Genomic DNA, 55,221 nt, shown 5'->3' with positions numbered 1-55,221 from the left:
GGAGCTGACGCCATGGCCGCGGGCCTCATCGGTTTCGACACGGTCTGGAAGAGCTATGGCCAGGGCGAAGCCAAGGTCCATGCGCTGGCCGGCGTCGACCTCGCCATCCAGCGTGGCGAATTCGTCGCCATCATGGGCCCGTCCGGTTCGGGCAAATCGACCGCGATGAACATCATCGGTTGCCTCGACACGCCGACGGCCGGAACCTACTCCTTCATGGGCATCGACGCCGGGCGGCTCGACCGCAACCGCCGGGCGCTTCTGCGCAATCTCTATATCGGCTTCGTCTTCCAGGGTTACAATCTGTTGCCGCGCACCACGGCGGCGGAAAATGTCGAGCTGCCGCTGATCTATCGCGGCGCGCCGGCCCGCGAGCGCCGCGATCTTGCCATGCAGGCGCTGGCGGAGGTCGGCCTGGTCGGGCGCGAACACCACACGCCGGCCGAACTCTCCGGCGGCCAGCAGCAGCGCGTGGCGATCGCGCGCGCCATCGTTACCAGGCCTACGCTGCTCGTCGCCGACGAGCCGACCGGCAATCTCGACACCGCCCGCACGCATGAGATCATGGAGTTGTTGACGCGGCTGAACCGGGAGCTCGGCTTGACCATCGCCATGGTCACCCACGAGGCCGATGTCGCCGATTATGCCGAGCGCACCATCCGCTTCCTCGACGGCCACGTCGCGTCCGACACGGCCAAGTCGGAGTTGGCGTCATGATCTGGGAAACCGTCCGCCTCTCTCTGCGCTCCATCCGCCGCAATGTGCTGCGCTCGTTCCTGACGCTGCTCGGCATCGTCATCGGTGTCGCCGCCGTCATCGCCATGCTGACCATCGGTTCGGGCACCACGGCCAAGGTCAAGTCGGACATCGCCAAGCTCGGCTCGAACCTGCTCGTCGTCCGTTCCGGCCGCCCGGCAGGCACCGGCGGACCAGGCGGGCTCGACCAGGCGGTACGGCCTCTGGCCGACAAGGATGTAGCCGCCCTCGTAGCCCACCTGACCGGAGCGCGCGCCATTGCGCCGGCGTCGCAGAAACAAGTCCGCGTCATTTTCGGCACCGAGAGCTTGACCTCGGGCGTCACCGGCACCGACAGCGCCTATCTCGACGCCCGCGACTGGAAGCTGGTGTCGGGCCGCCCGTTCTCGGATTCGGAAACACGCTCCGGCACCGGCGTCTGCCTGATCGGCGAAACGGTGCGCCAGCAATTCTTCGGCGCCGGCGAACCCGAGGGCGAGATCATCCGCGTCAACCGCACCTCGTGCAAGATCATCGGCCTGCTCGAACCCAAGGGCTATACCGGCTTCGGCCAGGACCAGGACAATGTCGTCTTGATGCCGCTTGCCGCCTATCAGCGCCGCATCGCCGGCAACCGCGACATCGACAACATCTACGTCGCCGCCGACGACCGCACCCCGACCACCGAATTGCAGCCGCGAGTCGAAGACATTTTGCGCGACACCCGCCGCATCACGCCGGACCGCGAAGACGATTTCTCGATCCGCGACATGACCCAGATCGCCGACGCCATGGCCAGCGCCACCACCACCATGACCGGCATGCTGGGCGCCGTCGCGGGCGTCAGCCTGCTGGTCGGCGGCATCGGGATCATGAACATCATGCTGGTCTCGGTCACTGAGCGCACCCGCGAGATCGGCATCAGGCTCGCCATCGGCGCGCATGAAAAGCACATCCTCATCCAGTTCCTGGTCGAGGCGACGGTGCTGTCGCTGCTCGGCGGCATTATCGGCATCCTGATCGGCCTGGCGCTGGCCGGCCTCGCCTCGGCAACGCTGGCCATACCGTTTGCGCCGAGCCCGGCGGTCATCCTGCTCGCCGTCGGTTTTTCGGCGCTGATCGGCATGGTGTTCGGCTTCTTCCCGGCGCTGCGCGGCGCCAGGCTCGACCCGATCGACGCGCTGCGCCACGAATAAGCGCCAGATCAGCTCCACCGCAACCAACCGCTATCCACAAGGATGGGTGCTTGTCGACATCGGCAATACTTGTTGTCGTCCGGTCTGCGATGCTAATTTTAGAGCAAAGCATCTGGTCAAGGAGTGGCAATGAGCAAGAAGGCGCGGCTGATTCTGACGATGGTGATCATCGAAGGCGCCCTTGCGGGACTTTGGTGGTATCTCGCCCGCTACGGCATGGCCAATCCCGATCGTGTCACCGCCGATTTTCAGGCAGTCGTCGGCCAGACGATGGGCATGGTCATGGGTGGATTGCTGGGCATCGGCGTCATCCTGTTCCTCGTCGCCGCCCGCAACGACCGCAAGGCGGCGCAGAACAATCCGCGCCGTTAGCCCCCGCCACCGCCAAAATGCCACTCGACCAGCGGCTTCATATGCGGTGCCAGCCCTTCCGGCAGGTCGGCGGCGTGGCGGATGATCACCGGCCCCTCGATCTCCGGCTCGGTCTCGGTTGCGACGAAGGCGCCGATGCGCCGCGCAATCTCGTCGGCCGGCGCATCGACGTGGTAGCGGCGGAAGAGGACCGTGCCGGTCGAAGTCGACAGCGCATGGTAGCGCTTGCCGCGCGCAGCGCCTGTCAGGTCAAGCCCGGTCTCCTCGCGCACTTCACGGATCATGTTGAAATCGACATCGACGCGGCCATCGCGAAAATCGATCGGCTCGAACGAGCCGGCAGCGAAGTAGACACTGCCGGCCGGGACCGTGTGCGCGCCCATGCGGATCGCCACCAGGGCGTTGTCGCCGGCGACCAGCATGGCGTGACCATAGGCATGCTCGGCGCCCGTCCCCTGCCGGTTCTTTCGCCACAGCAGGAAGGTCGAGTACTTCACCGCGTGACAACGCCCGACGATCCGGTTGTCGCGCCAGGCGAGCGCCGAGAGCAGCACCACCGTGCCGTCGAACAGCGCCGGATTGGCCGTAACCTCACGCCGCCAGTTGTCAGTGATCGCCTGCGCGTTGCCGCGCTCGAACGGATGCGGGCCGGGGTCGAGCCGGACGTCGATTTCGTCGACGGGCAGGATGACGTTGCGCGGCAGGTCGAAGCTCACCGTGCTCAAGCCATGTCCAGGGTAATTGCGACGGGACAATGGTCCGACGCCTTCGGCCGGTCCCAGCCGGCGCGCGGAAAGCGCTCCACCGCCTGTCCCGCCGGAAAGATGGTGCGCCAGGGCTGGCCGTTGCGGATGATGTCGGGAACCGCCGTCGCATTCTTCGCCGCCAGCCCTTTCGACAGCAGGATGTAGTCGAGCTGGCACAGATGCCGCTCCTTCGGCCCGCGCGTGTGGTAGAAACTCCAGCGGTCCAACTCCGGCCGCCGCTCGACGACATTCTCGCAAAAGCCGCCGGCGGTGAGCACATCGATACAGGACTGGCTCTCGTCGATCACCTGGAAGCGGTAGCCGTCGATAGCGTCGCCCTCGATCTTCACCCGCTGGCGGTAGTCGTTCATGTCGCCGCAGATCGCCCAGTTTTTATCGGCTGCGTGCTCTTTGCCGAAGCGCTCCTCGATGATGCGGCGCACGGCTTGCGCCTCGGCGATGCGCACCGGCATCGTCGCCTCGCGGCCGTCGAGCCCATTGCGCGGCGAGCCCATCGATTTGAAATGGACGAGGTAAAGCGTCAGCGGCACGCCGCCGACCTTGATGTCGACCTCCAGGCAATCGCGCCGGAAGATGCGTTCATTGGCCAGGTTGCCGAGCGCCTCGAGTTCAGGCGTGTGCAATCCGAACTGCTCGAACGTGACATAGGCATGGCTGGTCATGCGCACGAATTCGATCGGCTGACCTTGCGCTGTCTCGTTGCGCATCATCAGGGCAACGTCGATGCCGCGCGAATCATTGCCGGCGGTGGTGTATTTCTGCCGGTAACCCTCGCCCACCATCTTGAAGAGATAGCCATACTCGAACGCCTTCAGCGCCTCGATGTTGTCAACCTCCTGCATGCAGATGATGTCGGCGCGGGTGGCGGCGATGGCGAGCGCGGTCAACTGGCGCGTATCGTCGGACTGTGCGATGGCGCGCGCCTGCTCCAGCATCCGGTATTCGGCTTCGCTCTGGATGTCGAAAAGCGCCAGCGTGCGGTCTTCGTTGAGCTGGTTGCGGAAGCCCGAGAAATCGAACCTGTTCATCAGGTTTTCGACATTGAAAGTGGCGAGGCGCAGCGACATGGGCTGACCTTTGCCTGCAAGCGCCAATGAAAACAAGGGCTGCTCGTCATGGCTGATGGAACCTTTCTGTTCATCCTCCGTTCAGACGCCAAGGTCCATCAATAGGCCACTTCCCTGGGGTATCCGGGCGTGGGGCCTGTATCACTTGGAGAGTGCAATGAGCTCGCTCTTTTCGTCCACAGTCAAATCCGGGCTGTTAGCGCTCGGTCTTTTCTCGGGTCTCACGGCGCCATCCGCCGCCGGCCCGATCCTGCAGCCAAACCTGGCGGTGCCGACAAGCACCGCATTGTCTGACATCACACCGGTTCGCGACAGCTGGGCGGGCGGCAATGACCGCCGCTCCTTCAACGATTGGCAGTGGCGCCGCCACGACGGCCGTCGCTTTGCCCGGTCAGGCAACTGGAACAACGGCAACTGGAATGGCGGCAACTGGAACGGCGGCGACAACTGGCGCTGGCGCCATCACCGCCACCATCGCGGCCGTGATTTTGACACCGGCGCCGCAGCAGTTCTCGGCCTCGGCCTGGGTCTCGGCCTCGGCAGCATCTACAACAACGGCTACTACAATAACGGCTATTACAATGACGGCTACTACGTGCAGCCGGCGCCCCGCCGCTATTACCGCACGCAGCGTCTGTCCAGCGCCCATGTACAGTGGTGCTACGACCGCTATCGGTCCTACCGGGCCTGGGACAACACGTTCCAGCCCTATGGTGGCCCGCGCCAGCAATGCTGGTCGCCCTACAGCTGAACTATAAACGACAATACACGACGGCGCCGCCCCATCGCGGCGCCGTTTTCATTTGGGAAAGACGGCTGGTCTCGGTCACCGCTAACCATATGTTTATCGGCTCAGCCTATCCGTGATATCGTGCCCCATCTGACGATCGCGCCGATCCGGTCGCGAAGGACGTGCCGTCATGGCCGACAACGAATTGCGAAACAAACACCGGCAGCGCGTGCTGAAAGGCGCGACGATTCTGACCGGCCTCACCAATTCCGAGGTCAAGTGCACGGTGCGCAACATGCATGCCGGCGGCGCCGAGCTGAAAGTGTCTATAGACGCGCGCGTGCCGGACGAGTTCCTGCTCTATGTGCCGGTCGACGGCATCGGCTACAAGGCCATCGTGCGCTGGCGCCGCGACGACCGCATCGGCGTCGAGTTCACCGGCACCGAGCCGAAGCCGCATTGGCACTACGGCTGAGTATCCTGATCGATAAACCGGCATCAAAAGCCGGCGGATCGCTCCGCCGGCTCTTTGCTCCCAATCCCGACGACTGCGGGTTAGTTCTTGGCCTTGTCGACCAGCTTGTTCTTGGAAATCCAGGGCATCATGGCGCGCAGCTTGGCGCCGACTTCCTCGATCTGGTGGCTGTCATTGTTGCGGCGGATGCCCTTGAAGCGCGACATGCCGGCGCGGTATTCCTGCATCCACTCCGAGGTGAATTTTCCGGTCTGGATGTCTTTCAGCACGCGCTTCATCTCGGCCTTGGTCTCGGCGGTAATGATGCGCGGGCCTGAGACATATTCGCCCCATTCGGCGGTGTTCGAGATCGAGTAGTTCATATTGGCGATGCCGCCTTCATAGATCAGGTCGACGATCAGCTTGACCTCGTGCAGGCACTCGAAATAGGCCATTTCGGGTGCGTAGCCGGCTTCAACCAGCGTCTCGAAGCCGGCGCGGATCAGTTCGACCAGGCCGCCGCAGAGCACCACCTGCTCGCCGAACAGATCGGTCTCGCATTCCTCGCGGAAATTGGTCTCGATAATGCCCGAACGGCCGCCGCCGACGCCGCAGGCGTAGGACAGAGCGAGATCGAGCGCGTTGCCGGAAGCATCCTGGTTGACGGCGACCAGGCACGGCACGCCGCCGCCCTTCTGGTATTCGCCGCGCACCGTGTGGCCGGGGCCTTTCGGCGCGATCATGACGACATCGACGGTCGACTTCGGCTCGATGAGGCCGAAATGCACGTTGAGGCCGTGCGCGAAGGCAATCGCGGCGCCGTCACGAATGTTTGGCGCGATTTCGTTTTTGTAGATGTCGGCCTGCAGCTCGTCAGGCGTCGCCATCATCATCAAATCGGCCCATTTGGCAGCGTCCGCCACGCTCATCACCTTGAGCCCGTCAGCCTCGACCTTCTTGGCGGTCGCCGATCCAGCCTTGAGGCCGATGGCGATTTCCTTGGCGCCGGAATCCTTGAGGTTGAGCGCGTGCGCCCGGCCTTGGCTGCCATAGCCGATAATGGCGACCTTCTTGCCCTTGATCAGATTGAGATCGGCGTCGCGATCGTAATAGACACGCATCTTTTGCTTCCTTCCCACAGAGATTAGAGGCCTTGCGGCCCGGTTTTTGCTCCATAAAGAGCGAGAAACTGCTGCGTCGCCCGGGCGGCATCGCCGCCGATCGCCGCTTCAGTCAATTCCAGCCGGTCGCCGAGCAGGAGACGGATCTGCACGTCGCGGGCGACCAGCCCGAAAAAGGTCCGGAACGCCATTTCGGCGTCCGTAAAGTCGAGCAGCCCGGCCTGCTTGCCGGCAAGCAGCACCGGCTTCAACCGTCTGGCCAGCGCGAAACGGCCATTCTCCAGCACGATCGCGCCGAGATCGTCCTTTCCGGATCCGGCATGGCCGACCGCGACGCGGTTCAGCGCGATCGAGGTATCGCTCGAAATCACCTTCAGCCAGTCCGAGGCGAAGCCTTCCAGGCTTGCCGTCAGCGAGGCAAGATCGAGCCGCTCACCGTCGACCGGCACCACGCGCACTTTCGATGCCTGCCACTGCACGGTCGCCGTCAGCAGTCCGTCGCGGTCGCCGAACCATTTGTAGAGCGTTTCCTTCGAGCAGCTGGCGCGGCGCGCCACCGCCGTCATGGTCAGATTGTCGCCCTCCTCGACCAGCAGCCGCAAAGCCGCGTCCAGGACGGCCTTTTGCCGCTCTGTCAGCACTTCGCTGGTATCGATCTCGGCCCTTGCCTGCAACAATTTCCTGCCCATTCGATGAGGTCGCCGGGTCGCCTCAAACGGCGTACCGTACGTTACGGTTCGGCATATTGCGCAATCCTATGCTCGACGCAAGGGGTCAGGTAGAAAAATCGTCGACGTGAGAGCCGCCGAGCAAACCACGAGATTCTGACGGATCAATCATCGGCGGGCGGATGGCGCAGCTCTCCAAGCAGGCTCGCCAGTATCTTCAGCTCCTCCGCGGAGAGTTTTGCGCCGACCAATTCCGCAATCGACCGTCCATAGACAGCCCACATCCGTCGCCGCGTCTGACGGCCCTTGGCCGAGATGCGGATGGTCTGGCCGCGGCCGTCATCGGCAACCCTGAGCTTCTCGACCAGTCCGTCGGCCTCAAGGCGCGCCAGGAGCCGCGAGATGTTGTACTGCGCAAACAGAGTGCGCTCGGTCAGCTGGAATGGCCGCAGCCCGCCCTCGCCCGCCTCGGCGAGTTCATGCAGCACGTCATACCAGTCGAGCGGCGGCAAGCCGCTGGTCTTCAAAGCCTCTTCCGCCTTTTCGATGAGCTGGCGCGAAACCCGCATCAGGCGGGCCCAGGCCTTGACGGCTTCGGGCGAAGGCGTGGTTGTTTTGGTCATGACCCATCCTAGGCAATAGATGCAGTTGCATCAAGCTTGACGATCAATGCACATGCATCTATATGCATGCAGCTGCATCAATCCGGGAAAAATCCATGAAACACGAAATCTGCAAAGTCGCCGACGTCCCGCAGACGGGCAGCCTGATTGCACCGTTCTTCGGCCGCGAGGTCCATGTCTGGCGCAGCGGCGAGCGTGTCCGTGCCGCCGCCAATGTCTGCCTGCATTTCGGCGGGCCGCTCGACTGCAAGGACGGCAAGCTGGTCTGCCAATGGCACGGTGCCGCCTTCGATATGGAAAGCGGCGATAGGCTTGAAGGTCCGGCGCCAAAAGCGTCGCGACTGATGTTCCTGTCGACGCGCGTCGAGGACGGCGCGTTGAACTATGTCTGGGGAGAGTGACATGCCTCAGAAGAATGAAATGCCTGAGAAGAATGAAATGACTGGCAAGCTCACTCTCGTCAGCCATCATCTTTGCCCCTATGTGCAGCGCGCGGCGATCTCGATGGCCGAGAAAGGCGTGCCGTTCGAGCACGTCACCATCGACCTCGCCGACAAGCCGGATTGGTTCAAGGCGATTTCGCCGCTGGGCAAGGTGCCGCTGCTGATCGTCCAGGCAAATGGCGAGGAGACGGTGATCTTCGAATCCGCCGTCATTCTCGAATTCCTCGAGGAGACGCAAGCCAATCCTCTGCATCCGGCCGACGCCTACGCCCGTGCCCGGCATCGCGCCTGGATCGAGTTCGGCTCGGCGACATTGAACACCATCGGCCGGTTCTACTCGGCTTCGACGGAGGCCGCCTTCCTGGCAGAGTCCACGGCACTTTCGGCCATGTTCGATCGTCTGGAGGACGAACTGGCCGACCAGGCCGGACCGTGGTTCAACGGCGAGCGCTTTTGCCTCGTCGATGCCGTCTACGGCCCGGTCTTCCGCTATCTCGACGCCTTTGACCGGATCGGCAATTTCGGCATTCTGGACGGCAAGCCATTGGTCCAGGCCTGGCGCAAGGCGTTGAGCGAACGCGCCTCGATCAAGGGTGCCGTGGCGCCGGACTATCCGCAGCGGCTGCGTCTATTCCTGCGTGCGAGAAATTCGTTTCTCTCGACCCTGATCCCGCCGGATGATCTGGCCAGTGCACCTCCTCTAGCCCGATCCGCCTGAACGGATCGATCAGCGTGCCGGCCACCATCGAGGCAAGCACGCTTGGCACTGGCGGGATTTTGGCGATGGTTGCCACCAGCCTGTCGCGGAAGAAGGGCAGCATCGTGCCGTCCGACTGGTAGAACGGCGTCAGCGCCAGCGACAGCAGCTGGAAGATTCGGACATGCCATCGCCGCGCCCGGGCGTAGCTTTCCAGCGCTGCCTCGACGTTGCCCGTTTGTGCCAAGGCATGGCTGAGTGCTGCCGCGTCGAGCAGCGCCATGTTGGCGCCTTGCCCGAGCTGCGGGCTGGTCGAATGCGCGGCATCGCCGATGACGGCCAGCCTGCGGCCGGCCGGCAGCTTCATCGTGTGGTGGCCGTAGCGCGCCAGCGACAGCTGGTCGAAGCTGTCGATCTGACTGGTGAACGCCTCGCACTGTGGCCACAGCGAGACCAGTCTCGCCTTCCAGGCGTCGAGCCCTGCCGCGCGCACGTTTTCGGCATCCGCCGGCTTCAGGCTCCAGAAGAACGCCGCCATCTTTTCCCCGCCCGGCTCCGGTCGGCCGATCGGCAGGACGCCGATCATCACGCTGGCCTTGTCGTAGCGCTGCAGCAGCGCATTTTCGTCGAAGCCTTGGCGCCAGCCGAGCGAGGCCCAGAACGCGCCGTAAGTGAGCTGCCGCGGCTCGGCCGGATCGTTGAGGCACCGGCGCAGCTTCGAACGCGAGCCGCTGGCGTCGACGACGAGGTCGAACGGCCCTGCCCTGCGGCCCCCCACCGTTCGGCTCTTGTCGAAGATCAGGCTTGCCCGCTCACCGACGTCCAGCGCCTCGATCTCGACACCGGTTTCGATGGCGATGCCTTGGCGCTGCGCGGCGCGGAACAACACGTTGAACAGCGCCGCCCGGTGCACCGCCAGCCCGAAGCGGCCGCCAGGCTGCGCGTCGTAGCGCACGGCGAGCACGGTGCGGCCGGTCGAGGCATCGGCGCCATGCAGACGCTCGATGCGGCTGCCGAGCGCCAGAATGTCGTCGAGCAGGCCGAGATCGGCAACCACGCTCAGCCCGGTCGGCTGCAGGATCAGTCCGGAGCCGACGGGCTTGGGCTCCTCGAAACGTTCGAAGATGGTGACGTTATGGCCCGCACGCTTGAGAAAGAGCGCGGTGGCGAGCCCCGCCGGGCCGGCGCCCGCAATCGCGATGTCTAGAGATTTTTCCATTGCCCGCCCAACCACTGGCGGGACAATCCTTCAGCGCCATTGTCAAATCAAGCCGTTGCTGCATGGACCAAAATATCAGCCACCGGCGTCGAAGGCAGCGCGCGCCTTGCGCACCGCACCATGGTTGAGTTCGGCCCACAGGATCAGTTGATGCAAGGCGCCGAACATCGAACGGCCGAGATCGGTCAGGCTGTATTCGACGCTTGGCGGCTTGGTCGGGAACACTTCGCGATGAACAAAGCCGTCGCGCTGCAGATCGTGGAGCGTCTGGGTGAGCATGCGCTGCGAGATGTCGGGCACCAGGCGCCGCAACTCGCCGAAACGATAGGGCTGCTCTGCGAGCGCCGCCATCAGCAGCGAACTCCATTTGCCGTTCACGCCCTGCATCACGTCGCGAACCGGGCAATCGGCAATGTTTGCGCCATCGCTGGTGGCTTTGAATATATTGAGCTTGGTTCTCAGATTGACGACCTTGCCGTCCATCGCTGGTGGTTCCCTGGCGGTGCCTACCTCCCTAAAAACTGCCTTCTTTACGGTGGCCGGTCAATTCTTATTTTAGTGCTGGTCTCTTTTTGAGACTGTCAAAAGCACCCGCCACCCGGCGCAATTTCAGGATCCCCCATGACCGCAACCCTTCTCGTCACCGGCGCTTCCGGCCAGCTTGGCCGCGGCGTCATCAACCACCTGCTGGACACATTAAAGATCTCCGCAAACCGCATCATCGCCACCACCCGTACACCCGCCAACCTTGCCGATCTGACGGCGCGCGGCGTCGTCGTCAGAGCCGCTGACTTCAACGACCCGCAATCGCTTGCCGAGGCCTTCGCGGGAGCCGACCGGGCACTCGTCATCTCGACCAACGAACTTGAGGTACAGGGGAAGCGGCGCGAGCAGCAGCTTGCGGCGGTGACGGCGGCCAAACAGGCTGGCGTCGGCCACCTGCTGTACACCTCGATGCCCAACCCCGAGCCTGGTTCGCCGGTTGTTTTCGCGCCCGACCACTACGACACCGAACAGGCGATCAAGGCGACCGGCATCCCCTACACGATATTCCGCAACGGCTGGTATAACGAGAACCTGTTCATGGCGTTGCCGCAGGCTCTGGCATCGGGTCAGTGGTACACCTCCGCCGGCGACGGCGCCATTTCCTACGGCACGCGTGACGATTTCGCGGCGGCGATCGCAGCGGGGCTCGCCTCGGACAGCAGCGAAAGCGCGACTTACACGCTGACCGGCCCCAGTGCGTATACTGCTGCCGAAGTGGCGGCGTTGGTCACCGAAGTCACCAGCAAGCCGATCCAGGTCATCCAGCTTTCCGACGAAGCCCTGACCGAGGGAATGAAGTCGGCCGGCCTGCCTGAACCCTTCGCCAAGGTGCTGGTGTCGTTCGACGCTGCCGCACGCGCAGGTGACCTCGGCATGGTGACAGACGCGGTCGAAAAACTCTCCGGCCGAAAGTCGGTGCCGCTGAAGCAGTTTCTGGAGACGAACAAGGCTGCACTGGCCGGCTGAAAGCTGCCGTTGCGGGACGCCGAGCCCTTAAGGTTCGGCCTCCCGCACAATTACTTACGTCGCTTGACCAGTCCCAGCCGGATCACGCTTTCGCCCGTGGCAATCAAAGCATCTTCGCGCGAGCGTGGCGCCCAGCCGAGCACGCGCACCGCCTTGGCGTTGGTGGCGTTCTTGATCTTGCCCAGTTCCGTTGCGAGTTGTGCCGCTTCCGGATTGAACAGCCCGATGATGCGCACCAGCCAATCGGGAAACTCCCGCGTCGAGACGCGCGACGCCGCCGGCCCGAGCCGCGTCTTCAGGGTCTGCGCGATCTCGCGCACCGTCATGAAATCGCCGGCGACAGCCAGGAACCGTTCGCCCTTGGCGGCGGGGTGGGTCATGGCGCGAACATGCAGATCCGCCACGTCGCGCGCATCGACGACGCCGAAGGACAGGCGCGGCAGCCCAGGCACGGCGCCGTTCAGCATGCGCTGGACAAATTCGGTCGAGGTCGAATGGTCCGCGCCGAGCACCGGTCCAAAGATGCCAACGGGATTGACGACCGCAAGCTCCAGCGCGCCGCCCTGCTCGGCGATGAAATCCCAGGCCGCGCGCTCGGCGAGCGTCTTGGACTTCACATAGGCGCTGACCTTGCCTGCCGGATCGGTCCAGTTTTCCTCGTTGAAAGGCTGCCCATCCGCGCGCATCTTGCCATAGCCGACGGCCGCGAAGGATGAGGTGAGCACGAGGCGCCTGACGCCGGCATCCCGCGCCGCCCGCAGCACGCGCAACGCGCCCTCGCGCGCCGGATGGATCAGGTCATCCTCATGCGTGGGCACGCCGGTGGGAAAAGGCGATGCGACATGCAGCACGTAATCGCAGCCGGCCACCGCCGCCGGCCAGCCTGCGTCGGCCATCAGATCGGCATGGGCGAATGAAAGGGCGTCACCGGGCTCCGTGCCACCTGCCTTGAGCATGGCGAGCACATCGGCTTCGCGCCTGGCCGATCGCACGGAGGTGCGGACGCGGTAGCCGGCCTTCAACAGTTCGAGGATGCAGTGAGCGCCGAGGAAGCCGGACCCGCCGGTGACCAGCACCAATTCGCCGCTCATATTAGCCTCCTCGACGATTTATCCCTTCGAGACCCTTTAGATCGCCACCTGCGTGCCGATCTCGACCACACGTCCGGTCGGGATCTGGAAGTACTCCGTCGCGTCGGCCGCCGAGCGGGCGAGCCCGATGAACAGCTTGTCCTGCCACACCGGCATGCCGGAATTGGGCGATGCCTTGAGCGAGCGCCGCGACAGGAAGAACGACGTCGTCATGATGTCGAACTTCCAGCCCTGCTTGCGGCAGATCGCCAGCGCGCGCGGAATGTTGGGCTGCTCCATATAGCCGAAGGTCAGCGTCACCCGCATGAACAACTCGTTGACTGTCTCCATCTTGACCCGCTCGCTGTCGGGCACCAGCGGCTGCGGTGCGGTGACCACCGACAGAATGACGTTCTGCTCGTGCAGCACCTTGTAGTGCTTCAGGCTGTGCATCAGCGCTGTCGGCGCGCTTTGCGGATCGCTGGTCAGGAACACGGCGGTGCCGGACACCAGCTGCGGCTTCTTCTTCAACAGATTGCCGGCGAGGAAATCGAGCGGGATTTCGTTGCGCCGGGTCTTGTCGAACAGATAGCGGCTGCCGCGTATCCAGGTGGTCATGATCAGCCCCATGAGGCAGGCAACGGATATTGACACCCATCCGCCTTCCACGATCTTGACGACATTCGCCAGGAAGAAACCCATGTCGATGGTGCCGAACAGCAGCGCCAATGCCAGGGCGAGCCCAAGCTGCCATTTCCACAAATTGCGCATGACAACGAACAGCAGAATGGTTGTCATCAGCATCTCGCCGGTTACCGAAATTCCGTAAGCGGAAGCCAGCGAACTCGAGCTGCCGAAGCCGACAACCAGCAACATCACTCCCAGGGCGATGAGCAGGTTGACGCGCGGCATATAAATCTGGCCGCTCTGCATTTCGGACGTGTGCTGCACCTCGATGCGGGGCAGCAGGTTGAGTTGCACTGCCTGACGTGCCAGCGAAAAAGCACCCGAGATCACCGCCTGACTGGCGATCACGGTGGCGGCCGTTGCTAAGCCGACCATTGGCATCAGCGCCCAATCCGGCAACATCTCGAAGAATGGATTGGTCGGCCTGCCGCCATTCGCCAAAACAAAGGCGCCTTGGCCGAAGTAGTTGAGCAGCAGGCAAGGAAACACCACGGAAAACCACGCGAGTACGATCGGCTTGCGCCCGAAATGTCCAAGGTCGACATAAAGCGCCTCGGCCCCCGTTACCGCCAGGAACACTGCACCAACGGTCACGAAAGCGGCGGTCGGCGTGCCGGCTAAGTAGGCGATCGCATAATACGGGTTGATCGCCAACAGCACCGAAGGATCATCCATCAGGTGGTAGAGCCCGGAAACGCCGATGGCCAGGAACCATAGCGCCGTCACCGGCCCGAATACTGCCGCCACCTTCCCCGTGCCGAAGCGCTGCACGGAGAACAGAAATGCCAGGATGACCAAGGTGATCGGAACGACATAGGCCTCCAGCGTCGGTGTCACCACTTCCAGGCCCTCAACTGCCGACAGCACGGAAATGGCCGGAGTTATGATAGCGTCTCCGAAAAAAAGCGACGCCCCGCAAAGTCCGATGCCGAGGATAAGCTTGGCGCCTTTTGGATAGGCGCTGCGCGCCAGCGCCATCAGGGACAGCGTGCCGCCCTCTCCCTTGTTGTCGGCGCGAAGCACGAAAGCGACGTATTTTATGGTGACGATAATCGTCAGCGCCCAGACGATCAGCGACAGCACGCCCAGGACATCTATACGCGTGTCGGTACCAGGCGAAGCGTGAAGCGCCTCGCGGAAGGCATAGATCGGGCTGGTGCCGATATCGCCATAGACGACGCCAAGCGCGCCCAGCATCAGAACTTTGGTGCTGTGCTGTTCAGTGTGGGAGTGGTTCGGTTGTTCGACGGGTTCAGCCTCGCTACCGATGCTGGAAAGAGCCATCGACTACTCCCCGATCACCGCGCGGTGCGCCTTGCTTGCTATCATGCGATATCACCTTCGACACGAGCCTTCCACCGCTACCAACCGCAAGCCTTCAGAAACCGCCCCACCGTGCCGGCCATGCCATACTCCAACGCATCGGCTGTCAACCCGTGTCCGATAGACACTTCGGCCAATGCCGGAATGCGCTTTGCCAATGCCGGAAGGTTGTTCACCACCAGATCGTGCCCGGCATTGACCTGGAGCCCGGCGGCGAGTGCGGCATCCGCGGTTTTTCCCAATCTTTCCAGCTCCTTCCGCGCCTTGGCGGAATCGGAATGGTAGCTGCCGTAGGGCCCGGTATAGAGCTCGATGCGGTCGGCGCCGGTGTCGCGCGCGGCATTGACGCCGGTGGGATCCGGATCGGAAAACAACGACACGCGGAAGCCCCCTTTTTTCAGACGCTTGACGATCGGGTTAAGGAACGCCGCCTCGGCGGCAAAGTTCCAGCCATGGTCTGATGTCGCCTGCGCCGGATCGTCGGGCACCAGCGTCACCTGCTCCGGCTGGTGCCTTTCCACAAGCGCCAGAAAATCCTCGGTCGGGTAGCCCTCGATGTTGAATTCCGCCTTGGGAAACTCGTCGTCGATAAGCGCCCGGATCTCGGGCAGGTCGGAATGCCTGGTGTGGCGCTCGTCGGGCCGCGGATGAACCGTCAGCCCGTGCGCGCCGGCCGCCAACGCCAGGCGGCCGAGCCCGGTGACGCTGGGCCACGGCAGGTTGCGGCGGTTGCGCAGCATGGCGATGGCGTTGAGATTGACCGAGAGTTTCGCGGGCATGGCGTGAGGTCCGGCTGTTTGTGCAGCGCATCTATACTGCCTTTGATGGGAACAGACAGGGGCTTTCGGGTGTTCCAGTGATGACATCTGCTCGCAAGGGGGAACCCAGCCAATGAATTTTCTCCAATCCGTGCCCGCGATCCGCCGCCTCGAAACCGACCGTGAGGACCTTTTCGCCATCGACGTCGTCGGCCATGTATCGGCCGCCGACGGCGAAAATCTGTTCGGATTGCTGGAGGCTGCCTACGCGCTGCACCCGAGGATCGACGTCTTGGTGCGGCTGGTCGACCATGAGGGCGTCGACTGGATCGATATGGACGACGAGACGCTGAAACAAGGTACGGTTCATGCGCTAGAGCATATCGCCCGGTGCGCGACGATCGGTGAGCCCGACTGGATAGCGGATGCGCGGAACTTCCTTCCGGCTTCGCCACCCATCGAGTTCAGGCACTTCGCGGCCGAGGATGAAGCGGATGCCTGGCAATGGCTGGGTGCGACGCCACTCAGCCCTGCTGCGCCGGCTGCTACCTGACGCCGGCTATCTAACGCCAGCTATCCAACGCCAGTTATCTAACAATCGTCAGCCGCTCTGCCGCCCGCGTGATGGCGGTATAAAGCCAGCGCTGGCGGGTTTCCTTGAACGCCCAGCTCTCGTCGAACAGCACGACGTCGTTCCACTGCGAACCCTGCGCCTTGTGCACGGTCAGCGCGTAGCCATAGTCGAAATCGTCAAAGCGCTTCTTCTGCTGCCAGGGGATATCGGCGTCCGGATCCTCGAAAGCCGACTTGAGCAGCTTGATCTTGGCGACGCCGCGGTCGGGATCGTCCTCCTCGGGCGAGACCAGAAGGTTGATGCCCGGCTTCACCGTCTCGCGCGACGAGGTCATCACCTTCCACAGCGAACCGTTGAGCAGGCCCTTGGCGGGGTCGTTGCGCAGGCAGACCAGCTTGTCTCCGGCCTGCGGATAATCGGCATTGAAACCCTTCAGCTCGCGCAGGCGCTGATTGTAGCGGCGGCGTGTTCGGTTGGTGCCGACCAACACCTGGTCCGCCTTCAGCACCAACTCCTGGGTGACGTCCTCCTTGCCGATGACCTGCGCGCTGCCGTAGTCGCCGCGCATGAACTCGCGGCCCTCGCGCACGTCGAGCGCCAGCTGGATGATCGGATTGTCGCGCGCCTGGCGATGGATTTCGGTCAAGAGCACATCCGGCTCATGCTCGGTGAAAAAGCCGCCGCCCGAGATCGGCGGCAGCTGCGCCGGATCGCCAAGCACCAGGATCGGCGTGCCAAAACTCAGAAGGTCGCGGCCAAGCTGCTCGTCGACCATCGAGCATTCGTCGATGACCACCAGCTTCGCCCGTGAAATAGGGCTTTGCCGGTTGAGCGAGAAGGTCGGCGACATCGAGGTCTTGCCGGTCACCTCGTCCGACACCGATTCCTCGCCCTTCGGCCGGTAGATCAGCGAATGGATGGTGCGGGCATTGACCGCGCCCTTGGAACGCAGCACCTGCGCCGCCTTGCCGGTGAAGGCGGCAAACTGCACCTGCCCGTCGACATGCTCGGCAAAATAGCGCGCCAGCGTGGTCTTGCCGGTGCCGGCATAGCCGAACAGCCGGAAGACCTGCGGCCGGCCCTCTTTCAGCCAGCGCGCCACCGCCTTCAACGCCTCATCCTGTTGGGGAGAGAATTCCATCAGCGCGAGAGACCGGATTCGCAAGGGAAAGACAAGGCCGCCACCATCAATGCCGAGGGCGCAGCCTATCAGGCTCGAACCGGAACGTAAAGGGAACAAGCATTGAGAACGGAGGGCAATCGCTTCAGATAATGACAAACCGCCAGCGCTGCCCCTCATTGCCCTGCCGGGCATTTCTCCCCGTATACTGACCGGGAGAAAAAGGCTGGCCGCAGCCTCGGCGCCATCATGAGATGCTTAAGATTGGCGAAACCATCGACGCGAGCGACCCCTCTCCCCGTCGCTATACAGCGAGAGGATGCCGGCAGGCAGGTGAGGGGCGGCGCAAACATCGCGAGGACTTCATCCCTCACCAATCCCCGGATCGTTCTCCAACAAAATCGGCTTGCCGTGCGGGGTTGCATGCGCGGCGCGTTCCCAGGCGGCGGCGAGCGTGTCGACGTCACTTTTTCCCGCGACGCCCTTGGCCGCCAGCAGCGTCTCCAGCGCCGCCAGCCAATGCTCGTAGTAGTCGTGGCCGTCGCTTGCGGCGCCCGGCTTCTTCACTTGCGCCGACAGCGCATCGGCCCATTCGCTCCACGAAAACAGGCCCTTGTCATGCAGCGCCACCGTCATGGCGAAGGCTTCGGCCTGCCAGGGTTCGGCGAATACCGGTTCGTCCAGACCCGCCGGCAATGCACCTTCAGGCCGGCTCAAGATAGCTCTCCCAGGCATCGATCGAGACGGTCAGCGTCGAGTCGGCGCCCTCGCCCCAGATTTCCGAGCCATCGAAGACCACGGTATAGACCCATTGCGGGTTTTCACCGTTGCCATGCGCGTTGCTGTCGGGGAACACAAAACCGTCACGCACGGCCTCGATAACTCCGTGCTTGCCGCGCGCATAACGCGGTAGCCTTGTGTGGCCGGTGGGATTGAAATTCTTTGTCCGCACCGGATCGCCGGCCTTGAAGCGCGGCGCCGTCTCAACCGGCCGGTCGCAGGGACTGCCCTTGGCCAGTACCGCCGGCACGTTTTCGGCCTTCAACACCCTTTTGGGCGTCGCCGCCGGATCGACCGCCCGACCCTCCGTCAGATCGCGCTCGCTGACGAAGCCATGGCGCTTCAGCAGCACCTCGAGCGCTTTGATCCAGATCTGGTAGTAGCTCGACGAATAATACACGGCCGGATGCAGCGATTCCCTGGCGTGTCGGCTCTCGTCGATGTTCCACGCGCCCATGGCGCCGGCAGTCAGCGTGACGCCGAGCGCCCGCCTCTCCCAATCCGCATGAAAATACGGTTCGTCCTTTTCGGGCGCGACCGGCCCGAAACCCATCTGCCCACCGAGATCCTGCGGCCCGTTCATGCCGGTACCTTCTTTGTCCCGGGTTCTTTGGCCACCGCCGTGCCGATCATCGCATCGCGGCTGACCAGTTCGGCGAGTTGGTCCTCACTCCAGCCTTCGGTACCGTCAGGCCGCATCGGCACCACGAGATAGCGCAGTTCGGCAGTCGAATCCCAGACGCGGATGTTTTTCTCCGCCGGCAAGGTCAGCCCGAACTCCTCCAGCACGCCGCGCGGATCGATCACGGCGCGCGAGCGATAGGGCGGCGCCTTGTACCAGACCGGCGGCAGGCCGAGCACCGACCACGGATAGCAGGAGCACAGCGTGCAGACGACGAGGTTGTGCGTCTCGTCCGTGTTGAACACCGCCTGCATGTGCTCGCCCTGGCGGCCGGTGTAGCCCAGCGAGGTGATCGCCGCAGTCGCGTCGCGCTTCAGCCACTCGGCAAAGGCCGGATCGCTCCAGGCTTTCGCCACCGCCCTGGCGCCGTTGCGCGGCCCGATCTTGGTCTCATAGGTGTCGACGATGACGTCGATCGCCGCCGGATCGATCAGGCCTTTTTCGGTGAGGATGGTCTCCAGCGCGCGCACGCGCGCCGCAAACGGGTCAAGTTCGTTGTCGTGGTCATGATCATGGGACATGACCGCAGATTAGGATCGGCGGCACGCGGCCGCAAGCATGACAGCTTGGGCCACGGGCTATCGCCTATTCGGCGGCGGCCTTCTGGGGTTCGATGAGCCGGTCCTCGGGGCCGAACAGCGACGCCTGCTCGCCGGTCGCGACGGCATGCAGCGCCGGCTTGTTCTTCTTCGAGGAGAAAAAGCCCATCAACCAGCCGGAGAAATTCTCGAAATAGACATAGATCACCGGGGTGACGAACAGCGTCAGCGCCTGCGACGCCAGGAGGCCGCCGACGACCGCGACACCGAGCGGTTGGCGCAGCTCAGCACTGGCGCCGGTGCCGAGCGCGATCGGGAACGTGCCCATCAGCGCCGCCAACGTCGTCATCATGATCGGCCTGAAACGCATCAGGCACGCCTTGTGTATGGACTCCTTGGCCGACATGCCTTCTCGTCGCAGCTCCAGCGCGACGTCGACCATCATGATGCCGTTCTTCTTGACGATGCCGATCAGCATCAGGATGCCGATCACCGCGATCACCGACAGGTCCATGCCGGCAAAGCGCAGCGCGACCACCGCGCCCAGCACCGCCGAAGGCAGGCCGGTCAGGATGGTGAGCGGATGAATGAAGCTCTCATAGAGGATGCCGAGCACGATATAGATGGTCAGAATGGCGCCGCCGATCAGCAGGCCCTGATTGGCGAGCGAATCCTGGAAGGTCTTGGCGGTGCCGGCAAAGCTGGTCGAAATCGCCGGCGGCATGCCGATCTGCTCCTTCAGCGCGGCGATGCGGGCCGTGCTGTCGCCCAGCGCCACGCCTTGCGGCAGGTTGTAGGAGATGGTCACCGCGGGCAGCTGGCCGAGCTGGTTGACCGTCAGCGCGCCGGCGGTGCGGTCGACGCGGGCAAAGGCGCCGAGCGGCACCAGGCTGCCGCTTGCCGTCCTGACCTGGATGGCCAGCATGCGCTCGGGCGACCATTCGATGTTGGGATCGAGCTCCATGATGACTTCGTAGCTGTCGGCCGAGCCAAAGATCGTCGAGACCTGCTCCGTGCCGAAGCCGCCATAGAGACTGGAGCGCAGCGTGTCGGTGTCGATGCCGAGCGACGCCGCCTTGTCGCGATCGACCACCAGCGTCGCCTGCAATGAATTGTTCTGCAGATCGCTGGTGACGTCGGTGAAATTCGCATGATCGGCCGCCATCGCATCGTTGAGCTTTTGCGCCCATGTGTCGGTCAGGCCGGTATCGAGGCCCTGAACGACGAGCTGGTAGGCGCTGGCGGAAGAACGCGCGCCAAGCCGCAGGTTCTGCACCGGCTGCATATAGGCATCGATCCCCGGCACAGTGGCCAGTTGCCGCCGCAGATCCGACAGCACCTTGTCGATGTCGGGGCGCTGGCTCTTGTCCTTCAGCTGCACATAGAGCTGGCCCTGGTTCAGCGCATTGTTGCCGCCGCCGGCTGACCAGGCGACATGCGAGACATAGGGCGAATGCGAGAAGACACTTGCCGCCTGGTTCTGCAGCTTGACCATGGCGTCGTAGGAGATGTCCTGCCTGGCGATCGTCGTAACCGAGATCTGGCCGATATCCTCTTGCGGGAAAAAGCCTTTCGGCGAGACCTCGATCAGCCAGACCGACCCTGCCGCCGTGCCGGCGAAGACGAGGAACACCAGAAAAGTGTGGCGCAGGCAGAAGGTCAAAAGCCGGTCATAGCCGCGGGTGACGATATCCTGCTTGTGGCCGGGGGCATGCTTGTCGCGATCGGCCTTGGTCACCGACAGCAAGCGCGAACACAGCATTGGCGTCAGTGTCAGCGACACGAACATCGAAGCCAGGATGGCGACCGTCACCACGACGGCGAATTCGTTGAAGATGCGGCCGATGACGCCGCCCATTAGAAGCACGGGGATGAACACCGCCACCAGCGAGATCGAGATCGAGATGATGGTGAAGCCGATTTCGCGCGCGCCCTTCAGCGAGGCATCGAAGGCCGAGAGACCGTCCTCCTCCATGTGGCGAAAGATGTTTTCCAGCATGACGATGGCGTCGTCGACGACGAGGCCGACTGCGAGCGTCAGGCCCATCAGCGAGATGTTGTCGATGGAGAAGCCGAACAGGAACATGGCGCCGAGCGTCGCGATCAACGAGATCGGCACCGCCACGGCCGGAATGATGGTTGCAGTCACCCGGCGCAGGAAGACGAAGATCACCATCACCACCAAAGCGATGGTCAGAAGCAGCGTGAACTGGACGTCGTCGACGGCCTGGCGGATCGAGGTCGAACGGTCGTTGAGCAGCTTGATGTCGGCGGCGGCCGGCATTTGGTCCTTGAACGACGGCAGCATCGCCTTGACCTTGTCGACGACGTCGACCGTGTTGGCGTCGGGCTGGCGCTGCACCGCCAGGATGATGGCGCGCGTGCCGTCATACCAGCTTGCAGTCGTCGTGGTCTCGACCGAGTCGATGACGCGCGTCACCTCGCCCAGCCGCACCGGATGGCCGTTCTTGGTGGCGATGATGAGGTTGGAGAACCCGGCGGCATCGGTGAGCTGCGTATTGGCCGTGATGGTCAGCTGCTGCTTGTCGTTCTGCAAGACGCCGAGCGGCGTGTTGGAGTTGGCCGACGCGATTGCCGTCTGCAGCTGGTCGATCGAAATGCCGCGCGCCGCCAGCGCCGTCGGGTCGATCTGCACGCGCACCGCATATTTCTGCTGGCCGAAGATCGACACCTGCGCCACGCCGTCGATGGTCGACAGCGAGGGCGAGATGACGTTTTCGGCGAAGGCGTCGAGGTCGGTGAGCGGAACCGTGTCGCTGACCAGCGACATCAAAAGGATCGGCGCGTCGGCCGGATTGACCTTGCGATAACTCGGCGGCGACGTCATCTCCGGCGGCAACTGCCGCTGCGTGCGCGCGATCGCCGCCTGCACGTCGGCGGCCGCCGCGTCGATATCCCGGTTGAGCACGAACTGGATGGCGATCGACGTGCGTCCCAGCGAATTGCTGGTTGAGATCGAATCGATGCCGGCAATGGTGGCGAACTGCTTGATCAGCGGCGTCGCCACCGAAGTGGCCATGGTTTCGGGTGACGCGCCGGCCAGGTTGGCCGAGACGTTGACGACCGGGAATTCGGCGCTCGGCAATGCCGCCACCGGCAGGAACTTGTAGGCAAACAGCCCGCCCAGCACGAGGGCGAACGACATCAGCAGCGTGGCGACAGGCCTGCGTATGCAGAATTCGGAAATCATTGGGCGGCCCCACCGGCCTTAGCCGCTTCGGCGACCTTGGGCGCGGCCTGACCGCCGGCAGTTGCCTTGCCTTCATGCACGGCGGCGCCGTCCTTCAGCCTGGTCTGGCCCTCGACGACAACCTTCTCGCCTGGGTTGACTCCCTCGCTGATGGCGCTGTTTTCGCCTTCGGTCAGCGCCACCTGCACAGGCCGCATCTCGACCGTGTTGTCGGGCTTGACGACATAGACGAACGGCCCCTTCTGGCTGGGCTGCACGGCAACGGTCGGGATGGATGTCATCTGCGGCATGATGCCGGCGTCGAGCACGACATTCACATACTGGCCGGGCCACAGTGAAAGATCGGCGTTGGGAATGCTCGCCCGTGTCGCGATGGTGCCGGACGCGGTGTCGACGCTGGAATCGACGAAGTCGAGCGTGCCGTTGCCGATCGGCGTCGGATCGCCATCCTTGGTCAGCGTCACCGCGCCTTGCTGCGGGTTGGCCAGCGCCTTGTGCAGCAGCGCCAGGTTGCTCTCCGGCAGGTTGAAGTTGACTTGCAGCGGATCCATCTCGGTGATCGTCACCAGCGGCGTGGCCGTGCTCGAGTTGCCGTTGCTCAAGGTAACCAGGTCACCGACCGAAACGTTGACCGCGCCCAGCCGGCCGGCAATCGGCGCCTTGATGCTGGCAAAGCCGAGCTGGACATTGTCGGCGTCGATCGTCGCCTTGTCGGCATCGACCGTCGCCGCCGCAGCCTTTTGCGCCGCCACCGCCTGGTCGTAAGTCTGCTGCGTGCCGGCCTGCTTGGCGACGAGATCCTTGGCGCGCTGAAGGTCGGAGCCCGAACTGGTTAGCAGGGCCTGGTCCTTGGCCAGCGTCGCCTGATCCTTGGCAAGCTGCGCCTTGAGCGCCCGGTCGTCGAGCGAGAACAAAAGGTCGCCCGCCTTCACCATCTGGCCGTCCTTGACGTCGATCGATACGATCTGGCTGGACACGCGGGCGTTGATGTTGACCACGGCCGGCGAAGACACGAAGCCGATGGCGTAACGGCGGATTGGAAAATCGGCCATTGTCGCGGTGGCCGAGACGATCGAGGCCGAACGGGCGGCATTACCGCCGGCGTCGGATTTGCCCCCAGCCTTGTCGGCCGAAGCCTTGTCCGATCCAGCCGGCTTGTCCGCCGCTGCCGTCTGCCTGGCGCCCGGCAGCATCTGCTGCAGACTGCTCATCGCCGCCGGCGAAAAATAGACCCACGCCGCGGCGACACAGCCCGCTACCACCACCACCGTCAGAACGACTTTACCGCGCATCGACTAAAAGCCCTATGATCCGACACGCCGAACCCGGTGGTCTCATTCTACGCAATCACGGCGCCTTGCCGCGATCTCGCCGAAGTAGATAGGACGCACATTTGTCGGAAAAGGGCCTAAACACGGCATTACGAAGATTTAATGTGCACTGCACAACGACTATGCAGCCGGCTCAGCAGTCGGAAAACCAGCCAGGATGCAGTTGAGATTTCAGGCCGGATGCGTCTATTTCAGCATCGGCCAGAGCGTCGCCGCCAAGAGCACGCCCATGGCGATGTTGAACCATTTCAGCCGCACCGGATCCGACAGGAATCCGCGCAGCACTGTGCCGAAGCCGGCCCACACCGAGACGCTTGGCAGGTTGACGGCGGTGAAGGCGATCGCGATCAGCGCCACCGACAGGAACGCGTGGCCCGGATTGGAGTAGACGGCCATGGCGGTGATCGCCATCACCCAGGCTTTCGCATTGACCCACTGGAATGCGGCTGCCTCGATGAACCGCATCGGCCGTGCCTCCGTCTCACCCTTGCTGGACAGCGAGCGCGACATGGCTATCTTCCAGGCGAGATAGAGCAGGTAGGCGCCGCCGGCGATCTTCAATCCGGCGTGCAAGGCCGGAAACGCCGTCAGCACCGCGCCCAGGCCGAAGCCGACGGCAAGCAACAGCACCAGGAAACCCATGCTGATGCCCAGCATATGCGGAATGGTTCTGACGAGGCCGAAATTCACGCCCGACGCCAAGAGCATGAGGTTGTTCGGCCCCGGCGTGATCGAGGTCACGAAGGCGTAGACCAAAAGGGCAAGGAAAGCGTCGAGGGTCATGACGGCTCACAAAGGTCAGCAATGCTGACTTAAATCGACAGAGCGCTGGACGCAACCTCGTTCCATTGGTCCAAAGCGCTCCGCCGCGCGCATGAAGGCCTACATCCCTTGCGGGCCGCGATTCATCGCCGCCACGCCGGTGCGGCAGATCTCGACCAGGCCGAGCGGCTTCATGATGGCGATGAACTGGTCGAGCTTCGAACCCTTGCCGGTAATCTCGAAGATGAAGTGCTCGGTGTTGGCGTCGATGACCGACGCGCGAAAAGCATCCGCCAGACGCAGCGCCTCGACGCGGGCTTCGCCAGTGCCGGCGACCTTGACCAGCGCCAGCTCGCGCTCCAGCGGCCGCTCCTGGCCGAACTCGTGCGAGCGCACGGTGAGATCGACGACGCGGTGCACCGGCACGATGCGCTCGAGCTGGTGCTTGATCTGCTCCAGCACATGCGGCGTGCCGCGCGTTACGATGGTGATGCGCGACAGGTGCTTCTCGTGTTCGGTCTCGGAGACGGTGAGGCTCTCGATGTTATAACCGCGGCCGGAAAACAGGCCGATGACCCGGGCAAGCACGCCGGGCTCATTGTCGACCAGAACGGAGAGCGTGTGGTTCTCCGGCTTTTCCGTTTCCTTGGCGATGAAATAGGCGGAGCCGGTCGGTTGAAGCTGTGCGTTCATGACATGAATCTCGATTTCAGACTTTGAGCTAATTCTCTGTTTGCGCACGGCTTCTCGCGACAGCCCTGCCCCGGCTTGGACCTAGACCAGTTCCCTGCCCTTGGCGTCGATGGCGTTGGCCACGGCTTCGTCGGTCGCCTCGTCGGGCAGGAGCATTTCATTATGCGCCTTGCCCGACGGGATCATCGGGAAGCAGTTGGCGAGCGTCGCCACCCGGCAATCGAACAGCACCGGCTTCTTCACCGCGATCATCTCCTTGATCGCATCGTCCAGCTCGTCCGGTTTCTCGCAGCGAATGCCGTGGCCGCCATAGGCCTCGGCCAGCTTGACGAAATCGGGCATCGCCTCGGTGTAGGAATGCGACAGACGGTTGCCGTGCAGCAGTTGCTGCCACTGGCGCACCATGCCCATATACTGGTTGTTGAGGATGAAGATCTTGATCGGCGCATTGTGCTGCACCGCCGCGCTCATCTCCTGCATCGTCATCTGCACCGAGGCATCGCCTGCGATGTCGATGACCAGCGCATCCGGGTGCGCGATCTGCACGCCGAGCGCCGCCGGCAGGCCGTAGCCCATCGTGCCCAAACCGCCCGACGTCATCCAGCGGTTCGGCTTCTCGAAATGATAGTGCTGCGCCGCCCACATCTGGTGCTGGCCGACCTCGGTGGTGATGTAGGTGTCCATGTCCTTGGTGAGTTCGTAGAGCCGCTGGATGGCATATTGCGGCATGATCACATCGTGGTTCATCTTGAAGGCGAGCGAGTCACGCGCGCGCCATTTGGCTATCTGCTCCCACCAGGGATGGAGCGCCTTCTTGTCGGCCTTGGCGCTCGCCCGCCACAGCCGCACCATATCCTCCAGCACCCGGCCGACATCGCCGATGATGGGCACTTCCGTGTGCACGTTCTTGTTGATCGACGATGGATCGATGTCGATGTGGATCTTCTTCGAGTTGGGCGAGAAGGCGGTCAGCCGTCCGGTGATGCGGTCGTCGAAGCGCGCGCCGATGCAGATCATCACGTCGCAATCATGCATCGCCATATTGGCTTCATAAGTGCCGTGCATGCCCAGCATGCCCATCCAGTTCTTGCCCGATGCCGGATAGGCGCCGAGGCCCATCAGCGTCGAGGTGATCGGGAAGCCGGTGAGGTCGACCAGTTCGCGCAGCAGATGGCTGGCCTCCGAACCGGAGTTGATGACGCCGCCGCCCGAATAAATGATCGGCTTCTTGGCGCTGGCCATCAGTTCGACGGCGGCCTTGATCTTTTCCAGGTCGCCCTGGACCTTCGGCTGATAGCTGGTGCGCGGCGCCGCCTGCGGCGGCACATAGATGCCTTTGGCGAACTGCACATCCTTCGGAATGTCGACCACCACCGGGCCGGGGCGGCCGGTCGTCGCGACATGGAAGGCCTCATGGATGGTGGCGGCCAATTCGTTGACGTCCTTCACCAGCCAGTTGTGCTTGGTGCAGGGGCGCGTGATGCCGACCGTGTCGCATTCCTGGAACGCGTCGGAGCCGATCAGCGAAGTCGGCACCTGCCCGGTCAGGCAGACCAGCGGGATCGAATCCATCAGCGCATCCTGCAGCGGCGTCACCGCATTGGTGGCGCCCGGGCCGGAGGTCACCAGCATGACGCCGGCCTTGCCGGTCGAGCGGGCATAGCCTTCGGCCGCATGCCCTGCGCCTTGCTCGTGGCGGACGAGGATATGCTCGACCTCGTCCTGCTGGAAGATTTCGTCATAGATCGGAAGCACCGCGCCGCCGGGATAACCGAAGACATGCTTGACGCCATTGTCCTTCAGCGCCTGCACCACCATTTCGGCGCCAGTCATTTCCCTGTTTGGCATTTCGCGCCGTTCGTTCTGTCCGTTGCTCATCGGTCTGGTCCCGTACTTCTAGCCATGAGGCGATTGCTGGTCGTTTAGTCGTGTTTCGGGCAATAAAAAAGGCCCCCGATGGGAGCCTGTGTGTTGCGCATGGGAGGTTTTCGCCCGGCGGTTACACCGCCTTGCCCACGCGCTTTCCTACGAGAATGAGTGCCTTTTTCATCGTGGCGGACACTACGAGGGTGAAAGGCAAGGTGTCAACGGGAAAAACGCGCGATGCGAAAGACAAAGCAAGTGGCCCGCCGCCTCTGGTCGGCGGGCCACCGCGGCGCATACGATACCCCTCAATCGCACCGCGCCGGGAACAAGAGCCACTGCCGTGTCACGTCAGGATCAGCACGATCTTGTACGTATCCGGGTCGACGATGACGATGCGCCCGTCGGCCAGCACGAAGTACTCATAGGATTCGTAGGCCGGGACGATCTTGACAATGCGCGCCGGCAGACGGTGCAGGCGCACTTTGTGCCGCGGCACCTCGATGCCGACCGAAATGTCGAAGTCGACGTTCTTCACCGGCTCAACCCTGGTCTCGTGGATGATCTGCGTGACCTGCGTCTTCTGCTCGACGGTCACGTTGTTGATCGAGGCCGTATTGCCCTGGTCGGTCTGGACGTTTGTGTTGCCCTGAGCGTTCTGCTCGGTGGTGGTCCCGGCCTTGCCCTGGGCCTGCTGGTCCGTGCTGGTGCCGGTCTGGCCCTGAGCGTTCTGCTCGGTGCTGGTCCCGGCTTTGCCCTGAGCCTGCTTCTCGGTGCTGGTGCCGGTCTGGCCCTGAGCGTTCTGCTCGGTGCTGGTCCCGGCCTTGCCTTGGGCCTGTTCATCCGTCTTGAGCTTGGCCTTGCCCTGAGCCTGCTTCTCGGTGCTGGTGCCGGTCTGGCCCTGAGCATTCTGCTCGGTGCTGGTCCCGGCCTTGCCCTGGGCCTGTTCATCCGTCTTGAGCTTGGCCTTGCCCTGAGCCTGCTGATCGGTCGTGGCGCCGGCCTGACCCTGAGCATTCTGCTCGGTACTGGTCCCGGCCTTGCCCTGTGCCTGTTCATCCGTCTTGAGCTTGGCTTTGCCCTGAGCCTGCTGATCGGTCGTGGCGCCAGCCTGGCCCTGTGCATTCTGATCGGTCTGTGACTTCATCTTGCCTTGCGCCTGTTCGCCGGCCTTGCCGCCCTTCTGGCAATCGGCCGCGCCGGCGGCGCAGTTGTCGCCGCCGCTCGGCTGCACGGCCTGGGTCTGGGCGATCGCGGCGCCGCACCCGACGCCAAGCGCAATCATGCTCGTGATCAACACATGTTTCATCTGCTTTCTCCTTAAAGAGTCGGTCCCTCAGCCTAGCCAACTCTGCCAAAAATACTTTGTTCCACATTTTGTGAATAAAATCGGGCTTCTAAGAAGACCAATGAATGTAGGCAGTAATTTTGCAACAATCACCTACAAATTGCATCAAACAATCAATGCAACGTAACATCTGCTGAGCTTGTGATCCCACACCAGCCTCACAAGCTTAGAAGTACTCCCGTCGTCATGACCAGGATGGCTACCCCGAAAACAGGCAAGAGCAACCATCGTGCCTGATGGACGCTGTTGTCCATTAACGCCTCCCACAAGTGCTGATCTCAACGATGCCGAGAACCCTGTGTTCCGCCCTGAGGAGGCTCTAGGACCTCTACAGCCTGGCACCAGACTTTGGTCCCTCCCCCTATCGTCCATTGGCCCGATGACGCCCGGACCGAAGCCCCACACGGGAACGCAGCCGCGAAAAGCCCGTTCGCCTTGCGGTGTGCATCAACCTCACCAACACCACCGTATCGGAATCGAGCTCGCGCAAGATGCATGAGCGTTGCTCGCATGAAGGAGAGAATCATGACGACCATGTACCAGTCGACCGCAATTGCCGGATTCTTGCTGCTCGCGAGCGCGGGCGTAGTTGCTGCTCAAGACGTCATCATCGCGCCGGAGCAGGAAACGGTTGTGCGCGAATACGTGAAAAAGCAGCCCCTTGCGTCGGTGAAGATTCCAGGTGTCGAATTGAACGTGGGGACCGCCATTCCCGACACGGTGGAACTGCATGAAGTGCCGAGCGTCAAGTATCGCTACGTTGTGGTCGACGGGCGAACCGTGCTGGTCGACCCCGGCACGCGGAAGATCGTCAAGATCATACAGTAACGCTGATCCCACCGCCGTTCCCCGCCGGTGGCGGTGGGATCATGCCCTGAAATTGCGGTTTCCCCGGCAATTCAACCTAGCGCTTGCTCGCACCATCGACCGTTCTAGTTGTAGGATGGCTTAGGATTTTGGCACGGCCAAAGCTCGCGGGGTCGGTTGAGACGTGCGCTACATTGATAGTCTCTATCAAAACTGGAACAGGCTATCGTTGGCTTGGCAGTTCATCATAGTCGGAAGCATTGGGCTGCTGTCGCTGATGCTGGTCGTCGGCCTATGGGTCACCTCGCAAATACGAGATGGAGTGATCCGCAACTCTGCAAGCACGACCGCGCTTTACGTCGACAGTGTCATCGCGCCAATCCTGCCGGATATGCGCAAAAGCCAGCAGCTCAGCGACACCGTTAAACGGGCACTCGATGAAACCCTGGACCAGGGTGCTCTCGGAAAAAAACTGGCGTCGTTCGTGCTTTGGCGGCGTGATGGCAAGGTGCTGTACGCCAAAGACGCGGCTCTTATTGGCCAGACCTTCGAGCCAAATGCGAACTTGCTGCATGCGTTCGGCGGAAACGTGGTGGCGCAATTCAATGATCTGGACGAAAATGAAAGGAAGGAACGGAAGAGCCCCACCGCCTCGCTGCTCGAGATCTACAATCCGGTTCGAGAGCCGTGGTCGGGCGATGTTGTGGCCGTTTCCGAGTTCTACGAGATAGCCGACGATCTTCAGGGCACTTTAAACTCGGCACTATGGTCGAGCTGGCTGCTCGTGGCTGGCGCGACGGCGGTCGCCTTGGCGATGCTCTCGGGAATCGTGCTTCGCGGCAGCAGCACTATCGAAACGCAGCGTTCAGCGCTTGAGACACAAGTGGCGGAACTTCAGTTGCTTTTGGCGCAGAATTCCGCTTTGCGGGAGCGCGTCCAGCAGGCGTCGCGCCGCGCAACGGCAATCAACGAACGTTACTTGCGTCGCATCGGGTCTGATTTGCATGACGGTCCAGCTCAGCTCGTCGCACTGGCTGCGCTGCGCATGGACAGCCCTCTGCTGCTCGATCCCGCCGCATCCCCAAGCCACCGCAAGACCGAGATCGCCGATATCCATCATACGTTGGATGAGGCGATGCGGGAGATCCGCGCCATCTGCACCGGCCTCGTACTGCCACAGATCGAAGCTTCGACAGTCGCGGAGATATTGCGGCTTGCGGTTGCCGAACATGAACGCCGTACAGCCTCTTCCGTATCGCTTTCACTGCCATCTCGCCTGCCCGACCTGGGGACGTCCGAGAAAATAAGCATCTTTCGCTTCGCGCAGGAGGGGCTGAACAATGCCTGGCGACACGGTCTGGGCAAGGGTCAGGCTGTCAAGGCGAGAGTGACGCAGGGCAAGCTCCTCATTCAAGTGCTTGATCACGGCCCTGGATTCCAGTCGGGATCGTGTGAAGGACTTGGACTCGCCGGTATGAGGGAACGTATCGAAAGTATCGGAGGTCACTTCGAGACCTTTTCGAGCCCCAGGGGGACCCGGCTGACGATAACGCTCAACATCGAGGACCAGAAATGACCGCTCCCATAAGGATTGCCATTGTTGATGATCATCCGTTGTTTCGCGAGGGTGTGGCTCGCAGCCTCGCCGAAATCGGCGGCTTCGAAGTCGTTGGTGCGGGCGAAACCGCGACGGATGCCGAACAGCTTGCGGCCTTGGCAAATCCCGACATATTGCTGCTCGACATCAGTTTGCCGGGAGGGGGTCTGGCGGCAGCGGAAAATATTCTTGCAACTCAGCCTGACTGCAAGATCGTCATGCTCACCGTCTCGGAGGCGAACGCCGATTTGGCGACGGCGCTCAGGCTGGGCGTACGCGGATATGTGCTGAAAGGGATTGGGGCGGCATCGCTGGCCGAGGTGCTGACTTATATAGCCGCAGGGAAAAAATATGTTTCGCCGACCCTGTCAGCGCAGCTTTTGAATGAACTGATACGGCCGGAAAAGCGCACCACCGATCTCGTTGCCAATCTCTCGGGACGCGAGCTTGGGATAATCTCCTTGGTAGGCGAAGGACTGAGCAATAAAGAAGTCGCCAAACGTCTCAACCTGCAGGAGAAAACGGTAAAACACCACATGACTCGGATATTTCAAAAGCTAAAGGTGCGAAACCGCACCGAAGCAGCCATTCTTATGCACGCGCCCAAAACGGGTCTTGTATAGGGAGATGGGGCTTGTCTGAAGGTCGGATGCTGGTTGGCGAACCAACAGTCACAGCCCTTTCAGACGAGCAATGTCGGAGGCCCTTACGGCGCGTTCGACAATTGTCCTTCCAAGCGGATCCTTCATAGTGAAGCGGCCGGCCTCGATGCTTTCGCTGAATCCATCGCGATGCACGACCTGGATTTTGGCGCCCTGTACCGTCACCGTGTCGCCAGCGGCATTGACTTGGCTACTCGGAGCTTGGCTACCGGGGGCGTTGTCGCCGGCACCATTTTTTCCCTTTCCGTTGGCGTTGCCATTCCCGGCGTTGCCGCCTGAGCCATTACCACTACCGTTACCACCACCGTTACCATTGCCATTGTTTCCGCTCTTGGCGCTGGCAGCGGCGAATTCGATCTTGTAGCCGTCGACATGGCTCAACCGCACACCAAGCACCGGCATCGCCACCGCAACCGCCGCGAATACGCGCAAGCTAAAGTACGCCCAGCGACGCGCGGATGAAAACAGGGGCTGCCTTTCTCCATTCATGCCACCATCACATCATGATGTGTCACGGTATTCAAGAATGAACAGCCCAAAATTGCGGCTTACAAACGCTGAGGAAACTCTCCTTTCGTGCTTGCAGCTCGATTTTCAGACCTTCGTCTGAGTCAAATATACACCGAAGTCTGACCTACTGATCTTGGGCCGCGCCGACGGATGTCGCCATAAAATCCGCGTTGACAAGGCTCGTCACCGGTAGGGATCGGCAGCGGGCGCGAGCGCCTGCGGCACGCAGACGCTCGCGGCAGGTCTCCGGCATACGGTTAGCGCATGCTCGCCGTCGAAGCGGTAGCACATGCCGTTCCTCCCCCGGATTATGGTCAGGCGCGATTGGCGAAGTCGCGGACAACCCGTTGCAGCAGCGGCATGTAGTCGCGAAATGCCCGGGTCTTCATGTTGGCGATCTTGCCGGCCTCGTCCCAGATGCGGACCCGAACCGCTTCCTCGTGGAACGGGTTCTTGCGGAACTCGGCCACCTCTTCGGCATTCATCGGCCCGCCTTGCAGCGACAGCGTGTGGACCGAGGCCTGCGACAGCCTGCCGAAATAGGTCGGGTCGGTAGCGCAGAGGTAGCGCTTGGCCGCGACATGCAGCCTGACGCATTCGACGATCACCGGTGGAAAGAACGGCGCCAGCACCTCGCCGCCGGCTTCGTCATGATGCTTGTCCTCGACATCGTCGGGCGAATAGGTGCCGAACTCGCTGGTGTAGTGGCCGATATCGTGCAGCAGTGCTGCCGCCACCAGCACATCGGGCGCGCCGTCCTTTTCGGCGAACCAGGCGCCCTGCAACATGTGCTCCGACATGGTGACGGGTTCGCCGAGATAGGATTCCGCCCCTCGGCGTTCGAAAATATCGGCGATGAATTCGACGATGGTGTCCGCGTTCAAATCCTGACTGCTCATTCCGCGGCTTCCTTGAACTCGTGTTCGATCGCCGACAGCGTCGACAAAAGGCCATCCTTGTCGGCGTAGCAGCCCTGCAGCCAGCGCTTGCCGGTGCCGGAGAACGCCTTGCGGGCATGCATGACGCGGGTGTTATCGACGATGAAGGCCTGGCCTGCCTCGAGCTTGAAGGTCACTTCGAAGGACGGATCCTCGATCAGTTCGGCAAACCGGCGATAGGCGGCGTAGTAGGCCTCCATCTCCGCGAACGGCACATCGACCGTCGGCGCCAGCGAGCGGTTGTTGAAGCGGATGGCGATGAGTTCGCCATCCGGCCCGAGCTCGATCATCGGCCGCTTGGCCTGCAATCGCACGCCCGACGACCCTGCATATTCGAAACGCGCCGGGTATGAACTCAACAGCCGGAAGCGTTCGGGGTTTTCTGCCTGCAGCGCGGCCGCTACGGCAAAACCATCGACAACGCTGGATTCGCCACCCTCCACCGTGTTTTCGATGCAGGACAGGATCTGCAAGGTCGGCACCGGATCGCGATAGGGATTGTCGGTATGCGCCTGCAGGCCAAGATTGGTGTAGGCCAGATTGGTTGGATTGACCTCGGCGCGCACCTCGAACCATCGGCCGTAATTGGTCTCCCTGATATAGCCGAACAGATCGGACACTTTGCACAGCGCCCCGGATTCGGGCGGCAAATCGTCCATCACCGCGAAGCCGTAGGTCTTCACCGCCGACAGCCATTGCCGCAAGACGGCGCGGTCGCGGCTGGCAGCGAGATAGCCGGCGCGCGGCACCGAATTCTGCATAGAGGCCCTGGTCCATCGCACGGTGCCCTCGCCTGTCCAGCCGGGCTGTCGGGCGGCATCGCGGTCATAGGCATTGGCGCTCAGCCATGCCGCAGGAAAGCGCACCGTCTTTCCCTCCGGTTCGAAACTGACTTCAAGCGCATCGCCCTTGATCGCGGCTGCGCCGATCCATGTCTGCGCGGGAATGTGGAGAATGGTGATCAGCCGCTGGCCGTTGCCGGCGCTGCGCGTCTTGTCGTCGAGCGCATTGTCGCGCAACCACACTGCGTGAAAGCGAGTGCGCGCGCCGTCCTTCCACCCGAGGTCAATCGTTCTTCCTTCGTCGCCGATCAGCGCCTGGCTAAGCATGGGGATCCGTTCCTGTCCGCTGCGCCCCGCAGCCAACTCCGCAGGGTTTCCGATTGCATCGTGATGATGTCGAAGGCATAACTCAAATTATCATTTTGCAGCCAAAGGCCCTAAACGGTTTATGACTGAAACAACCCTGCCCTTGCCCCCGCTTGACTGGCTGCGGAGTTTCGAGGCCGCCGCGCGGCTGTCGAATTTCACCGCCGCCGCGGCCGAGCTTGGCCTGACCCAGGCTGCGGTCAGCCAGCACATCCGTTCTCTCGAAGAGCGGTTGAAGCAGCCGCTGTTCATCCGCCTGGCGCGCGGCGTCGAATTGACGCCGGAGGGTGCCGCCTACCTGCCGCATCTGCAATCGGCCTTCGCCGTGATCGCCAACAGCACGCGCGAGCTGTTTGAACCCAAGACCGTCCAGAGCGTGACGATACGCTCGCCGATCTCGTTTGCCGTGCTGATGATCGCGCCGAAGCTGCCGCAAATGGCCAAGGACCTGCCCTTCGTCCAGCTGCAGATCGAGACCATCCACACACCGGCCGATTATGGCGAGCGCTTTGTGGGTCTCGACATCCGATTCGGCATTGGCCCCGGCTCTTTTGCCGGACGGCAGGCCGACCGCCTGACCCGCGAAACCTTGACGCCGATGGCGTCGCCGCATCTCGCCAAGGCCAAGGATTGGACAGGATTGCCGAGACTTACAGTGGTCGGCGCGCGGGAAATGTGGGGCGAGTGGTTCGCCGTCGCCCGGATGAAGCCGGCGCTGGGGCCGACGCACAAATTCGACAGTTTCGTTACCGCGTTGGAGGCGGCGAAGCACGGCGCCGGCATGGTGCTGGGATCGCGACCGTTGGCCGACGCGGCACTGCGCGACGGATCGCTTGTCACCCTTTCCGGCTTCGCTCTGTCGAGCGGTGCCGGCCACTATCTAACCGCACCCTCGGGCGCGCATCTGAGCCCTGCCGAAGAAGCGGTCCGCCGCTGGTTCGTGACGGTCTTCGGCGTCCCGATTTCCCGATAAGCCCCTGAATACGCGGCAAACTATTGGACGACGTGACGCGGCGCATAATTTGTCGCGATACTGCGCCAGGCCGGACGTCAAGCTTCGGCAGGGTTCCGCTCGCTACAGGCGGCCAGGAAAAATCGCGGAGGAAATTCAATGCTCGACAAGGCCCCCAACAAGAAGCTTTCCGACCTGCTCGATCGCTTCGGCGCGGCACTCACCGCCGGCGACATCGACAAGGCGGTCGCCTGCTTCCAGGAGGATTGTTACTGGCGCGATCTCGTCACCTTCACCTGGAACATCAAGACGATGGAAGGCCGCGATCAGGTGCGCGACATGCTGGTCAGCCAGTTGGCCAGGACCAAACCGTCGAACTGGGCGATCGCCAAGGGCGAGGATGCCACGGAAAGCGACGGCGTGCTCGACGGCTGGATCAGTTTCGAAACGTCTGTCGCGCGCGGCTTCGGCCACATCCGGCTGAAGGACGGCAAGATCTGGACGCTGCTCACCACTATGGTCGAGCTCAAGGGCCATGAGGAGCCGGCCGGTTTCGACCGCCCGCTCGGCGCCAAGCACGGCCATGGCAAGAACCGCCCGACCTGGAAGGAGGAGCGCGAGAAGGAAGCCGCCGAACTCGGCTTCAAGACGCAGCCCTATACGCTCATCATTGGCGGCGGCCAGGGCGGCATCGCGCTCGGCGCCCGGCTGCGGCAACTCGGCGTGCCCACCATCATCGTCGAGAAGAACGAGCGTGCCGGCGACAGCTGGCGCAAGCGCTACAAATCGCTCTGCCTGCACGACCCGGTCTGGTACGACCATCTGCCCTATATCGACTTCCCCAAGAACTGGCCGGTCTTCGCGCCCAAGGACAAGATCGGCGACTGGCTGGAAATGTACGCCAAGGTGATGGAGCTGAATTACTGGTCATCGACCGAGGCCAAGAGCGCCGTTTATGACGACAAGAAAAAGGAATGGACCGTTGTCGTGCGCCGCGACGGCAAGGACATCACGCTGAAGCCGAAACAATTGGTGCTGGCCACGGGGCAATCCGGCAAGGCCAACATGCCGAACTTCAAGGGCATGGACACATTCAAGGGCGACCAGCATCACTCCTCGAAGCATCCGGGACCCGATGCCTATGTCGGCAGACAAGCTGTCGTCATCGGCTCGAACAACTCCGCCCACGACATTGCAGCAGCCCTTTGGGAGGCCGGCGCCGACGTCACCATGGTGCAGCGCTCGACCACGCATATCGTCAAGTCGGACACGCTGATGGAGATCGGGCTGGGCTCGCTCTATTCGGAAAAGGCGGTCGCGAGCGGCATGACCACCGCCAAGGCCGACCTCGTCTTCGCCTCCCTGCCCTACAAGATCCTGCACGAATTCCAGATCCCGGCCTATGCCGAGATGAAGAAGCGCGACGACAAATTCTACAAGGGCCTGGAAAAGGCCGGCTTCATGCTTGACTGGGGCGACGATGGCTCCGGCCTGTTCATGAAATATCTGCGGCGCGGCTCGGGCTATTACATCGATGTCGGCGCCTCCGACCTGATCATCGACGGGTCGATCAAGCTGAAAAGCGGTGTCGACGTGAAGGAGATCAAGGAGCACTCCGTTCTGCTCTCCGACGGATCGGAACTGCCGGCCGATCTCATCGTCTACGCCACCGGCTACGGTTCGATGAATGGCTGGGCGGCCGATTTGATCTCACGGGAGGTCGCAGACAAGGTCGGCAAATGCTGGGGCCTCGGCTCCAACACCACCAAGGACCCAGGCCCCTGGGAAGGCGAGCTGCGCAACATGTGGAAGCCGACGCAGCAGGAGGCACTGTGGTTCCATGGCGGCAATTTGCACCAGTCGCGCCATTACTCCCAGTTCCTGGCGCTGCAGCTGAAGGCGCGCATGGAAGGCATCGCGACGCCGGTCTACGCGCTGCAAGAGGTTCATCACAAGGGTTAGTAGGCAGCGCCGCCGATGCGCTTCCAGTAGATGAGCGTGCCGGTCAGCCCGCCATGCGGTTTCAAGGCAAAGTCCGGTATTTCGCCAGTGAGCGTGAAGCCGAGTTTTTCGTAAAGGCCGGAAGCGCCCTCCTCGGTTGCGGTGTCCAGCACCAGAAGCGTGCGGCCTTTCTCGACGGCGAGCGTTTCGGCCGCCCGCATCAGCCGGCTCGCTATGCCCTTGCCGCGGTGTTCGACGCGGGTCATGAGCTTGGCGATTTCGGCCCGGTGCGGCTGATTGACCGGAAAGTCGAGCAGCAAGGTGACGGTGCCGACCAACGCGTCGCCATACCAAGCGCCCAGCACCGCTCTTTCGCCTCTCTCTGCTGCCATCAACGAGTTGCTCCAGAAAGTTTCCGCCGCTTGCCTGGATAAGGGATGCATGAAGCTGACGGAGCCGCCGGCCGCGACCGTCTCGATCAGGAGGTCGGCCAGCATGTCGCGTGTTCCCGCAGTCAGCGACCTGATTTCGATGGGACTCACCTGCACTTTCCCTTGCTAATCCAGACGCGCGACGCGGCGCCGCTTTCGTCTCGCCTTGATCGCGGCGATGCGATCGGTGTCTTTCGGCTGCAGATGCAGCCCGCGTTCGAGGATTTCGAGCGTGTATTCCTCATAGGTCAGGCCAAGCCGCTCGGCCTTTTCCATGCGCATCAGCATCACGTCACGGCTTGGCGCCTTCCACGCCTTGGCATGCGCTGCCTGCCAGGCCAGGAAGATGTAGGCATCGCCCTTGCCCCATGGCGTGCCCTTGTAATCATCGAGCGGCGGTCCGCCATTGTCGGAGCGCTTGGGACGTCTTGCCACGATTTCAGCCCCTGACCAGCGCAACCAGATAGTCGGCCGGCTGCGGTCCGACGGCATGGAACGTGCAGTCCGACGGCGCGCCGAGCGCCAGGCAGTCGCCAGGCTCGAGACTATGCACCATATCACCCTCGGTGAATTCGAGCCGCCCGGAGATCAGCCACATCTGCTGCTTGATGAAGGCATAGGACGCCGCCGGGAAGCTCACACTGGCGCCCGCCGGCAGTTGCACCCGGATCAATTCGAGCGGCGTGTCGGAAACCGGCGACAGATGCCGACGGACATAGCCCGTACCGGGGTCGCGCCAAACCGGCTGCTCACTCTCGCGCAGCAGGCCGCCACCTTGCTGCTCGGCGCGCGCAATCAGCGTCGACAGCGTCATGCCGAAAGCAGCGGCGATGCGCACCAGCAGCGCGGCCGTCGGGCTGGTCATGCCGCGCTCGATAGTGCTGAGCATGGCTTTGGAGACGCCGGAGCGGTTCGCCAGGTCGGCCAACGACCAGTCCCGCAAGGCTCTTTCGGCGTGGATTCGTCTTCCTATCGTGGCCGACATGTCATTCGCTATATCAGTCATTCGTCCAATATATCGAATCTTCGGATTGGGGGAAGAGGCCGGCCGGTCGAATTTTCGCTGACGGGTTAACCCCTGCTACACCATCCCGCATCACGCCACCTTAACCCCGTCTATGTAGGATCGACGCTCCACGGGAATGGGGATCGGATCGTATGTTTGTCGAGCGCGAAGCCTTCGTCGGCGAACCGACCTCGCAGGAGCGCCGCCGCGCAGAGCAGAACGACAAGCGCATTCTCGGCAACGTCGTGCAGTGCGACGGTGCGCGCGCCACCATCAGCGCCTATGCCGACGACATCGAAGGCGCGGTCACCGGCCTGTGGACGGTCGGCAAGATGATCTCCATCAATCTCGGGACATCGCGCACCGTTGGTCTGGTCTACGAAATCGGCAAATCGGATCGCGCCTGGAGCAATGAGGGACAAAACCCCATCGAGGTCAGCGTCGAGCTGATCGGCGAAGTGCGCGACGGCGCCGAACCAGGGGACAAACCGGTGTTCGACCGCGGCATCACCACCTATCCGCATATCGGCGCCATAGCGCACCGCATCCGTACCCGTGACCTGCAGGCGGTCTACGATCTCGCCGGGCGTCATTCGATCACCATCGGTACGCTGTCGCAGGATGAGTCGATCGACGCCAACATCGCTATCGACGACACGCTGGCGCGCCATTTTGCCGTTGTCGGCACAACCGGCGTCGGCAAATCCACCGCCGTCTCGCTGCTGCTGCGCAAATCGATCGCGGCCCGGCCCGATCTGCGAATCCTCATCCTCGATCCGCACAATGAATTCGCGGCGTCGCTGCCTGAGTTCTGCGTCCGGGTCGATTCCAAGACGCTTGACCTGCCGTTCTGGATGTTCAGGCTCGAAGAATTCGCCGAAGTGCTGTTTCGCGGCCGAGAGGTCGTGCCGGAAGAAGTCGATGTCCTGCGCGACCTGATCCCCGCCGCCAAGAACCTCTATCGCAATCCCAATTCAGGCTCTTACGTGCGCCGCGGCAGCGATGCGCTGACCGCCGACACGCCGGTGCCCTACCGCATGGTCGATCTCATCAAGCAGATCGACGAGCGCATGGGCCTCTTGGAAAGCAAGAACGACCGCCCGACGCTGAAATCGCTGAAGACGCGCATCGAGTCCGCCGCGTCCGACCCGCGCTATCGCTTCATGTTCAATTCGCGGCTGATCGAGGACACGATCCACGAGACGATCGGCAATATTTTCCGTGTGCCGCATCATGGCCGCCCGGTGACCTGCTTCGAGATGGCCGGCATGCCGTCCGAAGTGGTCAACTCCGTCTGTTCGGTGCTGGCTCGGCTCGCCTTCGACCTTGCGCTGTGGAGCGAGGGCCGGCTGAAGCTGTTGCTGCTGTGCGAGGAAGCACACCGCTATATGCCGGCCGATCCACGCCTTGGCTTCGCCCCGACAAGGCATGCACTGTCGCGCATCGCCAAGGAAGGCCGCAAATATGGCTGCTATCTCGGCGTCGTCACCCAGCGCCCGGGTGAACTCGATCCGACCATCCTGTCGCAATGCTCGACCTTCTTCGCCATGCGGCTGGCCAACGAGCAGGACCAGGCGATCATCCGCTCGGCGATCGCCGATTCCTCCGCCTCGACGCTGGCCTTCCTGTCCTCCATGGGCCAGCGCGAAGCCATCGCCTTCGGTGAAGGCGTGGCGACGACCATGCGGCTGAAGTTCGAGAAACTGGCGGAGAACCTGATCCCCGGCACCGCCAAGCGAGAGCAGGACGAGTTCTCGCAGGACGGCAACGACGTCGATCTCGCCGCCATAGTCGAGCGGCTGCGCAACGTGCCGAAACCGCAGCAGCAGATGGCCTTCGCCGAGGTCGTGGACTCCGGCCGCCAGGCCGGCGATCCCGATTACCGCAAGCCGGCCACCGCCCAGCGCATCCAGCCCGACGACGATTTCGACCTGCGCTATGGCCTCAAGCCCACAACCTTCGGCATGCGCCCGCAGAACGATTAGCCTGCACACCCTTCTGGCCACCGGCAAGCCGCGTCAACTTCCGAGATCAGCTTCGTCAGCCAGCTTGGGTAAATCACGCCAGAAAATTCGTCAGGCTGAGTCGGTCGGTGTCGACTTCGAGAACCGGAGCGGAGCGGACATTGAGTCCGTGAGCCACCGGAAGCGCAGAAGACGGCATCAAACGGCACCTCACGAATTTAATGCCGGGATTTCAGGCGCAGACGCGGTTGCGGCCTTGCCTCTTCGCCTCGTAGAGCTGGCGGTCGGCGCGGCGGTAGAATTCCTCGGCGGTTTCCTTCCGATCCCAGACGGCTAGTCCGACGCTGGTGGTGATCTTGAGGCGGACATTGCCCGACAGCACCGACATGTTGGCAATCGCTTTGCGGATGCGTTCGGCGAACTTCCCCAACAACTCCGCATCCATGTTGGGCGTAACGACGGCGAACTCCTCGCCCCCAAGCCGCGCCACCACATCGTGGTAGCGCGTCATGCCTTTGAGGCAATTGGCGACTGCCCTAAGCACCTCGTCGCCGACATCGTGGCCATGCGTGTCGTTGACCTGTTTGAAATGATCGAGGTCGAGGATCATCAGCCCGACGGGCTTTTCGATGCGGCGGAATTCCTCGAGATATTCCTTCAGCGCATCATCGAAGTAGCGCCGGTTCTGCATGCCGGTAAGGCCGTCGGTCAATGCCGCATGCTGCAGCGTTTCCGAGCGGGCGCTGAGCGAAACCGTCATGGCGCGCAGCTTCCCCTCTTCCGTGGCCTGCCTACGGATCAGCGGGTAGATGAAGAACACGCCGAAGAACAGCGCTGTCGCCAGCAGCACCCCGGTGACAAACAGCAGCGTGTTGAGATAGGCGATCCTCTCGACCCGGGAAGTCGTATCGTGACCGACCGCGATGAACTGCAATTGACCATAGGCATAAAGCGTCACCAGGCCTGCGGCCAGGATCACGAAAATAAAGACGAAAAATGCGGATTCCGCCTTGTGGAAACGCATCTGCTTCCCGTTGCAAAGTACCCGCCGGATCTATGGCATGCCGGCGCCTTACGGACGGTTAATCCAGACAACCGGAGCGGGAATGTTCATTCCTACTTCTGTTTCTTTAATTGTATTGGCAGCACGAAAATCAAATCGCGGTTTGCAAGCGGCCGCCGGGCTGCAATCTCAGCCATTCCGGTCCCAGCTGATGGCGAAACCACGTCGTTTGCCGTTTGGCATATTGCCGCGTCGCTGCCTTGCAGCGCTCGATGGCCTGAGGAAAGCTGATGTCACCCGCCATGGCAGCCGAAAGTTCGCGAACGCCGATCGCCTTCATCGCCGGAAGGTCGGGATCGAGGCCAAGCGCCGCAAGCCGTTTGACCTCATCGAGCGCGCCGAGATCGAGCATGCGGTCGAACCTTGTTTCGATCCGCTCGACAAGGGGGGCGCGGTCCGGCTCGATAACGAAGAACCGAGCGCTGTCGCGGTCGATCAGCGGCCGGCCGCGCGCTGCCTGCCATTCTAGGATGGAGCGGCCGGATGCGTCGAGCACCTCCAGCGCCCGCACGATGCGCTGGCCGTCGGTCGACTTCAGCTGCATGGCGACCGCCGAATCCTCATGCATCAGGATGCGGTGCAGCTTGGCTGCGCCTTGCTCCTTTAACTCGTAGCGCCAGCGGTCGCGTACCTGCTGCGGAATGTCGGGCATTTCCGAAATGCCCTCGGCAAGTGCGCGAAAATAGAGCCCGGTGCCGCCGACGAAAATCACCGGACGTTCAAAGCCGGCGTCATCGGGCTGTCGGGCGAGCGTGCCGTCATCGATCAGCTTCATCACGTCGCGCAGCCAGGCGCCGGTGGAATAGGCGGTGGAGGGATGCACGTGGCCATAGAGATAGTGCGGCGCGCGGCCGAGTTCGGCGGCATTCGGTCGCGCAGTCAGCACATCGAGCACCGAATAGCCCTGCATGGAATCGGTGTTGACGATGACACCGCCCTTGCGCTCGGCGAGATCGAGCGCCAGCGCCGACTTGCCGCTGGCGGTCGGCCCGGCTATCAGGATCGCGTCCTTCACGCGGCCCTCGCCCGCCTGCCCGCCCTCGCCTAGCTGCTTGGAAGCCTCGATGCCGCTCATTGCCACGCTTGTGTCTCACCCCGTCCGCCGCGCGATGTCGGCCTCGCTTGCGAATATGGCCTCACGGTCGGTCGGCGCAAGCGCTGTTCGCTGGCTGGGCGAAGGCGTCGCCTGCGATCTGGTGCTACCCGAGGGTGCGGAAGCCGCTGAGGCAAGTGCCGCCTTGCGCTTGGCACTTGGCTCCGAGCCGGTCGACGTGATCGTTCAGCAGGCCGAAAGCCGCCGCAAGACAATCCTGCTTGCCGATATGGATTCAACCATGATCGACCAGGAATGCATCGACGAACTCGCCGACGAGATCGGCGTCAAGGACCGCGTCGCCGCCATCACCGCACGCTCGATGAACGGCGAGATCGCCTTCGAGCCCGCCTTACGGGAACGCGTAGCGTTGCTGAAAGGCCTCGATACGGCCGTTGTCGACCGCATCATCGCGAACCGCCTGACGCTGGCGTCGGGCGGCCACGCCCTGGTGCAGACGATGCGCGCCAATGGCGCCTGGACGGCGCTTGTCTCCGGCGGCTTCGAGGTCTTCACCAGCCGTGTCGCCGCCATGCTCGGCTTCCAGGAAAACCGTGCCAACCGCCTGATCGAGGAGAACGGGCGCTTTGCCGGCCTGGTCGCCGAGCCGATCCTCGGCCGCGCCGCCAAGGCCGATGCGCTGAACGATATCTCGGCCCGCCTCGGCCTGACGCCATTCGATGCGATTGCGGTCGGCGACGGCGCCAACGACCTCGACATGATCCGCCTGGCCGGCACCGGTGTCGCGCTCCACGCCAAGCCGGCCGTTGCTGCCGAAGCCAAGGTCCGCATCGACCATGGCGATCTCACCGCGCTGCTTTATCTCCAGGGCTACCGCCAGGAAGAGTTCGCCCAATGAAACCGATGCGCACCGAGCGCCTCATCCTGCGCAACTGGGAAGACCGCGATCGCGAACTCTTCCACCGCATCAATTCGGACGAGCGGGTGATGGAATTCTTTCCGTTCCGCCGCGACCGCGCCGAGACGGATGCCAAGATGGACGAGTTTCGGGGCTGGATCGCCGAGGACGGCTTTGGTTTTGCCGCCGCCGAGATCGCCGCGACTGGGGAATGCATCGGCTTCGTCGGTCTCTTAAAGACCGATCACGTGCCGTCCCTGCCTTCCGATACGATCGAGATCGGCTGGCGGTTGGCGCCGGAATTCTGGCGCAAGGGCTATGTCACGGAGGCCTCCGAAGCCTGGCTCGCCTTTGGCTTCGAAACGCTTGACCGCGACGAGATCGTCTCCTTCGCCGTCGCGGCCAACCGCCGCTCGACGGCCGTCATGGAGCGTCTTGGCATGACCCCTGACCCGGCTCGCGATTTCGACCACCCATCCATCCCTGACAGCCACCCGCACCACCTCAAGCGGCATGTCCTCTACACCCTGTCGCGCAAGGACTGGCAGGCAAGAAAAAGGGCGGCTAACTAGCCGCCCTTTTCATTTCGAAATCAGATCGTTGCAGGCCTGACCGGACTCAATCCATCCGGATCGTCACGAAGCGCAACTCGCCTGTCTTGGACGCCAGCATCAAGAGCGCATTCTTGCGGCCCTGCTCCTTCAGCGCGCCGATCCGGTCCATCACGTCCTTCGGGGTCGCGACCGATTCCTGGGCGATTTCGGTGATCACCTCGCCGGCCTGGATGCCGCGCTCGGCTGCGGCCGAATCCTTGGTGACGTCGGTGATGACGACGCCGGAGACATCGGCGGCGATCCCGAACTTTTTCCGTGTGTCGTCATTGAGCTCGCCGACGGTCATGCCGAGCACCGAGGCCGTGGAGACCGCGGGCGCCTTGTCGCCGCCCTTGTCCTCATCGGTAGTGCCGTCCTCACCGGCGGCAACCTTCTCGCCGTCCTCAAGCCGGCCGAGCGTCACCTTCACCGTCTGCTCGACGCCCTTGCGCACGATAATCACGTCGACCGCCTTGCCGACCGGGCTTTCCGCCACGACGCGCGGCAGGTCGCGCATTTCATGGATGTCCTTGCCGTCGAACTTGATGATGACGTCGCCGGCGAGAATTGTGCCGTTGTCGACCGGTCCGCCCTTGATGACGCCGGCCACCAGCGCGCCCTTAGCGGTCGCCATGCCGAGGCTCTCGGCGATGTCGTCGGTCACCGGCTGGATGCGCACGCCGAGCCAGCCGCGACGGGTCTCGCCGAACTGGCGCAGCTGGTCCACGACGCCCGAGGCAAGCTGCGAGGGGATGGAGAAGCCGATGCCGATCGAGCCGCCCGACGGCGAGATGATCGCCGTGTTGATGCCGATGACCTCGCCCAGGCTGTTGAACAGCGGCCCGCCGGAATTGCCGCGGTTGATGGCGGCGTCGGTCTGGATGAAGTCGTCATAGGGGCCAGAATTGATGTCGCGGTTGCGGGCCGAGACGATGCCGACCGTCACCGTACCGCCAAGGCCGAACGGATTGCCGATCGCCATCACCCAGTCGCCGACGCGCATCTTGTTGGAATCGCCGAACTTCACCGCCGTCAGCTTGTGGCCCTTCGGGTCGACCTTGAGCACCGCCACGTCGGTCTTGGTGTCGGTGCCGACCAGCGTCGCCTTGAGCGTCACGCCGTCGGAGAAATTCACCTCGATATCGTCTGCATCGGCGATGACGTGGTTGTTGGTGACGACAATGCCTTGCTCGGCGTCTGCCACGAAGCCGGAGCCCAGCGACTGCACCTTTTGCGCGCCGCCATCCTTGTCGCCGCCACGGTTCTTGAAGAAGTCGTCGAAGAAATCCTGGAACGGCGAACCCTCCGGCAGCTGCGGCATCGGCACCGCGCCCGGACCTTCCGTGCCCTTCACGGTCTGCGAGGTCGAGATGTTGACCACCGCACCGAGCAGGCCTTCGGCGAGGTCGGCGACCGAAGCCGGTCCGTCCGCGGCCACCGTCGGCGTCACAAAAGCCGGAACGGCAAGCGCGCCGACCATAAGTGCCGCCGCACCTGCGATGAACGTCCGCCGCGCCGCGCGCAGAAGGGTGTTGGATGTCATCGAAAGCCTCCCGGATTGCTGAAAAGAAAAAGCGCTTCGGCAAAACGCCGCGTCGCGTCATGTTGGCAAGAAATACGGCACGTTTGCGGCTATGGCCACATCAGGAGGATAAATCCTCCGTTACACCCTAGAGCGGTTCGCCGTTTCGCGGAAACGGCGAACCGTTCAATCCCTTTGCTTTTACGCAATTCCGGACGGAAAACCGCTCACACTTTCCTGGAATTGCAGATCAGCGGTCCTCAGCCACGCACCAACCAGACGATGCCGACGCCGATGGCGATCGCCACCAGCCCGACGATGCGCAGCGCAATTTCCGGCGTCGACAGCACTTCGCCGGCAAGACGTTTGGCAAGGCCGGGAAAGCCGCCATAGACCAGACCCTCTACGACGAGGACCAGGCCTATGGCCGCAAGGAAATCCTGCACCGCCCTACTGGGCGGGTGCAGGTTGTGCAGCCGGCGCGGCAGGTGCCGTCGCCGGCGCGGCAGGTGCCGTCGCCGGAGCCGCAGGTGTCGCCGGCTTCGCGTCCGTACCGTCCGGATTGCGGAAGAAGCGGAAGAACTCCGAGTTCGGCGAAAGCACCATCGTCGTCCCGGAGTTGTCCAGCGCCGTGCCATAGGCATTCATCGACCGGTAGAAGTCGAAGAACGCCGGATCGCGTTTGTAGGCGTCGGCAAAGGTCGCACTGCGCTGGGCTTCACCTTCACCACGCAGGATTTCCGATTCCTTGCGCGCCTCGGCGACGATTTCCACCACTTCGCGGTCGGCGCGGGCGGTGATGCGCTGCGCGGCCTCTTTGCCGCGCGCTCTCAGCCGTTCGGCCTCGGCCAAACGTTCGGCCTTCATGCGGTCGAAGGTCTGCTGCGAAACCTCAGCCGTCAGATCGGTTCGGCGGATGCGCACATCCTCGATCTGCAGGCCGAGCGAGGTAGCGTCGGGCCGCAGCTGATCGCGCACTTCACGCATCATCACGGCCCGCTCTTCCGAGAGCGCCGCTTCGAAGTCGCGCAGACCGTAGACACGGCGCAGCGCCGCATCGAGACGCGTCCTCAGTCGTGCTTCGGCCAGTGTGATCTGACCGGACACCGCGGAGCGGAACACCCGCGGATCCGAGATGCGGTACGCGATGAAAGCGTCGACCTCATAGAACTTGCCGCCCGAAACCTGGACGCGAATGTTATCGAGATCGAAGCGCAGCACCCTGTTTTCGATCAACTGCACGCTGTCGGCGTCGAAGAAGGCGAAAGGCGCCTTGAAATAGATGCCGGGTTCATTCTTGACGTCGACGATCTCGCCGAACCGCAGCACGAGCGCCTGCTGGCGCGCGTTGACCACGAAGACCGAGGAGTAGAGCAAGAACAGAAGCACGGCCGCGATGACCGCGATGATGGGAAGACGATTGGCCATCACTGGGCTCCTCCCGTGGTCGCGCCGGCAGGCGCCGGCGCCTTCGGCTGCAGTGCCGGCAGCGGCAGATAGGGAACGACCCCTTGTCCATTGCCCTGTTCGACGATGACCTTGTTGGAATCCTTCAGCACCTTCTCCATCGTTTCCAGATAAAGCCGCCGGCGCGTCACGTCGGGCGCCTTGGCGTATTCGTCATAGACCGAGATGAAGCGCTGCGCCTCACCTTCGGCTTCCTGGACGACACGGTTCTTGTAGGCTGCCGCGTCCTCGCGGATCTGCGCCGCGGCGCCACGCGCCTGGCCGAGCTTCTGGTTGGAATACTGGTTGGCCTGCTCGACGAACTTGTCTTCGTCCTGCTCGGCGCGCTGCACTTCGTCGAACGCGTCGGCCACTTCACGCGGCGGCGCCGCGTCCTCGATCGAAACTGCGTTGACGTTCAGGCCGGCCTTGTAGCCGTCCAGCGTCGTCTGGATGATTTCACGCACCGACGCCGCAATGCCCTGGCGGTCGTCGCGGAAGATGTCCTGGGCAGGTCGCCGGCCGACCGCTTCGCGCATGGCGCTCTCTGCGACCTGCTGCAGCATGCCTTCTGGGTCGGAGACGTCGAACAGATAGGCCCGGGGATCGGAGACCTGATAGGCCACCGAAAACTGGACGTTGACGATGTTCTGGTCGCCGGTAAGCATCAGCCCCGACGAGTTGCCGCTCGTCGCGCCGCCACCACCGATATCGACGAGTTGTTCGGCGATGTTGGCCGTCTCGACGGTTTCGACGGGCCACCAATGGAAATGCAGGCCTGGCTGCGACAGCTCCGCCTTCGGCTTGCCGAAGCGCAGCTCGACCGCAACCTCGTCCGGCTGCACGGTGTAGACCGCCTTGAACGCCCACAGCACGATTAGAGCCGCTGCGATCAGCGCAAAGACGGCCGGGCTGGCGCCGCCGCCACCGGGCAGCGCGCGCCGCAGCCGGTCCTGGCCGCGGCGGATGATGTCTTCGAGATCGGGAGGTGACCCCGGCGGGCCGCTAGGCCCCTTCGGTCCCTGCCCCCAGGGTCCCTGATTGTTGCCGCCGCCGCCACCCCATGGGCCGCCGCCACCGCCGCTCTTGTCGTTCCAGGGCATGAATGTCCTTTCGCTTGGAATTCCCTCGGCGCCGGCGTTGCGGCGCAAAATCCAGTTGTTCTTCTATAGGGATGCCGCGATGCGCTTTCAACGCGATCCGCTGCCGAGCATGTCCGTTTTGGACGTTCGCGACCCTTTTATCGTCTCAATGCACGCCGCGGCGTCGCTCGTAAACCGAATAGCGCGTCGCATGGCTGTCCTTTTCACCGGCCGGAACGTCCTGAGCGCTGACAAGGCGCCACAAATCCGGATCGATGTCGGGAAAATGCGCGTCGCCATCGACCGCCGCCAGCACATGGGTGACGTGCAGCCGGTCTGCCAGCGGCAGCGCCTGCGCATAGATCTCGCCGCCGCCGATGACGCAGATTTCGTCAACGCCGTTCATGCAACGCCCGCGCACCGTGGCCAGCTGGATCGCGGCTTCCAGCGAGTGCGCCACCTCGATGCCCTCGGCGCGCCAGGCCTTGTCGCGGGTCACCACGATGTTCAATCGGCCCGGCAGCGGCCGGCCGATGCCTTCATAAGTCTTGCGGCCCATGATGACGGGCTTGCCCATCGTATCGGCCTTGAAGCGCTTGAGATCGGTGGACAGCCGCCACGGCAAGCCGCCGTCGCGCCCGATGACGCCGTTCTGCGCGATGGCGACATAGATTGCGACGTCCATCAGTTGGCTTCCCCGGCGCCGTCATCCGACGGCTCCAAGAGCAATATGTCGATGTTGTGCTCGGGATAGAAATCCTGCGCCTTCGTCTCGAAGGTCGTCGGCCCAACCTTCTTGACATTGCCGCCGCAAAACGAGATCAGCGCTTTCGGGTTGCCCTTGTCGACGGTCAGCTTGAACTTGCCGATGCTGCCATTGGCCCAGTTGCCGCCGGTGGTCAGGATATAGGCAATGCGGTTCTCGTAAAAATGCGGATAACCGTCGGCCTTGGCGGCCTGCCGCACCGCATTCTCGAAGCTGTCGTCCATGCAGTAGCGGGTCTTGTAGTTCGTGTACTGGCTGCCCTCGGTGAACTTGCCGTCATAGAAGAAACTCACCGATGACGTGCCGCCGACGCTCGGTTTGTAGCGGTGCGAGACGTGGACATCCTTGTTGGCCGGAAATGTCGCGCGCCACCAATAGGTCGAGCGCAACTGCCACCACGGCGTATAGACCTTGTTCGCCTCGGTACCGTCGCTGCCCGTATCCTCGATGATGATGCCGCGGTTTTCCCAATCCTCGGCGACCGTTTTCGGCAGATTCGCCAGGGCCGCCTTGGCCGCATCGCCGAACGGATTGAACGGCACGTTCTGCGCCTTCAGATCGGCGCCGATATCGATGCCGACAGCGAACACTTTCTGCTCGAGCTGCGGCTTTGCCGGCGCTCCGTCGATCGTCACCTCGAAGCCAAGGAAATTGTCGCTCTGGTTTTCCGGGATGGCCGGCATTTCCTCCGGATTGCCTTCGATGTCCGGCAGCGGAAAAGCGACGATGGCATTTACATCCTTGTCGGTGTTGTTGTGGAAGACGTAGTCGACCGTGACCTTTTCCGGCGAGATATAGAGGTCCTCGCTTTGCATCGACACCGCGTCGCTACGCGACAGGATCAGGCCACCTGTGCCGAGTTCGGCGGTCGTATCATTGGCCAGCGCGGGCACGGCTAAAAGCGCCAGCGCTACGGACAGAACATATTGCAACATCGAAGCCCCTCGCCAAGAATGCCGCGACCCTAGCCGTTTCAATGTGGCGTTTCAAAGCCTTCCGTCTCCCAGCAGGACGCCACAGTGTCTGGACACGCCAATCGGCGGTCTGGACTAACAGGTTTCGATCGGGCAGGAGTTCGCGTCATGCGCAAGCTTCTCGTCATCGGCATCGGCGCCGGCAATCCCGACCATATGACCGTGCAGGCCATATCAGGCCTAAACCGGGCGGACGTCCTGTTTATCCCCGACAAGGGGGCGAAGAAGAACGACCTTGCCGAATTGCGCCGCCATATCTGCGACCGTTTCGTCAGCAATCCGAAATCGCGCCGCGTCGAGTTCGACGTGCCGGTGCGCGCCGAGCCGGCGCCTTCCTATCGCTCGACCGTCGATGACTGGCACGAGGCCATCGCCCAGATCTATGAGAGCCTGGTCCGCGACGAACTTGCCGAGGACGGGTGCGGCGCCTTCCTGATCTGGGGCGACCCCTCGCTCTATGACAGCGCGCTGCGCATCCTCGCGCGCGTACGACTGAGGGGCAATGTCGCATTCGAACTGGAGGTCATTCCCGGCATCACCGCCGTCCAGGCGCTAGCCGCCGGCCACAAGATGGCGCTGAACCGCATCGGCGACCCCGTGCTGATCACCACCGGCCGCCGCCTCGCCGAACAAGGCATGCCGCACAATGCCGGCAGCGCCGTGGTCATGCTCGACGGCAAATGCGCCTTCAACACGCTGGCAGACAAGGATCTGATCATCCATTGGGGCGCCTATCTCGGCACACCCGATGAGATCATCGTTTCCGGTCGCCTGGGTGATGTCGGCGAGGAGATTGAGAGGACGAGAGAAGAAGCCCGGAAAAGAAAGGGCTGGATCATGGACACCTATCTGCTGCGTAAAGCAGGAGAGCCCGAGGAATAGCGCGCTCAAAGGTCGAGTTCCTTCGCGCCCCCCTCTGTCCTGCCGGACATCTCCCCCTCTAGTGGGGAGATTGGCCGTCACGGAGGATTTCGCCAATCGCCTAACAGATTAGCGCCCGTCTACGGGCTAGCTGATCTCCCCCCTTGCGGGGGAGATGTCCGGCAGGACAGAGGGGGGTGTGACGGATCGCAAGCTTCAACCCTCACCCAGCATCAATCTCCGCCTGCAAGGCGTCCATATGCGTGGCCGCCGCTGCCGCCGCAGCGCGCTCGATAGCGCGAAAACGGCTGACAACTGCAAGGCCAACTGAGGTCAGCTGTGCGCCGCCGCCCTTTTTGCCGCCGGTCTGCGCCGCGACCAGTGGCTTGCCGAACACACGGTTCATATCTTCCACCAGATCCCAGGCGTGCTTGTAGGACATCTCCATGCAGCGTGCCGCAGCCGAGATCGAGCCGAAAGTGGCGATCTGCTCCAGCAATTCGATCTTGCCCGGACCTATGCGCCCGTCCGGATCGAGATTTATCCGCAGGCTCAGCGACGGCATCTCTTGTCCTCCACAGTCACACTAGCCCCTCTCGACCCATAGCGCTATTCCAAAACGATATAGCGGCTATCAGCCATCCGCTTCGGCCGGCAGCCCGGCGCCGGCGTTGGCACGGTCGAAACTGACCGTCTTGATCACCGCGAACACCTTGCCGCCGAGTTGAAGGTTCAGTACCTGCCTGGATTGTTCGGTAATGCGCGCAAGCACGGTTGCGCCATTGCAGTCGATGCCGATTTCGACCGTCGGCCCCTCGCCCGAGCCGATTGCGACGATGGCGCCCGGCAGGATGTTGAGCGCACTGAGACCTTTCGGCTGTTCGGTGGCGATCATCACGTCGCGGGCGCGGATTCGGATGCGCACAGGCGCGCCGACCGAGACCGCCAATTGCGGCACCCGGATTTCGCCCGCCGCCGAGCCGAGCACGGTCATCCCGAAGATCTCATCATGGCGCAGCACCTTGGTGTCGAGAACCGCGCCGCCCTCGCCGCGTTCCTCCGCCGGCAGCAATTCGAGCCGTTGCATGATCGCGCCGGTCGGGCCTGAGGCAGCGACCTTGCCTTGCGCCATCACCACCACGTCGCTGGCCAGCCGCGCCACCTCGGCGACGGAGTGGCTGACATATACGATGGGCAGCTTGGTCTCGTCGCGCAGCCGCTCGATATAGGGCAGGATCTCGGCTTTGCGCGCATCGTCGAGCGAGGCCAGCGGCTCGTCCATCAACAGCAGTTTCGGGCTGGCAAGCAGCGCCCGGCCGATCGCCACGCGCTGCTTCTCGCCGCCCGAGAGCTTTGCCGGTCGCCGGTCGAGCAGAGGACCGATGCCGAGCAGTTCGACGACCGCGTCGATATCCGCATAGCGCTCCGCCGGTGGCGTGAACCAGCGGCCATAGCGCAGATTGCCGGCCACGCTCATATGCGGAAACAGCCGCGCGTCCTGGAACACCATGCCGATCCGGCGCTTGTGCTTCGGCACGAAAATGCCGGCATCGGTGTCGACCAGCACACAGCCGTCGACCGCGATACGGCCCTTGGTCGGCCGGATCAGGCCGGCGATCACGTTGATCAGCGTCGTCTTGCCGGAGCCCGATGGCCCGAACAGCGCCGTCAGCCGCCCGGCGCTTTCGAAACGCGCGTCGACGGCGAAACCGTCGAGCCGATGGCTGATGTCCACCAGCACGCTCATTCGATGTCCATCCGCCGGCCGACGCGCCGCGCCAGCACTTCCGAGGCGACCAATGCGGCCATCGAGATGACGATGGAGATCAGCGTCAGCCTGAGCGCCCCGTCATCGCCGCCAGGCACCTGCGTGAAGGTGTAGATCGCCGAAGGCAGCGTCTGCGTCTCGTTGGGAATGTTGGAGACGAAGGTGATCGTGGCGCCGAACTCGCCCATCGCCTTGGCGAAGGACAGGATCGAGCCGGCGATCAGCCCGGGCAGGATCAGCGGCAGCGTGATGGTGGCGAAGACCCAAATCGGGTTGGCGCCGAGCGTTCCCGCCGCTGCCTCCATTTTGCGGTCGACCGCCTCGATCGACAGCCGGATCGCCCGCACCATCAGGGGAAAGCCCATGATACCGCAGGCCAGTGCGGCGCCGGTCCAGCGAAACGAGAAGACGATGCCGAAATGCTCGGCCAGGAACGCTCCCGCCGGCCCGCGCCGGCCGAAGGTAAGCAGCAAGAGATAACCTGTCACCACCGGCGGCAGGATCAATGGCAGGTGAACCACACCGTTGAGCAGCGTCTTGCCCCAGAATTTTCCGCGGGCCAGCAAAAGCGCCATCAAGATGCCCGGCGGCAGGCTGAACAGCATCGCCACCGTCGCCACCTTGATCGACAGCCGGACCGCATTCCATTCGTCGGGAGTGAGGTCCAGCAGCCAGTTCATGCGTCAGCCGCTACCTTAATTGCTCGGCGTGAGCACGGTGAAACCCTGATCCCTAAACAGTTCCGCCGCCTTGGCGGACTGCAGGCACTTCAGGAAGGCCGGCGTATCCTTGTCCTTCGAATCGGTGGTCTGGGCAACCGGATAGATGATCGGCGGGTGCGAATCCTCCGGGAAGGTGCCGACCACCTTGACGCCCTTGTCGGCATGCGCGTCGGTGGCATAGACGATGCCGAGCGCGGCCTCGCCCGTTGAAACCAGCTTAAGCGCGGCGCGCACATTCTCAGCCTGCGCCACCTTGCCTTCGACCGACGACCAGACGCCGAGCGATTCAAGTGCCGCCTTGCCGTATTTGCCGGCCGGCACCGCCTTGACGTCGCCCATGGCGAGCCTGCCGTCGCCAACCAGCTTGGCGAGGTCGAAGCCTTTCTCGATCCTGGTTTCGACCTTGGAATCCTTCGGCGCCACCAGCACGATCTGGTTGCCGAGCAGTTTCACCTCGGTGTCCGGCTTGGTCAGTTTCTTGTCGGAGAGATATTTCATCCAGTCGAGGTCGGCCGAGATGAACACATCGGCGGGCGCCCCGAGTTCGATCTGCTTGGCCAGGGCCGAGCTCGCGGCGTAGGAGACGGTCGCCGCTTCACCGACATCGGCTTCGCAGGCCTTGGTGACGGCGTCGAGCCCGTCCTTGAGGCTGGCTGCGGCAAACACGATCACCTTGTCTCCCGCGTGAGCCGCCGGCATCGCGGCCATCAGAGCTGCGGCAAAGCCGCCAATCGCGATTGCCCTCATACCAAAACCTTTGTGCCCCAACATGAAAACTCTCCCTGGGCTTGAAATCTGCTGGCTCGACTCCTGCCGACCGATATATCTGGATGACTATAACAAGGGAAGGCCGCCTCCTGCGAAAGCGTATGTTCGGCATCGATTGTTCTGGTTTGGACGTGCACCGAAACCCGGAAAGGAACTCCGATGAAGATCAGCGCCCGCAACATCCTCAAGGGAACGATCGTCGAGATCGTCAAAGCACCTCGCCTGTCCGCGGTGATGTCGCCGGCTCCGTCGTCACGCTTCGATCACCAACGAGGCCGTTGCCGATCTCAAGCTCGAAAAAGGCAAGCAGCCTATGCCATGATCAAGGCAACCGACGTCATGGTCGACATCGATTGAGGGTCGGAATTGATTGACGGTGGACGGATCAGACCGCGATCGGCGCCTTGATCGACGCGTCGGCAAAATAGTTTTCCAGCCGGAAATCCTCGAAGCGGAAGGCGAACAGGTCCTTCACCTCCGGATTGATCCACAGCGTCGGCAGCGCCTTGGGTGTGCGCCGCAATTGCTCGCGCGCCTGCTCGAAATGGTTGGAATAGAGATGCGCATCGCCCAGCGTATGGACGAACTCGCCGGGCTTCAGCCCGGTCACCTGCGCCACCATCAGGGTCAGCAGCGCGTAGGAAGCGATGTTGAAGGGTACGCCGAGAAAAATGTCGGCCGAGCGCTGGTAGAGCTGGCAGGACAGCTTGCCGTCCGAGACGTAGAACTGGAACAGGCAGTGGCAGGGCGGCAGCGCCATCGCCGCCACTTCGGCCGGGTTCCACGCCGAAACGATCAGCCGGCGTGAATTCGGATTCCTGCGTATCTCCTTCAGAACATTGGCAATCTGGTCGATCGACCCGCCACGGCCATCCGGCCAAGAGCGCCACTGCTTGCCATAGACCGGGCCGAGATCGCCATTCTCGTCGGCCCATTCGTCCCAGATCGAAACGCCATGATCTCTAAGGTATTTGATGTTGGTGTCGCCGGCCAGGAACCACAGGAGTTCATGGATGATCGACTTCAGATGCAGCTTCTTGGTGGTGGTGACGGGAAAGCCGCGCGACAGGTCGAAGCGCATCTGGTACCCGAACACCCCACGCGTGCCGGTGCCCGTGCGGTCGCCACGATCGGCGCCATTGTCCAGCACATGCTGCAAAAGGTCGAGATACTGGCGCATCGGCTTCGCCTCGATTCGGGGTTACCGCCATCATAACCGACTGGCCGCCGGCCGAACACAGCAAAAGGGACCAGAACGCGGCTTGCCCCATCTCTCAAGAGGTGGCGCTGCCCCTCACCTGCCTGCCGGCATCCTCTCCCCGTATAGGACGGGGAGAGGGGCGCTCAGTGGTTTCGCCAATCACAAGCGTTCGAGAGAGAGTGAGAGAGAGAGAGAGAGAGAG

Annotated in this window: 57 protein-coding genes and 2 pseudogenes (1 of these 59 only partly in view); 20 read left to right on the top strand and 39 right to left on the bottom strand. The window is 62.9% G+C overall.

Going from position 1 to position 55,221, the window contains the following annotated elements; all coding sequences use genetic code 11:
- The 4 genes from NKI35_RS20890 to NKI35_RS20875 form a co-directional block, all read left to right on the top strand.
- Window positions 1–8 carry the 3' portion of an efflux RND transporter periplasmic adaptor subunit gene (locus NKI35_RS20890; RefSeq protein ID WP_023744656.1) on the top strand. The gene continues 1,279 nt to the left of window position 1, outside the view, so the window shows 8 of its 1,287 coding nt (coding positions 1,280–1,287); the start codon falls outside the window, past its left edge; the stop codon is at window positions 6–8.
- Window positions 9–12: 4 nt separating this feature from the next.
- The gene (locus NKI35_RS20885; protein WP_023685174.1) at window positions 13–717 is read left to right on the top strand and encodes an ABC transporter ATP-binding protein; all 705 of its coding nucleotides are present in this window, start codon (window positions 13–15) and stop codon (window positions 715–717) included.
- On the top strand, window positions 714–1,931 hold the full coding sequence (locus tag NKI35_RS20880; protein WP_023685173.1) for an ABC transporter permease: 1,218 nt from the start codon (window positions 714–716) through the stop codon (window positions 1,929–1,931). The genes NKI35_RS20885 and NKI35_RS20880 overlap by 4 nt, the downstream gene beginning before the upstream one ends.
- 129 nt (window positions 1,932–2,060) lie before the next feature.
- Complete coding sequence (locus NKI35_RS20875; protein WP_023690325.1) at window positions 2,061–2,303, top strand: hypothetical protein; 243 nt, start codon at window positions 2,061–2,063, stop codon at window positions 2,301–2,303.
- On the opposite strand, the gene NKI35_RS20870 is transcribed toward NKI35_RS20875, so the two are convergent.
- Entirely contained in the window at window positions 2,300–3,019 is a 720-nt protein-coding gene (locus NKI35_RS20870) for an NUDIX hydrolase (RefSeq protein ID WP_352741398.1), read from the bottom strand. The two genes, NKI35_RS20875 and NKI35_RS20870, sit on opposite strands and share 4 nt — an antisense overlap.
- A 5-nt stretch (window positions 3,020–3,024) precedes the next feature.
- Window positions 3,025–4,137 (bottom strand): endonuclease/exonuclease/phosphatase family protein, encoded by a 1,113-nt coding sequence (locus NKI35_RS20865; protein ID WP_352741369.1) that lies wholly within the window; start codon window positions 4,135–4,137, stop codon window positions 3,025–3,027.
- A 157-nt stretch (window positions 4,138–4,294) separates the two neighbouring features.
- Here NKI35_RS20865 and NKI35_RS20860 point away from each other — a divergent pair, with 157 nt between their 5' ends.
- Window positions 4,295–4,888 carry a BA14K family protein gene (locus NKI35_RS20860; protein WP_352460273.1) on the top strand — a complete coding sequence of 198 codons (594 nt, stop codon included), beginning with the start codon at window positions 4,295–4,297 and terminating at the stop codon, window positions 4,886–4,888.
- Window positions 4,889–5,057: 169 nt separating this feature from the next.
- Window positions 5,058–5,342, top strand: coding sequence for a PilZ domain-containing protein (locus NKI35_RS20855; RefSeq protein ID WP_023685169.1), 285 nt, complete (start codon window positions 5,058–5,060; stop codon window positions 5,340–5,342).
- A gap of 80 nt (window positions 5,343–5,422) precedes the next feature.
- Here NKI35_RS20855 and ilvC read toward each other — a convergent pair whose 3' ends face one another.
- The 3 genes from ilvC to NKI35_RS20840 form a co-directional block, all read right to left on the bottom strand.
- Window positions 5,423–6,442 carry a ketol-acid reductoisomerase gene (gene ilvC / locus NKI35_RS20850; protein ID WP_013531065.1) on the bottom strand — a complete coding sequence of 340 codons (1,020 nt, stop codon included), beginning with the start codon at window positions 6,440–6,442 and terminating at the stop codon, window positions 5,423–5,425.
- A 23-nt stretch (window positions 6,443–6,465) separates the two neighbouring features.
- Window positions 6,466–7,131: a TetR/AcrR family transcriptional regulator gene (locus NKI35_RS20845; RefSeq protein WP_245271367.1), complete on the bottom strand. Its 666-nt coding sequence runs from the start codon at window positions 7,129–7,131 to the stop codon at window positions 6,466–6,468.
- 143 nt (window positions 7,132–7,274) lie between these two features.
- A complete protein-coding gene (locus tag NKI35_RS20840) occupies window positions 7,275–7,733 on the bottom strand; it encodes a MarR family winged helix-turn-helix transcriptional regulator (protein ID WP_023731255.1) in 459 nt (152 codons plus the stop codon).
- Between the two features lie 95 nt (window positions 7,734–7,828).
- Between NKI35_RS20840 and NKI35_RS20835 the strand changes: the two genes are divergently transcribed.
- Both NKI35_RS20835 and NKI35_RS20830 read left to right on the top strand, forming a co-directional pair.
- Window positions 7,829–8,134 carry a Rieske (2Fe-2S) protein gene (locus NKI35_RS20835; RefSeq protein WP_023668375.1) on the top strand — a complete coding sequence of 102 codons (306 nt, stop codon included), beginning with the start codon at window positions 7,829–7,831 and terminating at the stop codon, window positions 8,132–8,134.
- Between the two features lies 1 nt (window position 8,135).
- Window positions 8,136–8,870, top strand: a pseudogene (locus NKI35_RS20830) (glutathione S-transferase family protein); the annotation flags it as partial.
- On the opposite strand, the gene NKI35_RS20825 reads toward NKI35_RS20830, so the two are convergent.
- Window positions 8,764–10,092, bottom strand: a complete 1,329-nt coding sequence (locus NKI35_RS20825; protein ID WP_502897159.1) for an FAD-dependent oxidoreductase — start codon at window positions 10,090–10,092, stop codon at window positions 8,764–8,766. The pseudogene NKI35_RS20830 and the gene NKI35_RS20825 sit on opposite strands and share 107 nt — an antisense overlap.
- A gap of 75 nt (window positions 10,093–10,167) precedes the next feature.
- Complete coding sequence (locus NKI35_RS20820; RefSeq protein ID WP_023690335.1) at window positions 10,168–10,575, bottom strand: winged helix-turn-helix transcriptional regulator; 408 nt, start codon at window positions 10,573–10,575, stop codon at window positions 10,168–10,170.
- A gap of 138 nt (window positions 10,576–10,713) precedes the next feature.
- Between NKI35_RS20820 and NKI35_RS20815 the strand changes: the two genes are divergently transcribed.
- Window positions 10,714–11,604: an SDR family oxidoreductase gene (locus NKI35_RS20815; RefSeq protein WP_352741367.1), complete on the top strand. Its 891-nt coding sequence runs from the start codon at window positions 10,714–10,716 to the stop codon at window positions 11,602–11,604.
- Between the two features lie 50 nt (window positions 11,605–11,654).
- Here the strand turns inward: NKI35_RS20815 and NKI35_RS20810 are convergent, their stop codons facing one another.
- From NKI35_RS20810 to NKI35_RS20800, 3 genes are all read right to left on the bottom strand, one after another.
- Window positions 11,655–12,695: an SDR family oxidoreductase gene (locus tag NKI35_RS20810; RefSeq protein ID WP_352741366.1), complete on the bottom strand. Its 1,041-nt coding sequence runs from the start codon at window positions 12,693–12,695 to the stop codon at window positions 11,655–11,657.
- A 36-nt stretch (window positions 12,696–12,731) separates the two neighbouring features.
- Complete coding sequence (locus NKI35_RS20805; RefSeq protein WP_023823130.1) at window positions 12,732–14,645, bottom strand: potassium transporter Kup; 1,914 nt, start codon at window positions 14,643–14,645, stop codon at window positions 12,732–12,734.
- Between the two features lie 77 nt (window positions 14,646–14,722).
- Entirely contained in the window at window positions 14,723–15,463 is a 741-nt protein-coding gene (locus NKI35_RS20800) for a pyridoxine 5'-phosphate synthase (protein ID WP_023668363.1), read from the bottom strand.
- Window positions 15,464–15,575: 112 nt separating this feature from the next.
- Here NKI35_RS20800 and NKI35_RS20795 point away from each other — a divergent pair, with 112 nt between their 5' ends.
- Window positions 15,576–15,995, top strand: a complete 420-nt coding sequence (locus NKI35_RS20795; RefSeq protein ID WP_023682069.1) for a SpoIIAA family protein — start codon at window positions 15,576–15,578, stop codon at window positions 15,993–15,995.
- A gap of 34 nt (window positions 15,996–16,029) precedes the next feature.
- On the opposite strand, the gene NKI35_RS20790 is transcribed toward NKI35_RS20795, so the two are convergent.
- The 10 genes from NKI35_RS20790 to NKI35_RS20745 form a co-directional block, all read right to left on the bottom strand.
- Entirely contained in the window at window positions 16,030–17,157 is a 1,128-nt protein-coding gene (locus NKI35_RS20790; RefSeq protein ID WP_023682070.1) for an ATP-dependent DNA helicase, read from the bottom strand.
- A gap of 342 nt (window positions 17,158–17,499) precedes the next feature.
- The gene (locus NKI35_RS20785) at window positions 17,500–17,853 is read right to left on the bottom strand and encodes a nitrile hydratase accessory protein (RefSeq protein WP_023682071.1); all 354 of its coding nucleotides are present in this window, start codon (window positions 17,851–17,853) and stop codon (window positions 17,500–17,502) included.
- Window positions 17,840–18,499, bottom strand: a complete 660-nt coding sequence (gene nthB, locus NKI35_RS20780) for a nitrile hydratase subunit beta (protein ID WP_023682072.1) — start codon at window positions 18,497–18,499, stop codon at window positions 17,840–17,842. The genes NKI35_RS20785 and nthB overlap by 14 nt, the downstream gene beginning before the upstream one ends.
- Entirely contained in the window at window positions 18,496–19,119 is a 624-nt protein-coding gene (gene nthA / locus NKI35_RS20775; protein ID WP_023690920.1) for a nitrile hydratase subunit alpha, read from the bottom strand. Before nthA ends, nthB begins: the two co-directional genes overlap by 4 nt.
- A gap of 64 nt (window positions 19,120–19,183) precedes the next feature.
- Entirely contained in the window at window positions 19,184–22,348 is a 3,165-nt protein-coding gene (locus NKI35_RS20770) for an efflux RND transporter permease subunit (protein ID WP_352741365.1), read from the bottom strand.
- Window positions 22,345–23,640 carry an efflux RND transporter periplasmic adaptor subunit gene (locus NKI35_RS20765; RefSeq protein WP_352741364.1) on the bottom strand — a complete coding sequence of 432 codons (1,296 nt, stop codon included), beginning with the start codon at window positions 23,638–23,640 and terminating at the stop codon, window positions 22,345–22,347. The genes NKI35_RS20770 and NKI35_RS20765 overlap by 4 nt, the downstream gene beginning before the upstream one ends.
- 225 nt (window positions 23,641–23,865) lie before the next feature.
- Window positions 23,866–24,462, bottom strand: a complete 597-nt coding sequence (locus tag NKI35_RS20760; protein ID WP_352741363.1) for a LysE family translocator — start codon at window positions 24,460–24,462, stop codon at window positions 23,866–23,868.
- Window positions 24,463–24,561: 99 nt separating this feature from the next.
- Entirely contained in the window at window positions 24,562–25,134 is a 573-nt protein-coding gene (ilvN, locus tag NKI35_RS20755; protein WP_023668352.1) for an acetolactate synthase small subunit, read from the bottom strand.
- Between the two features lie 81 nt (window positions 25,135–25,215).
- Entirely contained in the window at window positions 25,216–27,012 is a 1,797-nt protein-coding gene (locus NKI35_RS20750) for an acetolactate synthase 3 large subunit (protein WP_023817979.1), read from the bottom strand.
- 331 nt (window positions 27,013–27,343) lie between these two features.
- Window positions 27,344–28,306, bottom strand: a complete 963-nt coding sequence (locus NKI35_RS20745; RefSeq protein WP_023668350.1) for a DUF1236 domain-containing protein — start codon at window positions 28,304–28,306, stop codon at window positions 27,344–27,346.
- 564 nt (window positions 28,307–28,870) lie between these two features.
- On the opposite strand from NKI35_RS20745, the gene NKI35_RS20740 reads away from it, so the two are divergent.
- The 3 genes from NKI35_RS20740 to NKI35_RS20730 all read left to right on the top strand — a co-directional run bounded on the left by NKI35_RS20740 (window position 28,871) and on the right by NKI35_RS20730 (window position 31,372).
- Window positions 28,871–29,173 carry a DUF1236 domain-containing protein gene (locus NKI35_RS20740; protein ID WP_023731684.1) on the top strand — a complete coding sequence of 101 codons (303 nt, stop codon included), beginning with the start codon at window positions 28,871–28,873 and terminating at the stop codon, window positions 29,171–29,173.
- 163 nt (window positions 29,174–29,336) lie between these two features.
- Window positions 29,337–30,728 (top strand): sensor histidine kinase, encoded by a 1,392-nt coding sequence (locus NKI35_RS20735; RefSeq protein ID WP_502897158.1) that lies wholly within the window; start codon window positions 29,337–29,339, stop codon window positions 30,726–30,728.
- Window positions 30,725–31,372: a LuxR C-terminal-related transcriptional regulator gene (locus NKI35_RS20730; RefSeq protein ID WP_023668347.1), complete on the top strand. Its 648-nt coding sequence runs from the start codon at window positions 30,725–30,727 to the stop codon at window positions 31,370–31,372. The genes NKI35_RS20735 and NKI35_RS20730 overlap by 4 nt, the downstream gene beginning before the upstream one ends.
- A gap of 48 nt (window positions 31,373–31,420) precedes the next feature.
- Here NKI35_RS20730 and NKI35_RS20725 read toward each other — a convergent pair whose 3' ends face one another.
- The 3 genes from NKI35_RS20725 to tmpA form a co-directional block, all read right to left on the bottom strand.
- Window positions 31,421–31,843 (bottom strand): hypothetical protein, encoded by a 423-nt coding sequence (locus tag NKI35_RS20725; RefSeq protein WP_352741362.1) that lies wholly within the window; start codon window positions 31,841–31,843, stop codon window positions 31,421–31,423.
- 392 nt (window positions 31,844–32,235) lie between these two features.
- Window positions 32,236–32,820, bottom strand: coding sequence for a (R)-1-hydroxy-2-trimethylaminoethylphosphonate oxygenase (tmpB, locus tag NKI35_RS20720; RefSeq protein WP_023725324.1), 585 nt, complete (start codon window positions 32,818–32,820; stop codon window positions 32,236–32,238).
- Window positions 32,817–33,968: a 2-trimethylaminoethylphosphonate dioxygenase gene (tmpA, locus tag NKI35_RS20715; RefSeq protein WP_352741361.1), complete on the bottom strand. Its 1,152-nt coding sequence runs from the start codon at window positions 33,966–33,968 to the stop codon at window positions 32,817–32,819. The genes tmpB and tmpA overlap by 4 nt, the downstream gene beginning before the upstream one ends.
- A gap of 121 nt (window positions 33,969–34,089) precedes the next feature.
- On the opposite strand from tmpA, the gene NKI35_RS20710 reads away from it, so the two are divergent.
- Complete coding sequence (locus NKI35_RS20710) at window positions 34,090–34,980, top strand: LysR family transcriptional regulator (RefSeq protein ID WP_352741360.1); 891 nt, start codon at window positions 34,090–34,092, stop codon at window positions 34,978–34,980.
- A gap of 138 nt (window positions 34,981–35,118) precedes the next feature.
- Complete coding sequence (locus NKI35_RS20705) at window positions 35,119–36,921, top strand: NAD(P)/FAD-dependent oxidoreductase (RefSeq protein ID WP_023703001.1); 1,803 nt, start codon at window positions 35,119–35,121, stop codon at window positions 36,919–36,921.
- Here NKI35_RS20705 and NKI35_RS20700 read toward each other — a convergent pair.
- From NKI35_RS20700 to NKI35_RS20690, 3 genes are read right to left on the bottom strand one after another with little or no spacing between them, the layout of a single operon-like run.
- Window positions 36,918–37,442 (bottom strand): GNAT family N-acetyltransferase, encoded by a 525-nt coding sequence (locus NKI35_RS20700; RefSeq protein WP_352741359.1) that lies wholly within the window; start codon window positions 37,440–37,442, stop codon window positions 36,918–36,920. The genes NKI35_RS20705 and NKI35_RS20700 overlap by 4 nt on opposite strands.
- A 15-nt stretch (window positions 37,443–37,457) precedes the next feature.
- Complete coding sequence (locus tag NKI35_RS20695; RefSeq protein WP_352741358.1) at window positions 37,458–37,766, bottom strand: hypothetical protein; 309 nt, start codon at window positions 37,764–37,766, stop codon at window positions 37,458–37,460.
- 4 nt (window positions 37,767–37,770) lie between these two features.
- The gene (locus NKI35_RS20690; RefSeq protein ID WP_023668339.1) at window positions 37,771–38,337 is read right to left on the bottom strand and encodes a helix-turn-helix domain-containing protein; all 567 of its coding nucleotides are present in this window, start codon (window positions 38,335–38,337) and stop codon (window positions 37,771–37,773) included.
- A 152-nt stretch (window positions 38,338–38,489) separates the two neighbouring features.
- On the opposite strand from NKI35_RS20690, the gene NKI35_RS20685 reads away from it, so the two are divergent.
- Window positions 38,490–40,322 (top strand): ATP-binding protein, encoded by a 1,833-nt coding sequence (locus NKI35_RS20685; protein ID WP_352741357.1) that lies wholly within the window; start codon window positions 38,490–38,492, stop codon window positions 40,320–40,322.
- Window positions 40,323–40,533: 211 nt separating this feature from the next.
- Here NKI35_RS20685 and NKI35_RS20680 read toward each other — a convergent pair whose 3' ends face one another.
- Window positions 40,534–41,325 carry a GGDEF domain-containing protein gene (locus NKI35_RS20680; RefSeq protein ID WP_023668337.1) on the bottom strand — a complete coding sequence of 264 codons (792 nt, stop codon included), beginning with the start codon at window positions 41,323–41,325 and terminating at the stop codon, window positions 40,534–40,536.
- Between the two features lie 130 nt (window positions 41,326–41,455).
- Window positions 41,456–42,439, bottom strand: a complete 984-nt coding sequence (gene miaA, locus NKI35_RS20675) for a tRNA (adenosine(37)-N6)-dimethylallyltransferase MiaA (RefSeq protein WP_352741356.1) — start codon at window positions 42,437–42,439, stop codon at window positions 41,456–41,458.
- Here miaA and serB point away from each other — a divergent pair.
- Complete coding sequence (serB, locus tag NKI35_RS20670; protein ID WP_352741355.1) at window positions 42,429–43,316, top strand: phosphoserine phosphatase SerB; 888 nt, start codon at window positions 42,429–42,431, stop codon at window positions 43,314–43,316. The genes miaA and serB overlap by 11 nt on opposite strands.
- The gene (locus NKI35_RS20665; protein ID WP_352741354.1) at window positions 43,313–43,888 is read left to right on the top strand and encodes a GNAT family N-acetyltransferase; all 576 of its coding nucleotides are present in this window, start codon (window positions 43,313–43,315) and stop codon (window positions 43,886–43,888) included. Before serB ends, NKI35_RS20665 begins: the two co-directional genes overlap by 4 nt.
- Before the next feature lie 46 nt (window positions 43,889–43,934).
- Here the strand turns inward: NKI35_RS20665 and NKI35_RS20660 are convergent, their stop codons facing one another.
- From NKI35_RS20660 to NKI35_RS20635, 6 genes are all read right to left on the bottom strand, one after another.
- The gene (locus tag NKI35_RS20660; protein WP_352741353.1) at window positions 43,935–45,452 is read right to left on the bottom strand and encodes a DegQ family serine endoprotease; all 1,518 of its coding nucleotides are present in this window, start codon (window positions 45,450–45,452) and stop codon (window positions 43,935–43,937) included.
- A gap of 239 nt (window positions 45,453–45,691) precedes the next feature.
- Window positions 45,692–45,877 carry a DUF2065 domain-containing protein gene (locus tag NKI35_RS20655; protein ID WP_023668333.1) on the bottom strand — a complete coding sequence of 62 codons (186 nt, stop codon included), beginning with the start codon at window positions 45,875–45,877 and terminating at the stop codon, window positions 45,692–45,694.
- Between the two features lie 4 nt (window positions 45,878–45,881).
- Window positions 45,882–46,859: a protease modulator HflC gene (hflC, locus tag NKI35_RS20650; RefSeq protein ID WP_023668332.1), complete on the bottom strand. Its 978-nt coding sequence runs from the start codon at window positions 46,857–46,859 to the stop codon at window positions 45,882–45,884.
- Window positions 46,859–47,980 carry an FtsH protease activity modulator HflK gene (hflK, locus tag NKI35_RS20645; RefSeq protein ID WP_023714743.1) on the bottom strand — a complete coding sequence of 374 codons (1,122 nt, stop codon included), beginning with the start codon at window positions 47,978–47,980 and terminating at the stop codon, window positions 46,859–46,861. The genes hflC and hflK overlap by 1 nt, the downstream gene beginning before the upstream one ends.
- A 145-nt stretch (window positions 47,981–48,125) precedes the next feature.
- Window positions 48,126–48,644 carry a dihydrofolate reductase gene (locus NKI35_RS20640; protein ID WP_352658038.1) on the bottom strand — a complete coding sequence of 173 codons (519 nt, stop codon included), beginning with the start codon at window positions 48,642–48,644 and terminating at the stop codon, window positions 48,126–48,128.
- Entirely contained in the window at window positions 48,644–49,660 is a 1,017-nt protein-coding gene (locus NKI35_RS20635) for a DUF4424 domain-containing protein (protein WP_352741352.1), read from the bottom strand. Before NKI35_RS20635 ends, NKI35_RS20640 begins: the two co-directional genes overlap by 1 nt.
- Before the next feature lie 147 nt (window positions 49,661–49,807).
- On the opposite strand from NKI35_RS20635, the gene cobF reads away from it, so the two are divergent.
- Window positions 49,808–50,581 (top strand): precorrin-6A synthase (deacetylating), encoded by a 774-nt coding sequence (gene cobF, locus NKI35_RS20630; protein ID WP_023667410.1) that lies wholly within the window; start codon window positions 49,808–49,810, stop codon window positions 50,579–50,581.
- A 202-nt stretch (window positions 50,582–50,783) separates the two neighbouring features.
- Here cobF and NKI35_RS20625 read toward each other — a convergent pair whose 3' ends face one another.
- The 4 genes from NKI35_RS20625 to modA all read right to left on the bottom strand — a co-directional run bounded on the left by NKI35_RS20625 (window position 50,784) and on the right by modA (window position 53,821).
- Window positions 50,784–51,125, bottom strand: a complete 342-nt coding sequence (locus NKI35_RS20625; protein WP_352741351.1) for a winged helix-turn-helix domain-containing protein — start codon at window positions 51,123–51,125, stop codon at window positions 50,784–50,786.
- Between the two features lie 69 nt (window positions 51,126–51,194).
- A complete protein-coding gene (modC, locus tag NKI35_RS20620; RefSeq protein ID WP_352741350.1) occupies window positions 51,195–52,307 on the bottom strand; it encodes a molybdenum ABC transporter ATP-binding protein in 1,113 nt (370 codons plus the stop codon).
- Complete coding sequence (gene modB / locus NKI35_RS20615; protein ID WP_023667413.1) at window positions 52,304–53,008, bottom strand: molybdate ABC transporter permease subunit; 705 nt, start codon at window positions 53,006–53,008, stop codon at window positions 52,304–52,306. Before modB ends, modC begins: the two co-directional genes overlap by 4 nt.
- A gap of 15 nt (window positions 53,009–53,023) precedes the next feature.
- Window positions 53,024–53,821 (bottom strand): molybdate ABC transporter substrate-binding protein, encoded by a 798-nt coding sequence (modA, locus tag NKI35_RS20610; RefSeq protein WP_352741349.1) that lies wholly within the window; start codon window positions 53,819–53,821, stop codon window positions 53,024–53,026.
- 156 nt (window positions 53,822–53,977) lie between these two features.
- On the opposite strand from modA, the pseudogene NKI35_RS20605 reads away from it, so the two are divergent.
- Window positions 53,978–54,175, top strand: a pseudogene (locus tag NKI35_RS20605) (TOBE domain-containing protein).
- 28 nt (window positions 54,176–54,203) lie between these two features.
- Here NKI35_RS20605 and NKI35_RS20600 read toward each other — a convergent pair.
- Complete coding sequence (locus tag NKI35_RS20600) at window positions 54,204–54,998, bottom strand: thymidylate synthase (RefSeq protein WP_352741348.1); 795 nt, start codon at window positions 54,996–54,998, stop codon at window positions 54,204–54,206.
- Window positions 54,999–55,221: the final 223 nt, after the last annotated feature.

This window comes from Mesorhizobium sp. M0676, from assembly GCF_040320535.1.
Lineage (GTDB): Bacteria > Pseudomonadota > Alphaproteobacteria > Rhizobiales > Rhizobiaceae > Mesorhizobium.
The sequence above is the reverse complement of the archived record's forward strand: the minus strand, read 5'-3'. Positions and strand labels throughout refer to the sequence as shown.

Coding starts and splice junctions, on each gene's coding strand:
- NKI35_RS20635 (WP_352741352.1), bottom strand. CDS start 49,660: ATGTTGCAATATGTTCTGTCCGTAGCGCTGGCGCTTTTAGCCGTGCCC.
- miaA (WP_352741356.1), bottom strand. CDS start 42,439: ATGAGCGGCATCGAGGCTTCCAAGCAGCTAGGCGAGGGCGGGCAGGCG.
- NKI35_RS20820 (WP_023690335.1), bottom strand. CDS start 10,575: ATGGACGGCAAGGTCGTCAATCTGAGAACCAAGCTCAATATATTCAAA.
- NKI35_RS20840 (WP_023731255.1), bottom strand. CDS start 7,733: ATGACCAAAACAACCACGCCTTCGCCCGAAGCCGTCAAGGCCTGGGCC.
- NKI35_RS20800 (WP_023668363.1), bottom strand. CDS start 15,463: ATGCCCGCGAAACTCTCGGTCAATCTCAACGCCATCGCCATGCTGCGC.
- NKI35_RS20740 (WP_023731684.1), top strand. CDS start 28,871: ATGACGACCATGTACCAGTCGACCGCAATTGCCGGATTCTTGCTGCTC.
- NKI35_RS20865 (WP_352741369.1), bottom strand. CDS start 4,137: ATGTCGCTGCGCCTCGCCACTTTCAATGTCGAAAACCTGATGAACAGG.
- NKI35_RS20730 (WP_023668347.1), top strand. CDS start 30,725: ATGACCGCTCCCATAAGGATTGCCATTGTTGATGATCATCCGTTGTTT.
- NKI35_RS20815 (WP_352741367.1), top strand. CDS start 10,714: ATGACCGCAACCCTTCTCGTCACCGGCGCTTCCGGCCAGCTTGGCCGC.
- NKI35_RS20790 (WP_023682070.1), bottom strand. CDS start 17,157: ATGGAATTCTCTCCCCAACAGGATGAGGCGTTGAAGGCGGTGGCGCGC.
- NKI35_RS20875 (WP_023690325.1), top strand. CDS start 2,061: ATGAGCAAGAAGGCGCGGCTGATTCTGACGATGGTGATCATCGAAGGC.
- NKI35_RS20845 (WP_245271367.1), bottom strand. CDS start 7,131: ATGGGCAGGAAATTGTTGCAGGCAAGGGCCGAGATCGATACCAGCGAA.
- tmpB (WP_023725324.1), bottom strand. CDS start 32,820: ATGAGCAGTCAGGATTTGAACGCGGACACCATCGTCGAATTCATCGCC.
- NKI35_RS20710 (WP_352741360.1), top strand. CDS start 34,090: ATGACTGAAACAACCCTGCCCTTGCCCCCGCTTGACTGGCTGCGGAGT.
- NKI35_RS20770 (WP_352741365.1), bottom strand. CDS start 22,348: ATGATTTCCGAATTCTGCATACGCAGGCCTGTCGCCACGCTGCTGATG.
- NKI35_RS20665 (WP_352741354.1), top strand. CDS start 43,313: ATGAAACCGATGCGCACCGAGCGCCTCATCCTGCGCAACTGGGAAGAC.
- NKI35_RS20690 (WP_023668339.1), bottom strand. CDS start 38,337: ATGACTGATATAGCGAATGACATGTCGGCCACGATAGGAAGACGAATC.
- nthA (WP_023690920.1), bottom strand. CDS start 19,119: ATGTCCCATGATCATGACCACGACAACGAACTTGACCCGTTTGCGGCG.
- NKI35_RS20685 (WP_352741357.1), top strand. CDS start 38,490: ATGTTTGTCGAGCGCGAAGCCTTCGTCGGCGAACCGACCTCGCAGGAG.
- NKI35_RS20705 (WP_023703001.1), top strand. CDS start 35,119: ATGCTCGACAAGGCCCCCAACAAGAAGCTTTCCGACCTGCTCGATCGC.
- tmpA (WP_352741361.1), bottom strand. CDS start 33,968: ATGCTTAGCCAGGCGCTGATCGGCGACGAAGGAAGAACGATTGACCTC.
- NKI35_RS20765 (WP_352741364.1), bottom strand. CDS start 23,640: ATGCGCGGTAAAGTCGTTCTGACGGTGGTGGTGGTAGCGGGCTGTGTC.
- ilvN (WP_023668352.1), bottom strand. CDS start 25,134: ATGAACGCACAGCTTCAACCGACCGGCTCCGCCTATTTCATCGCCAAG.
- hflC (WP_023668332.1), bottom strand. CDS start 46,859: ATGGCCAATCGTCTTCCCATCATCGCGGTCATCGCGGCCGTGCTTCTG.
- NKI35_RS20600 (WP_352741348.1), bottom strand. CDS start 54,998: ATGCGCCAGTATCTCGACCTTTTGCAGCATGTGCTGGACAATGGCGCC.
- NKI35_RS20810 (WP_352741366.1), bottom strand. CDS start 12,695: ATGAGCGGCGAATTGGTGCTGGTCACCGGCGGGTCCGGCTTCCTCGGC.
- NKI35_RS20825 (WP_502897159.1), bottom strand. CDS start 10,092: ATGGAAAAATCTCTAGACATCGCGATTGCGGGCGCCGGCCCGGCGGGG.
- modA (WP_352741349.1), bottom strand. CDS start 53,821: ATGTTGGGGCACAAAGGTTTTGGTATGAGGGCAATCGCGATTGGCGGC.
- modC (WP_352741350.1), bottom strand. CDS start 52,307: ATGAGCGTGCTGGTGGACATCAGCCATCGGCTCGACGGTTTCGCCGTC.
- serB (WP_352741355.1), top strand. CDS start 42,429: ATGCCGCTCATTGCCACGCTTGTGTCTCACCCCGTCCGCCGCGCGATG.
- NKI35_RS20805 (WP_023823130.1), bottom strand. CDS start 14,645: ATGGCTCTTTCCAGCATCGGTAGCGAGGCTGAACCCGTCGAACAACCG.
- NKI35_RS20835 (WP_023668375.1), top strand. CDS start 7,829: ATGAAACACGAAATCTGCAAAGTCGCCGACGTCCCGCAGACGGGCAGC.
- NKI35_RS20745 (WP_023668350.1), bottom strand. CDS start 28,306: ATGAAACATGTGTTGATCACGAGCATGATTGCGCTTGGCGTCGGGTGC.
- NKI35_RS20680 (WP_023668337.1), bottom strand. CDS start 41,325: ATGCGTTTCCACAAGGCGGAATCCGCATTTTTCGTCTTTATTTTCGTG.
- NKI35_RS20860 (WP_352460273.1), top strand. CDS start 4,295: ATGAGCTCGCTCTTTTCGTCCACAGTCAAATCCGGGCTGTTAGCGCTC.
- NKI35_RS20885 (WP_023685174.1), top strand. CDS start 13: ATGGCCGCGGGCCTCATCGGTTTCGACACGGTCTGGAAGAGCTATGGC.
- ilvC (WP_013531065.1), bottom strand. CDS start 6,442: ATGCGTGTCTATTACGATCGCGACGCCGATCTCAATCTGATCAAGGGC.
- NKI35_RS20640 (WP_352658038.1), bottom strand. CDS start 48,644: ATGGACGTCGCAATCTATGTCGCCATCGCGCAGAACGGCGTCATCGGG.
- NKI35_RS20855 (WP_023685169.1), top strand. CDS start 5,058: ATGGCCGACAACGAATTGCGAAACAAACACCGGCAGCGCGTGCTGAAA.
- modB (WP_023667413.1), bottom strand. CDS start 53,008: ATGAACTGGCTGCTGGACCTCACTCCCGACGAATGGAATGCGGTCCGG.
- hflK (WP_023714743.1), bottom strand. CDS start 47,980: ATGCCCTGGAACGACAAGAGCGGCGGTGGCGGCGGCCCATGGGGTGGC.
- NKI35_RS20760 (WP_352741363.1), bottom strand. CDS start 24,462: ATGACCCTCGACGCTTTCCTTGCCCTTTTGGTCTACGCCTTCGTGACC.
- NKI35_RS20880 (WP_023685173.1), top strand. CDS start 714: ATGATCTGGGAAACCGTCCGCCTCTCTCTGCGCTCCATCCGCCGCAAT.
- NKI35_RS20625 (WP_352741351.1), bottom strand. CDS start 51,125: ATGCCGTCGCTGAGCCTGCGGATAAATCTCGATCCGGACGGGCGCATA.
- NKI35_RS20660 (WP_352741353.1), bottom strand. CDS start 45,452: ATGACATCCAACACCCTTCTGCGCGCGGCGCGGCGGACGTTCATCGCA.
- NKI35_RS20795 (WP_023682069.1), top strand. CDS start 15,576: ATGAATTTTCTCCAATCCGTGCCCGCGATCCGCCGCCTCGAAACCGAC.
- NKI35_RS20750 (WP_023817979.1), bottom strand. CDS start 27,012: ATGAGCAACGGACAGAACGAACGGCGCGAAATGCCAAACAGGGAAATG.
- nthB (WP_023682072.1), bottom strand. CDS start 18,499: ATGAACGGGCCGCAGGATCTCGGTGGGCAGATGGGTTTCGGGCCGGTC.
- cobF (WP_023667410.1), top strand. CDS start 49,808: ATGCGCAAGCTTCTCGTCATCGGCATCGGCGCCGGCAATCCCGACCAT.